Below are 57,671 nucleotides of genomic sequence, written 5' to 3'. Positions count from 1 at the left end.
ATTTCTGATGAACCTATAACCTCGGCCTTTCCCGATAGCTGCACAAAAAGCTGGCAACACGCCTGAAAATTGCGCAACCTCCGCGCGGCTTGGCCCGCGGGGCCGATCCATAATTGACGTCTCCGCGGCGGGCCACGCCTGATCCGGGGCGCCCAAGAATTCAGAAAGGCCGAATGGCCTCGACAATCGACAAGGAGAGATCTTCCCGTGTTTACACGCATCCTGCCCGCCGCGCTGGCCGGCGCCGTCCTGGCCGCCACCCCAACACTCGCTCAAGACACAGACATTGCCTTTGCGCTCGACTGGCGCTTTGAAGGTCCGTCTGCCCCGTACTTCATGGCCATCGATAACGGCTATTTCGCCGAACAGGGCCTGAATGTGGAAATCACGGCGGGTCAAGGCTCGCTCGACGCGCTGCCAAAGGTCGCCTCGGGCGCGTTCCCCATCGGCTTTGCAGACATCAACTCGCTGATCCGCTTCCTCGATCAGAACCCCGATGCACCCGTGACAGCCGTGATGATGGTCTACGATAGCCCGCCATTCTCGATTGTGGGCCGCGTCAGCCAGGGCATTTCCGGCATCGACGATCTGGAAGGCTCTGTCCTCGGCGCTCCGCCCCCGGACGGCGCTTGGGCGCAGTTCCCGATCCTGGCCGAAGTGAATGGTATCGACGTCAGCACCATCTCGGTCGAACCCGTAGGTTTTCCCACGCGTGAGCCGATGCTTGCAGAGGGCAATGTCGACAGTGTGACGGGTTTCAATTTCTCGTCCTATCTGTCGCTGGCGCGTCTGGGCATCCCCGAGGATGACATCACGACGATCATGTTTGCCGATCATGGGGTGGAGCTTTATGGCAACGCGATCATCGTGAACACCGACTTCGCCGAAGCGAATCCTGAGATTGTGACCGGGTTTCTGACCGCCGTCGCGCAGGGCTGGTCTGCCGCCATTGCCGATCCCGCTGCTGGTGCCGCCTCGGTGATCGACCGCAACCCGGCCGGTGATGTGGACCTTGAGACGCGCCGCCTGCAGCTTGCCATCGATGGAAATGTGCTAACGCCCTACGTCGTGGAAAACGGGATGGGCGGTATAGATACAGATCGCTTTGCAACCGCATTGGAGCAGTTGACGCTGACTTACGAGTTCCAGAACGCACAGGATCCGGCGGCGTACTTCACCGACGCTTATCTGCCGGAAGGGGATGTATTGATGGTGGCGCCTGAATAAGGGCGGGATTGCGCCGGCTTCGCCGTCGCCGTAGCGGGGGCACCGCCTGGTGTGGGGACCCCCCCCCCCCACCCCCGCCGGGAGGGGCTGTCTGCCCCTCCCGGACCCTCCCCGAGAGTTTTTCGGCCAAGATGAAGGGGCAAGTTTCGCCCTCTGAGAGGTTGCATCCATGAATGCCACTGCGTCGATGATCGAGCTAAAGGCGGTCACCCATGCTTATCGGACCAAGATGGGCCCGCTGCCGGTCTTGGATGCGTTGACGCTTTGTATTCCCGAAAACACGTTCTGTGCGGTTGTTGGCCCGTCAGGTTGCGGTAAATCTACGCTGACGCGGCTGGTGTCGGGGCTGATGAAGCCCGACCAGGGCGAAGTCTGGTTGCACGACTCGCAGGTGACATCGCCGCGCCCGACAGTGGGTATGGCCTTTCAGAACCCTGTTTTGCTGGAATGGCGCACGATCCTCGACAATGTGTTGCTGCCGCTGGAGATCGTGAAAAGTCCGATGTCCAAAGCCCAGGCGCGGGAGCGCGCCATGCATCTGCTGGATTTGGTCGGCTTGCAGGGGTTCGAAAACAAACGCCCATCCGAGTTGTCCGGTGGGATGCGTCAGCGGGCCAGTCTGTGCCGGTCGATCATTCACAAGCCGGATGTGCTTATCCTGGACGAGCCCTTCGGCGCGCTGGATGCGTTCACCCGCGAGGATCTTTGGTGCACCATGCACGCGTTGCGCGCAGCGGAGCCCTTTACCTGCCTGCTGATCACCCATGACCTGCGAGAATCCGTGTTTCTGGCGGATCAGGTCATCGTCTTGTCCGGCAGACCTGCCCATGCCCAGCATGTGCTGAATGTGGACATCCCCGGTCCGCGCACTTTGGAGGATCTCTATAAGCCACGTGCCGTCGAGATGCTGGCCGAACTGCGCCACCAGATCCAATTGGCCCAAGGCCGCATGCCGGAGCCTGTGGAATGAGCGACACGACCCGAAAGATCGTTGCACCTTTGGTGTTTATCCTGGGCATTCTGGGCCTGTGGGAGTTCTTGGTGTGGTGGAACGACCTGCCTGATTTCCGCATGGCCAGCCCCTCGGACCTGCTGCCGCGTTATATGCAATATGGCGAGTTGTTCATCGTGAAATCTTGGGAAACGCTGTGGCGTACCGTGGTTGGCCTGGCCCTTGCCGTGGTGTTCGGAACGCTTGTGGGGATGATCATGGGGTTCTCGCGATTTGCGCGCGAGGGGCTTTATCCAATCCTCGTGGGCTTCAACGCGATCCCCAAGGCGACTGTGGTGCCCATCGTGGCGCTGATGTTTGTGGGCCAGCACGATTTCAACACCATCCTGATCGCCTTCATGATCAGTTTCTTTCCCATCGCTGTATCCGTCTCTATCGGGCTGAGCACATTAGAACCCGAATATCGCGACATCCTGCGGTCGCTTGGCGCGTCGAATTTCACGATCTTTTGGAAGATTGCGCTGCCAAAGACGCTGCCCGAATTTTTCGGTGCATTGAAAGTGGCCGTCACGCTGGCCTTTATCGGCACCAATCTGATGGAGATTGTCAGCCCCCATGGCCGTGGCCTAGGCGATTTGTTCGACAGCGCGCGTATCAACAGCGATTATCCCCTGATGTTTGCCGTGCTCTTCGCGCTCGCCGCGCTGGGGATTGTCCTGTTCTACGTGGTGGTCTTGTTGGAACGCATCTTCGCTGGGTGGGCCGAGCGCGCGCCCGGATAGGCTCATAGATCCTCGGAGTAGGCCGCTTCATCGTTCTCCCAAGACTATCTTTTAGTAATGAAAACAAAATTTTATCGGTTTTCTCAAAAAAAATGTGCGGCGATGTCGATCCGCGTGTCGCCCGTTCGTCATGTTCATGAAGGCGCTTGAGCCTTCGCCTGACAAACGGAGACAATCTTATGACCCTGACAACCCTTCTTGCCGCAGCCGCGTTGACACTTGCCCTTGCTGCAGGCGTTGCGCTGCTTTTGCCACGCCACGTGACCGTCGAACGCAGCGCACTGATTGATGCAGCACCGGATGCGGTAATCGCACTGGCCTCCAGCACCGACGGCTTCCAGCGCTTCAACCCCTACCTCACCAGCGATCCCAATCTTAGGATCGACCCCTTTGGCCCCAGCAGCGGCATCGGCGCCGGGTTTCGGTTTGAGGGGCGCGAAGGCCGTGGCACTCAGACCATCGCGCGGATCACCGAAAGTACAGTGACCTATGCGATCGATCTTGGGGCCATGGGCCAGCCGACGCAGCATATCAGCGCAACGCCCGAGGGTGATCAAACGCGCGTCACCTGGCGCGTCACGTCAGATCTGGGGATGAATCCGGTCTTCCGCGTGTTTGGTCTGTTTATGGACCGTATGCTGGGCGGCACCTACGAGACGGGACTTGCCAATATCGCCCGTGCTGCCACCTAATTGCCATTCCAGACCAAGGACCAAGATTATGCGTTACACATTTCTTCTGTATTCCAATCCCGCCGATTTCGCCCATATGGGGCCCGATGACTGGGTCGAGATGAAAGCCGTCTACGGCCAGTATATCGGGGCACTGCAAGAGGCTGGCATATTTGTCGATACCGATTGGCTTCACCCCGCCGATACCGCGACGACGCTCAGCCTGAAGGGTGGCGAAAAGGAGGTGCAAGACGGCCCGGTTGCCGAGACGCGAGAGACGCTGGGGGGCTATTTCGTCATCGACGTGCCGGATTTGGATGCAGCGATGGCCTGGGCCGAAAAATGCCCCGCCGCCCAGATGGGCAAGATCGAAATCCGCGCCTCTGCCATGGAGAGCGTATGAACCTTGCCTCCGCACGTGCCGCCGAAGACGCGGCGCGTGCCTCTTACGGCAAATTGATTGCGATCCTGGCGGCACGTTCGGGTGATATCGCCGCCGCCGAAGACGCTTTGGCCGATGCGTTTGTCCAAGCGCTGCGCGTTTGGCCCGAGAAGGGCATCCCCGACAGGCCCGAGGCGTGGCTGCTGACCGTCGCGAAGAACCGCCGCACCGATGCCATGCGCCGCAGCGCGCGGATCACACTCACCGATGAGGTGCCCGACATGCCCGATACGATCGTAGATCCCGATGCTATTCCGGACAAACGGCTCGAATTGATGTTCGTATGCGCTCATCCAGCAATCGACGCGGCCTTACGCACCCCGCTGATGTTGCAATCGGTGCTCGGCGCCGATGCGGTGCAGATTGCCCGCGTGTTTTTGGTGCCCCATGCCGCCATGGCGCAGCGGCTTGTGCGGGTGAAACGCAAGATCAAAGCGGCGCGCATCCCTTTCGTGCTGCCGGATGAGGTCGACCTGTCCCCGCGTCTCGACGCCGTCTTGCAGGCGATCTACGCCGCCTTTGCCATTGATTGGCAGGATGGGGCGGGCGATCTAAGTCACGAGGCGCATTTTCTGGCCAATCTGCTGGCCGATCAGATGCCCGACAGTGCCGAGGCGCAGGGTCTTGCGGCCTTAATCGGATTTGTGGAGGCGCGGCGCGCAGCGGGTGTGCAGGATGGTATCTATGTCCCGCTGCAGGACCAGAATACGGACCTTTGGAATCACCCGTTGATCGACCGTGCCGCGCACCGGCTCACCCGAGCGAGTGCGCTGGGCAAGATTGGGCGCTTTCAACTTGAGGCCGCGATTCAATCCGTCCATGCCCAACGTCACCTGACCGGAGAAACCAACTGGCGCGCGCTCAGTCAGCTTTATACCGGGCTGCTCCATTTACATCCCAGCATCGGGGCTGCGGTCGGGCGCGCGGCTGCCACAGCGCAGGATGTGGGCGCCATCGAAGGTCTGCGCTTGCTTGATCTGATCGATCCCGCCGACGCGAAAGATTTTCAACCCTATTGGGCCACGCGCGCGCACCTGCTTGTCGACACATCGCCGCAACAGGCGGCCGAGGCGTATTCGCGCGCCATCGATCTCAGCACATTCGAACCGGCCACGGCCTGGCTTGTCGCAAGGCGCAAGGCCCTGCGGTCGCAGCTCAGTTGAGCGCCTTGCCGATACACGCCAACTATTCCGCAGCGGTGAGATAGTTGGCCTCAATCCCGGGCGTGATCGGCCGGATAGGTGCCCAAAATCTTCAATTCCGATGTAAAATAGTCCAACTCGTCCAGGGCAAGCTGGACGTTGCGATCCTCGGGATGCCCTTCGATATCGGCGTAAAATTGCGTCGCAGTGAAGGATCCATCGACCATGTAGCTTTCCAGCTTGGTCATGTTCACGCCATTCGTCGCGAACCCGCCCATCGCCTTGTACAACGCCGCGGGAATGTTCCGCACACGGAAGACAAACGTGGTCATCATCCGCTCGGACCGCCGGGTCAGATCCGCTTCAGGTTGCATCACCAGAAATCGGGTCGTGTTGCGATCATGGTCTTCGATATGGCGCGCCAAGACGTCCAACCCATAGATCTCGCCCGCCAATTCCGAGGCGAGTGCCGCATGGCTGCGCTCCCCTCTTTCGGCCACATCGCGCGCCGCGCGGGCATTATCGGGGCTGACATGCCCCTTGATATTGTTGTCACGCAGGAAGCTGCCGCATTGAGGCAGCAAGACCAAATGGCTCCAGGCATCGGTGATATCCTCGACCTGGGCGCCCGGGACGGCAAGCAGGTTGATATGCACCCGCACGAAGGCCTCATCAATGATGTGCAGCCCCGATTCCGGCAGCAGTCGATGAATATCCGCGACACGCCCATAGGTTGAGTTTTCGACCGGCAGCATGGCTTGTACCGCATCCCCGTTCCGCACCGCTGCGATCACGTCCTCGAATGTGGCGCAGGGCAACGGCGTGAGGTCAGGCCGCGCCTCAAAGCAGGCCTGATGGGAATAAGCGCCGGGTTCTCCTTGGAAGGCAATCTTACCAATCATCTGCCAATCCTATGCAATAAGGTCGTTTCGTCGCGCTCCCTACACCTTGCCATGGCGCAACGGAACACCATACATACCGGCAAAACGAGCGACAGACCTACTTGGAGCCGACATGTTCGACACGATGACCATTACCAAAGCGGGCGGTGCCCTGTGCGCGGCGCTTTTGGTGTTCTTGCTGGGCGGCTGGGCCGCCGAAGGCCTCTACAACGTGGATCACCACGGGGAAGACCACGCCTCCGCCTACCGGATGGAGATCCATGAGGATAGCGATGCGCCTGCCGCAGAAGCAGAGCCCGAGGTTCCATTTGAAGAAGTCTACGCCGTTGCTGATGCTGCCGCTGGGGAACGCCTGTGGCGCCAATGCAGCGCCTGTCACGCCCTGAACCCAGGCCAAAACGGCGTCGGCCCTTACCTGCACGGTGTTGTTGGTCGTGATAAAGGCGCTGTCGATGGTTTTGGCTATTCTGACACGCTGGCCAGCATGGAAGGTGATTGGACACCTGAAAACCTGTCGGGCTTCTTGGAAAATCCGCGCCAATACGCGCCGGGCACCGCGATGGCCTATGGTGGCATGGACGATGTCGAGGATCGGGCGAACTTGATCGCCTATCTGGCAACGCAGCAATAAGCGAAAAGCACACGAATCCTGTCAACACCGCCCCCAATCCGGGCGGTGTTTGCATGTCTGCACCGCGCAAATTGTAAGAAAACATGCCCATCACCCGCATATCACGGAATCTCAACTTGAAGCGGGGGGCAACTGGTCACTAACCTCTCGTGACCCATAATAATGGTAGCGCGACTCGGTGTTGCGTCCAGAAATCATGATGCGCAGGGAAAATTGATGATGCAGGACCACCAACATGACCCGACCCCGAGGATTGTCGCCAAAGCACAGGATGTGACCCCAGATCGACCGGGTCTGCTTCGGGCCGCTTCGCTACCGCTCATCGGGGCAGCGCTTATCTTAGGGCTAACGAGTCTCACGGCCCGTGCGCAGGAAGATGACCTGATCCGGACCCATGGAATCTCCACATTCGGTGAGCTCGCCTACGGGCCAGACGCCCCATATCTGAATTATGTGAACCCCGACGCCCCAAGAGGTGGCGAGATGTCGTTTTCCTGGTCGTCTGGATCTTTCGATTCGATGCATCCCTTCACACGCGTCGGGCGCCCGGACATCCTGTCATCGGTCTTCTTCGAAACGATGCTTGTGGCGACCCTGGACGAGATCGGATCGGCCTATTGCCTGCTTTGCGAAGAAATTGCGTATCCTGAGGACAAATCCTACGTCCTGTTCACTTTGCGCGACGGCATCACATTCTCTGACGGCACCCCGATGACCGCCCATGATGTGTTGTTCAGCTACGAAATCTTGCGCACCGAAGGGCTGCCTTCGTTCCGCGCCTCTATCCCGCTGACAATCGAAAGCGCCGAGGTAATCGATGATCGCACGATCCGGTATGATTTCAATCCAAGCGCGCCCCTGCGCAGCCGCATCCAATCCGCTGGCGGCCTTCCGGTCATCAGCCAAGCCAGCCACGAAGCCTCTGGCCGCGAATTCCAGGACAGCCGTCTTGAGCCCCTGATCGGCTCCGGCCCCTACATACTGGCCTCGGTCGAGCCCGGCCAACGCACGATCTATTCGCGCAACCGCGACTATTGGGGCGAAGACCTTTGGATCAACCAGGGCCGCAATAATTTCGACACGATCCGTATCGAATATTACGGCGATTCCCTGGCCGCGTTCGAAGGGTTTACAGCTGGCAACTATACTTTCCGCCAGGAAAGCAGCAGCCAAGCCTGGGCCAATAATTATGACTTCCCAGCGCTCGCCAGCGGTGCGGTGGTTCGCGAGGAATTGCCCGACGGGTCCATCGCGACCGGTCAGGCCTTCATGCTGAACCTGCGACAGCCGCAATTCCAGGATGTGCGCGTGCGGCGCGCCATCGCCCATATGTTCAACTTCGAATGGACCAATCAGACGCTGTTCTATGGTCTTTATTCGCCGGTGATCAGCTTCTGGGAAAACACCTGGATGGTCGCCGAAGGAATGCCGTCCGAGGCCGAATTGGCCGTGCTCGAACCGCTCCGTGATCAATTGCCTGAAACCGTGTTCACCGACGAGGTGTTCATGGTGCCCCCCTCCAACCCCGACCGCGCGCTTGACCGGCGCCAATCGCGGCGCGCGACGGCCCTGCTGGAAGAGGCAGGTTGGGAAGCAGGTAGCGATGGCTTGTTGCGGAACGCCGAGGGGCAGACGCTGGATGTGGAGTTCCTCAATTCCGGTCCGCTCTTTGACCGAATCATCAACCCCTTCGTCGAAAATCTCCGCGCCATCGGCGTGAACGCGTCTTTGAACCGTGTCGATAACGCGCAATTGCAGCAGCGCCAGCGGGATGGCGATTTCGACATTGTCACCGACCACTTCCCGATGGGGTATGAGCCAAGCTCTAGTCTTCGACAGTATTTCTCATCGATAGGCGCGGATGAAAGCCTGTTCAACGTTCCCGGGCTTGCAGATCCCGGTATTGACGCCTTGATCGAGGTCGTGATTGCCGCGGAAACGCGCGAAGAGCTAGACGTCGCGGTTACGGCGTTGGACCGCGTGCTGCGTGATCGGGTGATCCGCATTGGCCAATGGTTCAATGATGCCCATTGGGTCGCTTATTACGACATGTACCGCTACCCAGAGGAATTGCCGCCCTACGGTCTGGGCTTCCTCGATTTCTGGTGGGTGGACCCCGAGGCGGAGCAACGCCTCCGCGACCAGGGCGCGTTCTAAGAAGCGCGCCGTCCCATGGGAGCCTATATCCTCAGACGCCTCCTCCTCGTGATCCCGACATTGTTCGGGGTCATGCTGGTAAACTTCATGCTGACCCAATTGGTGCCGGGCGGCCCGATCGATCAGGTCATTGCGCAGCTGGAAGGGGATGGCGATGTCTTTGCCGGCATCTCTGGCGGCGGGTCCGAGACACTTGGCGAAAGCGATGTTGTCAGCGGCTATGACGGGGCCCGTGGCTTGCCGCCGCAATTTCTGGAAAGGTTGGAGGTCGAATTCAACTTCTCGCGCATCGTTTGCGAGGATGGTTTCACGGGAACACCCGATCTGGACGCGCCTGAATGCGTTACGGAGCGGATCCCGCCTGTGGAGCGATTTGGCCTGATGATGTGGGACTATCTTCGCTTCGATTTCGGTGAAAGCTACTTTCGCTCGATCGCGGTGACCGATCTTGTCATCGAGAAACTGCCAGTGTCGATCACGCTGGGGCTATGGTCGACGCTTATAGCCTATCTGATCTCGATCCCGCTGGGCATCCGCAAGGCTGTGCGCGATGGGTCCACGTTTGACAGTGTGACCTCCGGGATCATCATCGTGGCCTATGCGATCCCAGGTTTCCTCTTTGCGATCATGCTTCTGATCTTGTTTGCGGGGGGGCGATACTTCCAGTTCTTCCCGCTGCGCGGCCTCACGTCCGACGGGTTCGCCGATATGAATCTCATCCAGCAGATTGGCGACTACTTTTGGCACATCACACTGCCGGTGCTGGCCTCGACCATCGCGGCCTTTGCGACACTGACCTTGCTGACCAAAAACAGCTTTTTGGATGAGATCAAAAAGCAATATGTGATGACAGCAAAGGCGAAGGGTTTGACGGAAAATCGGGTGCTCTACGGCCACGTCTTCCGCAATGCGATGTTGATCGTGATCGCAGGTTTCCCGACCGTGTTTGTCGGCGTGTTCTTTGGAGGATCGCTGATTATCGAGACGATCTTTTCGCTCGATGGGCTGGGCCGGTTGGGGTTCGAGGCGGCGGTCAGTCGCGACTACCCGGTCATCTTCGGCACATTGTTCGTCTTTGGCCTGATCGGTTTGGTCGTCAATATCATCTCCGACCTGATGTATGTGTGGATCGATCCGCGCATCGATTTCGAAACGCGACAGGGGTAGAGATATGGCGTTGCCCTCTGAACAACCAATCCCGACCCCGCTGCCCGAGACATCGCACCCCGAACCCGGCGCGCCGCTGCCACAGCGCAGACGCGGTTGGCTCAACCCGCTCAACAAACGGCGCTGGCGAAACTTCAAGGCCAATCGGCGCGCGTTCTGGTCGCTTTGGATTTTCTTGTTGCTCTACGGGATCAGCCTGTGCGCGCCGATCATTGCCAACGATCGCCCACTTCTGGTGCATTCCCAGGGCGAGTATTACACCCCAATCCTCAACTTCTATCCCGAGACGGCCTTTGGCGGCGATTTCCGGACCGAGGCCGTTTACCGCGATATCGAGGTGCAATGCCTGATCGTCTCGGGCGGGCTGGAGGATTGCTGGGACGTCCCCGAGGATGTGATTGCCGAGGTCGAGAACACAGGCGCGTTCAACGGCACGCAGGTCGATGAAGGTTGGATCCTCTGGCCTCCGATCCCCTACAGCTACAACACGATCAGCGATCTGGGCCGCGCCGCGCCGTCGCCGCCCGATGCCAACCACTGGCTAGGCACCGACGATACCGCGCGCGACGTGTTGGCACGCGTGATCTACGGCTTCGAATTATCCGTGAGTTTCGCGCTGATCGTGACGCTCTGCGCCTCGTTGATCGGCATCTTCATGGGAGCGATCCAGGGCTTTTTCGGCGGCCTCACCGATCTGGTGCTGCAGCGGTTGATCGAGGTATGGAACGCCACACCAAGTCTGTTCATCATCATCATTGTCGCGGCCGTGTTCAATATGAGCTTCTGGCTCTTGGCATCGTTGATGATCGCCTTTGGTTGGACCGGCTTGGTCGGTGTGGTGCGCGCCGAATTCCTGAGGGCCCGAAACTTCGAATATGTGCGCGCGGCGCGGGCGTTGGGGGTTGGTAATTTCACCATCATGTATCGCCATGTCCTTCCCAACGCGATGGTCGCGACGCTGACTTTCTTGCCCTTCATCGTGACGGGAACCATCGGCGGGCTCGCCGCGCTGGACTTTTTGGGCTTCGGTCTGCCCTCGTCCGAGCCGTCTTTGGGCGAGATGACGTTGCAGGCGAAAAACAACCTGCAAGCGCCATGGCTTGGCTTCACCGCCTTCTTCACCTTTGCGATCATGTTGTCGCTGTTGGTCTTCGTCTTCGAAGGCATCCGCGATGCGTTTGATCCACGAAAGACCTTCTCATGACCCGAGTCCTCGACGTTCGAAAACTGACGGTCGACTTCGCGCAGGACAATTCCGTAGTTCATGCCGTGCGCGGGGTGTCTTTCCATGTGGACCGCGGTGAAACCGTGGCGCTGGTGGGCGAAAGTGGGTCAGGTAAATCGGTGACGGCGCTGTCCAGCGTCGATCTTCTGCCGCCCTCCGCGACCTTGGGCGGGTCGATCAAGTACAATGGCACCGAGATGGTCGGTGCCTCTGAGGCCAAGCTGCGGCAGGTGCGCGGCAACGATATCAGCTTCATTTTTCAAGAGCCGATGACCTCGCTCAACCCGCTCCATACGCTGGAAAAGCAGATCACCGAAAGCCTGTCACTGCATCAGGGACTGACCGGAGATGCCGCGCGGCAGCGGATTATCGAATTGCTGACCAAGGTGGGCATCCGCGATCCTGAAACCCGGCTTGGCGCCTATCCGCACCAATTGTCAGGCGGGCAGCGTCAGCGGGTGATGATCGCGATGGCGCTTGCAAACGGTCCGGATTTGCTGATCGCCGATGAGCCGACCACGGCGTTGGATGTGACGATCCAGGCGCAGATCCTGGAATTGCTGGCTGATCTGAAACGGTCCGAGGGGATGAGCCTGCTGTTCATCACCCACGATCTGGGCATTGTGCGCCGCATAGCCGATCGCGTCTGCGTCATGCAGGGCGGCGAGATCGTCGAACAAGGACCGACCACCGAGATATTCGACACGCCGAGCCATCCCTATACCCGCAAGCTGTTGGGGGCGGAGCCGACAGGCAGCCCGGCGCCCGTGCCTGAACGTGCGCAAGAGGTCCTGTCGACGGAAGATTTGCGCGTCTGGTTTCCGATTCAGCGCGGTTTTCTGCGTCGCACTGTGGGTCACGTGAAGGCGGTCAATTCAGCCAGTGTCAGCGTTCGTCAGGGTGAGACCTTGGGCGTTGTTGGCGAAAGTGGGTCGGGCAAGACGACATTGGCATTGGCCATCCTGCGTTTGATCAGATCTGACGGGCCGATCACGTTCTTGGGGCGCAGCCTGAGCGCGGCGTCCAATTCGGCTTTGCGCAATGTGCGACGGGATCTGCAGATTGTATTCCAAGATCCCTTCGGGTCGCTCAGTCCGCGCATGACGGTCGAGCAGATCGTGTCGGAGGGATTGAGCGTTCAAGGTGTCGGTCGCGGCGAGCGGCAAGGCCGTGTCGCCGAAATCCTGACAGAGGTCGGCCTTAACGCCAATATGATGGATCGCTATCCGCACGAGTTCTCCGGCGGGCAACGGCAACGGATCGCGATTGCACGCGCGATGATCCTGCGGCCCAAACTGGTGGTTCTGGATGAGCCGACCAGCGCGCTCGACATGACGGTTCAGGTGCAGATCGTCGATCTTTTGCGGCGATTGCAGGAATCCCATGAGCTTGCCTATCTGTTCATTTCCCACGACCTCAAAGTTGTGCGCGCACTCAGTCACAAGGTGATTGTGATGCGCCAGGGTGATGTGGTTGAGGCTGGCGAAACCGAGGCTTTGTTCAATAACCCGCAATCCGACTACACCCGTGAATTGATGCATGCGGCCTTTGGCGATGCGCCAAGGGGCAGCGCCGCGTAACCCGTTGAAAAGCCTATCAACCCCCGCATGTAAACCTATTAAGCTATTGACCTGTATACAGAAAATGCGCAATCTGCGCGTTTCTGTCAGTTGAGATGGACAAAGGTTTCTGTTACAATTTGTGGAAGTATACGGTGTGCCTCTAACCCGGTGCGCTTGTGTATTGGCCATGCGAACAGGAGCCACCCCATGCTAGACGGCACTATGTCGTTGGCAAAAACTGAATGCTCAACTTGTCCGATCCGTCACCGCGCCGTCTGCGCGCGCTGTGGCCCGGAAGAGTTGGTCCAGTTGGATGCCATCAAATCTTACCGTAGTTTCAAAGCGGGCGAGACCATCGCCTGGGCCGGCGAAAGCCTTGATTTCGTGGGTTCGGTTGTCAGCGGGGTCGCCACCCTGTCACAGACGATGGAAGACGGCCGCCGACAGATGGTCGGCTTGTTGCTCGCCTCCGATTTCGTCGGGCGCCCAAACCGCGAAACCATCACCTACGACGTGACCGCAACGACCGATGTTGTGCTGTGTTGTTTCCGCCGAAAACCGTTTCAATTGCTGTTGGTCGATTCGCCCAATCTGAGCGAGCGCCTGCTGGAAATGACGTTGGATGAATTGGATGCCGCCCGCGAATGGATGCTGCTTCTGGGCCGCAAGACAGCGCGTGAAAAGTTGGCGAGCTTCCTGTGCATCATCGCCCGGCGTGAGGCGGGGCCCAATGCGGAAATCCCGCACGACAATATCGCATTCGACCTTCCCCTGACCCGTGAGGCGATGGCCGATTATCTGGGCCTGACGCTGGAGACGGTCAGTCGCCAGGTCTCGGGCTTGAAGCGCGACGGCGTCGTGCGGCTGGAGGGCAAGCGCCGCGTTGTCGTTCCGGAATTCGATCGCCTCATGGCGGAAACAGGCGATGAAGGACATGAACTCGCCTGGGCCTGATCCATAAGACACCTCCCCAACTCAAAGCGCCCCGTCCTGGGGCGTTTTTTTGTGCGCTGCACATATGCCGTCAGAAAACTGGTCAACCTTGACCCAGATCAAGGTCCGGTGAACCGCAATCCGCGATCACACCCTCAGAGAAGAATCTCCGGACAGGTCTCACGCGCTGCGAACCGCGTGTCCGGAGCCATCGGAAGGGACGATCAATGGTGTTGGATTATTTGAAGCTGCCGGTCCTCGGCCTTGTAGCCTTATGCGCGGCTATTGCTGCGAATTATGGCTTGGACCCGGCATATAAACTGCATGCAATCATTTTTATGCTGGTCGCAGGGGGATTGTTCCTCTGGCAGGTGCGTCGAACGGGCGAACCGGCCGTGGCTCAGCCAATGGATGAATACATGGATGGCCCGGTACGCGCCGCGGCCATCGCAACGGCGTTTTGGGGCGTCGTTGGATTTCTGGTTGGTGTCTACATCGCCTTCCAACTGGCGTTCCCGCAGTTGAATTTCGACTGGGCGCAGCCCTATGGCAATTTCGGACGCTTGCGGCCGCTGCACACATCGGCGGTGATTTTTGCATTCGGGGGCAACGCGCTGATCGCGGCGTCGCTCTACATCGTGCAACGCACCTGCGCGGTGCGTGCCTGGGGCGGCAACCTGAGCTGGTTCGTTTTCTGGGGATACCAATTGTTCATCGTTCTGGCGGCGACGGGGTATCTGTTGGGCGCCACGCAAAGCCAGGAATATGCCGAACCCGAATGGTATGTTGACCTGTGGCTGACCATCGTGTGGGTCGCCTTCCTGCTGGTTTATCTGGGCACGATCCTGAAGCGGAAAGAGCCGCATATCTACGTGGCCAACTGGTTCCTGCTGAGCTTCATCGTGACGGTTGCGATGCTGCATATCGTCAACAACCTGTCGATCCCCGTCTCGATCTGGGGCTCACGGTCGGTGCAGGTCTTCTCGGGCGTGCAGAACGCGATGACGCAATGGTGGTACGGCCATAACGCGGTGGGTTTCTTTTTGACCGCCGGGTTCCTGGGCATGATGTACTATTTCGTGCCGAAGCAGGCCGAACGCCCGGTCTATTCCTACAAACTGTCGATCATCCACTTCTGGGCGCTGATCTTCCTGTATATCTGGGCTGGTCCGCACCACCTGCATTACACCGCTTTGCCCGATTGGGCTGCGACCTTGGGCATGGTGTTTTCGATCATCCTGTGGATGCCCAGCTGGGGCGGTATGATCAACGGTCTGATGACCCTGCAAGGCGCGTGGGACAAGTTGCGCACCGATCCGATCCTGCGGATGATGGTGACATCGCTGGCCTTCTACGGCATGTCGACCTTTGAAGGACCGATGATGTCGATCCGCGCGGTCAACTCGCTGTCGCATTACACCGACTGGACCATTGGCCATGTGCATTCCGGTGCGCTTGGGTGGAACGGCCTGATCACCTTCGGGATGCTCTACTACCTGTTCCCGAAACTGTGGCACGTGAAGCTCTATAGCGTGCGTGCGGTGAGCTGGCACTTCTGGTTGGCCACGATCGGCATCGTCCTCTACGCCGCATCAATGTGGGTCACCGGGATCATGGAAGGCCTGATGTGGCGCGAAGTGGATGCCCAGGGTTACCTGGTTAACTCCTTCGCCGACACCGTGGATGCGAAATTCCCGATGTATGTGGTCCGCGGATTGGGCGGTGTGCTGTTCCTCAGCGGCGCTCTGATCATGGTCTGGAACCTTTGGATGACCGTGCGGTCGTCGGGCAGCAAGCCCACGTCCGACCTGGTCCCCGCTGAATAAGGAGAGGTGATCCCATGGGAATCCTAGATCATCACAAGAAAATCGAGACCAATGCGACCGTTCTTCTGGCGCTGAGCTTCGCGGTGGTCACTGTTGGCGGCATCGTCGAGATTGCACCTCTGTTCTATCTGGAGAACACGATCGAAGATGTCGAAGGCATGCGCCCCTATTCTCCGTTGGAGTTGACCGGGCGCGAGATCTACATCCGCGAGGGCTGCTACGTCTGCCACAGTCAGATGATCCGTCCGATGCGCGATGAGGTCGAACGCTATGGCCATTATTCGCTGGCGGCGGAGTCGCAATATGACCACCCGTTCCAATGGGGGTCAAAGCGGACCGGGCCGGATCTGGCACGGGTCGGTGGGCGCTATTCGGATGAATGGCACTATGACCACCTGATCGATCCGCAATCGGTCGTGCCTGAATCGATCATGCCGTCCTATGCCTTTCTGGCGGATCGCGTGATTGATGGCGAACATGTCGCCGATCTGATGTCCACGCATCGGTTCGTTGGGGTGCCTTACACCGACGCGATGATTGAAAACGCACGGTTTGACTTTGTGCAGCAGGCCACGGATTTCGGCGATGGCGAAGTGGTTGAGCGTTACCCTGGCGCACAGCAGCGCGACTTCGACGGCAATCCAGAGGTGACCGAAATGGATGCGCTGATTGCTTATCTGCAGATGCTTGGCACGTTGGTCGATTTCTCGACCTTCGAAGCTGAAGCCAGCCGGTAAGGGGGATTTGTCATGCAAGATACTTATACATTCCTACGCGAATTGTCGGGCTCGTTGGGGACGATCTTTTTGGTGATCAGTTTCCTGGGCTTCGTGATCTACGCGCTCCGGCCCGGATCACGTTCAATCCACCGCGATACGGCGCAGATTCCGTTTCGTCATGATGATCGGCCCGCAGCCGCAAGCGAGGAGGGGGGCAAATGACAAAAGACGTCAACAAGCACCTGCCCGAAGATCCCGACACGACCGGCCACAGCTGGGATGGGATCGAAGAGTTCAACAATCCCCTGCCGCGGTGGTGGCTGTATTGCTTCTACATCACCATCGTTTGGGGGATCATCTACACCATCCTGTACCCCGCCTGGCCGCTGGTCAGCAGCGCGACACCCGGTCTTCTGGGCTATTCGACCCGCGCCGAAGTGGCCGAAGAGATCGAGCGCTTCGATGCGTTGAACGCCGATCTGCGGACACAGATCACCGAAGTTGCGATGACGGATGTGAACCCGACCGATACGCCGGAGCTCTATAACTTTGCGATCCAAGGCGGGGCGGCCACCTTTGCCACCTGGTGTTCGCAATGCCACGGGCGCGGCGCGGCTGGGGTCCAGGCCTCGGGCTATCCGAACCTGTTGGATGACGATTGGCTGTGGGGTGGGTCGGTTGAGGATATCCACCTCACCATCGCCCACGGCATCCGCAACGAAGACGACCCCGATGCGCGCTGGTCCGAAATGACAGCCTTTGAGGGCATCCTGACCGACGAAGAGATTAGCCAGGTCGTTGCCCACGTGCGGGATATCTCGGGCCAGAGCGCCGATGAGACCCTGCTTGAGGCCGGGGCCCAGGTCTTTCTGGACAATTGCGCCGCGTGCCATGGCGATGCCGGGCAGGGGGATCGCTTCCTCGGGGCGCCAAACCTGTCGGATGCGATCTGGCTCTATGGCGGATCTGAAGCCGATATCGAAGAAACCGTGCGCCATTCCCGCTTTGGTGTGATGCCTGCCTGGTCGGGCCGCCTGAGTGAAGCCGACATCCGCGCCACGGCAATTTACGTTCACTCCTTGGGCGGCGGCGAATAACGCCCGCCCAAGGACAGCCGTACCGGCGGCGGCCTAACCCGCTACCGGTACCGCACCAGCCCCGCGTCCTGTTCGCACCTTATGCGCGGGGCTGGTGCCCCTCTCTGTTTCCATAAAAGCCCACTCTGGCGCAGCTTTCCATGCTGTCGTTTTTTGTGGGGTTTGATCCACGTCAAAGCACCCATTGGGCCGCGCGCCTATCTAGAATGGGCGAACAGAAACTACTTCCATAGGATACCCACGCTATGAGTGCGAGTGAGCAACCGCCGAAGCTCTATGCTGCGCAGGAACCGATTTTTCCCAAACGGGTCTCGGGTAATTTCAGAAATCTGAAATGGGCGATTATGATCGTGACCCTCGGGATCTACTACATCACCCCGTGGATCCGTTGGGATCGGGGTGATGCGTTGCCCGACCAGGCGGTTCTGGTCGACCTTGCCGGGCGGCGGTTCTTCTTTTTCTGGATCGAGATTTGGCCCCACGAGTTTTACTTCGTCGCGGGCCTTTTGATTATGGCGGGTCTGGGCCTGTTTCTGTTCACCTCGGCGCTGGGTCGGGTGTGGTGCGGCTATACCTGTCCGCAGACCGTTTGGACCGATCTGTTTTTTACCGTCGAGCGCTGGATTGAAGGCGACCGAAATGCGCGCCTGCGTCTATGGAGCGCCGATTGGACCGCCCGCAAGATCCGATTGCGGGTCACCAAGTGGATCGTCTGGCTGTTGATCGCGCTGGCGACCGGTGGCGCCTGGGTGTTCTATTTTGCCGACGCGCCAACGCTGGCCGTGGATCTTGTGACCGGGCAGGCGGCGCCCGTCGCCTACATCACCCTGGCCATTTTGACGGCGACGACTTTCGTCTTCGGCGGGTTCGCCCGTGAACAGGTCTGTATCTATATGTGCCCTTGGCCGCGCATTCAGGCCGCGATGATGGATGAGCACACGATCACCGTGGCCTATCGCGATTGGCGGGGTGAGCCGCGCGGTAAGGGCAAACGCCGCCGTGCGATTGCCGAGGCCGCGATTGAATCGTCGCGCCTGGCCGGGCCGACCATCGTCGGTCAGGAGCCCGGTTCCACAAGCAAAGAGGTGCCCGAAACCCAGGCCCCCGGCGATTGCATCGACTGCATGGCCTGCGTGAATGTGTGCCCGATGGGGATCGATATTCGCGATGGCCAGCAGCTGGAATGCATCACCTGCGCGCTCTGCATCGATGCCTGTGACGAGATCATGGATAAGATCGGCGCTGAACGGGGCCTGATCGATTATGTGGCTCTGACCGATGAGGCCAATGAACGCGCAGGCAAGCCCAAAGTGCCGGTCTGGAAACACATCCTGCGTCCGCGCACGATGATTTACACGGCAATGTGGTCTCTGGTCGGCATCGGTTTGATCGTAGCGCTTTTTGTGCGATCCGAGATCGACATTACCGTGGCGCCTGTGCGCAACCCGCAATTCGTGATGCTGTCGGACGGGTCGATCCGAAACATCTACGATGTGCGTATCCGTAATATGGGGGCGGAGGCAGCGACCTATCGCTTTAGCCTTGTCGCCGATGTGCCGCTGCGCATCGATCTGGAAGGCACGCCCGGTCTAAGCGTCGAGGTGCCCGCAGATACCACGCATTTGCAACGAGTCTACGTTTCGGCGCAATCTGACTACGAAGCCGCAACAGCAGATCAGACACCCGTACGGTTCTGGGTGGATCAGGTGGGCGAAACCGCGCGCACCCATGAAGACAGTGTATTTTTTGGACGGGGGCCACAATGAGTGAGGCAACGACATGGAAACTGACCGGCTGGCACGTCGCGGGCCTGTTCATCGGCGGGTTCGGCGTGATCATCACCGTGAACTTCTTCATGGCATACCGCGCCGTCAGTACCTTTCCCGGGCTGGAAGTGTCCTCCAGCTACGCCGATAGCCAGACCTTCGACATACGCCGCGAAGCGCAGCAGGCGCTGGGCTGGGAGGCAGCGGCAGAGGTGGTGGATGGCGACACGATCGTCCTGAGCCTCACCGATGGTGAGGGGCGCCCTGTCTACCCGGCGGAGTTCGAAGCGCTGCTCACCCGTCCGACAACGCGGACCGATGATCAATTGCTTGAGCTGACACGCGGGCCCAATGGCGCGCTGGTCGCACCGGCGGACTTGGCGCCGGGCCGCTGGCGCCTGCGCCTGACCGGCACTGCGCGCGACGGCACAGCCTATCGCCACAACCTGACCTTCCTGGTCCGGTCCGCCACATGAGCTCGGCTGCGGATCCACCCACCGGCCCTTCGGCCTGCCCCGGCTGTGCCGCGGCGCCGCTGGCGGCCAAGGTGGCCGCTGTGCCGCAGGAGACGCGGCTGATGCTGGCTTTGCCAGGCATCCACTGCGCGGGGTGTATCTCTGGGGTCGAGACCGCGCTTGAGACGCATCCGGGTGTCCGCTCTGCCCGGGTGAACCTGACCCTTCGCCGCGCCGCGGTTGAGGCGGGGCCCGAGGTTGAGATCGATGCGCTGATCGCGCGGCTCACCGAGGCGGGCTACGAGGCCCATGAACTCGATCCCGGTATATTGGCTGCGACCGAGATTGACGCGCGGGGGCGTGCGCTGCTGATGCGTCTGGCCGTTGCGGTCTTTGCGATGATGAATGTCATGCTTCTGTCCGTGGCCGTCTGGTCAGGGGCCGAAGGCGTGACCCGTGACATGATGCATTGGATCAGCGCCGCCATCGCGATCCCCGCCATCCTGTTTTCCGGCCAACCTTTCTACAGTTCGGCTTTTGCGGCCCTAAAGGGGCGGCGGCTGAATATGGATGTGCCGATCACGCTCGCCATTGCGCTGGCGGTCGGCACCTCGCTTTATGAGACGTCGCAATCGGGCGAGCATGCCTATTTCGATGCCGGCATCGCGCTTTGCGCCTTTCTTCTGGCCGGTCGCTATCTCGATCATCGCACCCGCGCCAATGCGCGGTCGGCGGCGAAGGAATTGGCGGCGCTTGATGTGCCGCGAGCCTTGCGGATCGGCGCGGCAGGATCTGAGACCGTGGCCGTATCCGACCTTGTGCCCGGGGATCTGGTCCGTGTCCTGCCAGGTGCCCGCGTGCCGGTCGACGGCGCGGTGACAGATGGCGCCACCGAAATTGACCGCTCCATCATGACGGGCGAGACCTTGCCCGCCGCCATCGCGCCGGGCGACGCGATCCATGCGGGGGAAGTCAATCTGACCGGCCCCATCACGGTGCGGGTTGAGGCCGCTGGCCGAGATACCGAGCTGTCACGCATTGCCGATCTGGTCGCCATCGCCGAAGCGGGCCGCAATTCCTACACCTCGCTGGCCGATGCGGCGGCCAAGCTTTACGCGCCCGGGGTGCACATCATCGCGGTTCTTGCCGCGGCGGGGTGGTGGATTGCCACGATGGATGCCCGCGTTGCGCTGAATATCGCGGCTGCCGTTCTGATCATCACCTGTCCCTGCGCCCTGGGTCTTGCGGTTCCGGCCGTGACCGCCGCCGCCTCGGGCCGTCTGTTTCGCAAAGGTGTGCTGATCAAGGACGCCACCGCGCTTGAGCGTTTGGCCGAGGTCGAGACGGTTGTGTTCGACAAGACGGGTACGCTTACAGATGGCGCGCCGCAACCGGTCGGGCTTGAGACGATCGATGCCACCACGGCTTCTGTGGCGCTGGCCGTGGCGCTCGGCTCCGCCCATCCGCTGGCTCAGGCACTCGCGAGAGGGCTGACGGCGCGCGGTGTGCGCAGGGCCAATGTGACCGACATCACCGAACATCCCGGCCAGGGGATCGCAGGTATATGGCGGGGCAAACCCGTCCGCCTGGGGCGCGCCGATTGGGTGGGATTTGCGGGTGAGACCAGCCAAACCGCGACGTATCTGCAGATCGGGGATGCCGCACCGCGCCCCTTCATGTTCACTGATACCCTGCGCGAAGGGGCCACCGATCTGGTGGCGGCTTTGAAAGCTCAGGGCAAACGCGTGGTGCTGATGTCGGGCGATACGCACGCCTCCGTTACACGCTTCGCCAAAACCATCGGTATTTCCGAGGTCATGGCCGATGCGCGGCCCGAGGCAAAGGCCCAAGCCGTCGCCGATCTGGGGAGCGAGGCCAAGGTTCTGATGGTGGGGGATGGCATGAATGACACCGCCGCGCTGGCCGCGGCCCATGTCTCGATCTCGCCCGCCTCGGCGCTCGAGGCCGCGCGCGCCGCGTCTGACATGGTGCTCACCGGACGGTCGCTTTCTGCAATCTTGGATGCGATGTCGACCGCAAAGGCCTCGCGCAAGCGCATCAAGGAAAACTTCTCGCTCGCGACCATCTATAATGTACTGGCCGTTCCGCTGGCGGTGGCAGGGCTGTGTTCGCCCTTGATCGCGGCGCTGGCCATGTCGGCCTCGTCCCTGACCGTATCCCTCAATGCGATGCGGGTGCGCTGATGACGGTGCTGGGCATCCTCATTCCGGTCAGCTTGGGCCTTGGCGCGCTGGGCCTGATCGCGTTCTGGTGGATGCTGCGCCGGGGTCAATTCGATGACCCCGACGGCGATGCAAATCGCATATTGCGCGAAGATTACGACGACAAACCCAAATAAAACTACTGTATATCAGGGCCCGAAGGGCTCGCACGGCACGTTACGCGCCGACAGGCGGGCGCAGGCGCGACTGGCCTGATCTTCGGTCATACCCGCAAATCGCGCATCATAGCCGCGATTGCCGTTCACCACCCGCCGCAGCGCGCTGTCGAATGTGCCCAATTCCGCCAAAGCCGTGCTGAGAAGCAGACGTTCGGCGGCGTAATGCGAGGGTTGCGGCCCCAGTGACACGCCATAAAGGCGCGAGCCATTGGACGAGGCGCGCGTGACAACCTCGGGGGCGGGCGCCGGACGGGCTGAAACCTGTTGGGGTGTCAGCGCGGCGACCTCGACCGTTTCAACCGCAGCGTCCGGGGCTGCGCGGGCTTGGGGTTCTGGCCGTTGGACCGGCATCACCCGTGTCGCCTCCGGGTTCGTTGCAACCGCATTTGAGGCGGCGGCGATGGCGGCATTCACGGCCTCATCATCATCCTGCTCGACCTCTCCCAAAGCTTCACCCACCGCATTTGAGATGGCGGCCAGCAATTCGGGATCGGGTGCGGGCTCTGGCGCCGCATCGGGACGCGGTCGCATCAACGGTCGCATCGAGGTGCTCACAGCCCGTTGACCGGGCGGTGCACCGAAGGGTTGGGGCACGCCATTTCCATCATCGGTATATGTTGGTAGCGACGGTGTTCGGATCGCAACATTGCTGGGCGCACGTTCAAAACCCATATCCAGCAATTCTCGGACCCGTTGTGCGCGCCAAGGCGACGAGCGCCCACCAAACACAGTCACGATAACCCGCTCTTGCCCCCGTTGCGCGGAGGCGACCAGGTTGTAGCCAGCAGCGCGCGTATAGCCGGTTTTGATCCCATCGGCGCCGCGATATGTCGACAGGATCACCCGGTTGGTGTTGCGGACCTGTGCGATACCGGCATCCGTCGTCATGCGGGAGAATATATTGTAGTATTGAGGGTAATCGTAGATCAGACGCCGACCCAGAATGGTCATGTCGCGGGCCGTGCTCAGATGACCGGATTCGGTCAGACCGTGCGGATTGCGGAATGTTGTGCGCGTCATGCCAAGGGCCACAGCGGTTCGGTTCATACGTCGGGCGAAGGCCGCCTCGGACCCGGAAATCGCTTCGGCAATCGCTGCGGCCCCATCATTGGACGAGCGCACCGCCGCCGCGCGGATCAGGTGGCGCAGGCGCACTTGACTTCCGGCGCGGAAACCAAACGCATATTCGGTCCTGGCCGCATCGCGCGAAATCGTCACCTCGGTATCGAGGTCGATTTCCCCCAAGCGCACCGCCTCGAACGCGATGTAGAGCGTCATCATCTTGGTCAGCGATGCGGGATGCAGTCGCGTATCGGCGTTGCGCGAATGCAAAACCTCGCTATTGCGGGCGTCCATCACCATGGCGGCATAAGGGGCGGCCTGGCTGGTGGTCACCACGCCAAACAGCAGAACCGCACCCAAAAGGGCGGTATAACATCTTTGTACGAACATGATCTGCTCTATCTGCCTCGGGATGCCGTCTAATGCGGCTATTGCCTTGATTCTACGTCAAAGCGTTCGCAAAATCCATGGGGGTTTGCGCAGTTTCCACGCTGCGTGGCGGAAAAGGCAGATATCGCGTTTCGCGCCGTCGGACTCGCAAAATATCCGGTCGGGAGGCGTGCGGGATCAATGGTCCCTGTCTGTCTTACCTGCTACAACTCGGGCGAGAGAGAACTGAGGAGGCTTCGCCCCATGAAAGACCTGATTGACGATCGCAAATCTCGCGCCGCTTCCTGGTTCCGCAATTTGCGCGACGAGATTGTCGCGGCGTTTGAGGCAGTCGAGGATGATCAGGGTGGGGCAGAGCCAGCCGGCCGGTTCGAGGTGACTGAAACCAAGCGTCAATCCGATGACGGTTCGGATGCCGGCGGCGGTCTGATGAGCGTGATGCGCGGCGGACGTGTGTTCGAGAAGGTGGGGGTCAATGTCTCTGCGGTCTACGGCACCTTGGGCGAGCGGGCGCAAAAAGCCATGGCGGCGCGCGGTGTGCCCGGCATGGCCGAAGATCCGCGCTTCTGGGCCAGCGGCATCAGCCTAGTGGCCCATATGCAGAACCCGCGCGTGCCTGCGGTGCATATGAACACGCGAATGTTCTGGACGCCGGGGGCCTGGTGGTTTGGCGGCGGGTCCGATCTGAACCCGGCGATTGAGTATGACGAGGATACCGCGCATTTTCATAACGTGCTGAAGGCGCATTGCGACCGGCACGATCCTGAATATTACGACCGCTTCAAGGCATGGGCGGATGAGTATTTCTACATCCCGCATCGCCACCGGGCGCGGGGTGTGGGTGGAATCTTCTACGACGATCTGAACACCGGCGATTGGGAAGCGGATTTTGCGTTCACCCAAGATGTGGGCCGCGCATTCCTGCCCGCGTTCTTGGGCTGCGTCGAAAAACGGCGCCATGACGTCTTCACCGAGGCCGACCGCGAGGCGCAACTGGTTCATCGCGGCCTCTACGCCGAATACAACCTCGTCTACGATCGGGGTACCAAGTTCGGCCTGGAAACCGGCCATGACGCCAATGCCGTCTTGATGAGCTTGCCCCCCATCGCTAAGTGGGTCTGATCGCCCGGTTTGGTATCCTTAGGGCACCAACCACTGTCTATGACCTGACCTCTGTCAGTGATAGGTGCCCCTCATGTCACAGCAAATGGACTTATGCTACGATACCGCGGCCTTTGGGCGTGTTCATAAGATGCCTGCATCTGCCGATTTTGACGCGCCTATCACTTGCCATCCGTGCGAGACCAGCGATTGGCAGCGTCAGCACCTGACATGCAGGTTCAGGTCATCGCTCCCGGGCGGCGCACCCCGCGACCCAGAGCGCTTGTGTTTTGGCGAGGCGCACGCGGGATTGGCATCGATACCGTCCAAAGCACAATTCATAGCGATGATCGGCCTAGATTTCCTAGGCGGCTTCAATAACCGCGTGAACGACGGGGGCGCTTGATGGCACGCCAAGGAAAGACAAGCTGGCGGTTAAAGCCGTTTTCACCGATGTGGAAAATCCGGCGAGAGCTCAATCGCATCAAAATGCAGATAACTGCGCCGCTATCGCTTGCAACCAACTGGATCACCCGCCCGATCTACGATTGGAAAAAGCACAGCAAGATCATCATAACTGATGGTGATGTTCCGCAGAAACCGGATATCGCTGTCTTTCTGATCTACTGTCCCAAGAAACTGAAGAAATCATATTTTCATACTTTAAACCATCTTCGCGAGAAGGGGTTTGCGGTTTTTGTTGTGGCAAATCATCCATTGTCGGATGAGATGCGTAGAGAACTTGCACCATATTCATGGCAGATCATGGAGCGGCCTAATGTCGGATATGATTTTGGGGGCTATAGAGAGGCGATTCTAAATTTAAAGGCCAGATCTATCGAACTTGAACACTTGTTGATCTGCAACGACAGTGTCTGGTTCCCGTTATATGAAGACGACAACATGCTGGACGAAATGCGATCCTGGAATGCCAATATTCGCGGCTTTTGCATGGATCGTCACAAGCGGTCGAACAATCCGCCTTTCGTGCAGTCATTCATGTTCATATATGATCGGACGATTTATCAGCACCCTGCGTTTCTTCAGTATTGGAAGAGCATTGTTCTAACGAAAAACAAGTATCTGGTAATCCGAAAGCTTGAGATGGGTATGACCCGATATTTCGAACGGCATGGGTTCACCAATTTCGCGCGACACGATTACCGCCGGATCGGTGAGACCTTATCCCAGCTGAGCGAAGATCGTTTACTAAGGTTTGTAGAAATTGAAGAAGATCGGCTCAATGGAAAGGCGCCCGATATAATTAAGCGTATTCAGGCCGATGGCAAAAGTGCAATCAGCTTGGAAGAATTAAAAGAGATCGGAAGCCTTAGTCAGGTGGATGGCCACATCCTTAAACTGCCACCTGAGCTATTGTTCGATGTCTTCGATATCAACATGCTCAAAAAACTGAAACACGGACATTTCACCGAACAGCGGGCGAAGATCATCGACGGCGGTTACCATGAAAACCTGCTACCAACGATCCGAGATGAGCTTTTAAACTGGGACTCTCCGCGAGAGATGGCAATCATCAAGAAACGCGAAGCCAAAAAGCGCGCTGCGCAGGAAAAAATGCGCCAACGCGGCTAGCCCCTGATCGCCTCAAGCATCCGGTGCACGTTTTCGGGATCGGCGTCTGGAGTGATGCCGTGGCCGAGATTGAAGATGTGGGGCCCGCCCTTCAGCGCCTCAACGATGCGGCGCGTTTCTGAGATCAGAGCGTCGCCTCCGGTGACCATCAGTTTCGGATCCAAGTTGCCTTGAACACAGCTATTGGGTTGCAGATATTCGGCGGCCCAATTGGTATCGACGGCTGTATCAATCGCCAGTGCATCGGCCCCCACGGCCTTCGCGAAGCCCACATATTTCTCGCCGGCCTCACGTGGGAAGACGATGACGGGCAGGCCCGGATGCCGCGATTTCAGGCCAGCGATGATGCGCTTGACGGGCTCCAAAGCGAAGCGGTCAAACGCATCGCCTTTCAACGATCCGGCCCAGCTGTCGAACAGCTTCACAACCTCGGCGCCTGCCTGAACCTGTTGGTCCAGGTATTCGATCGTGGCCTCGGTCAGCAAGTTGATCAAGGCGCCGAACGTCTCGGGATCACCCTCGCGTAACGCATGGGCGGGGGCCTGATCCGGCGTGCCGCGACCAGCGATCATGTAGGTGGCGACCGTCCAGGGCGCGCCAGCGAAACCGATCAAGGTGGTGTCCGACGGCAATTCACGGCTGAGGATGCGGACGGTTTCATAAACCGGAGCCATATGATCGTGAATGTCATCCTTACCCTTCAGCTTGACCAGGCCACTGGCCTCCGTGATCGTCGACAGGCGAGGGCCCTCACCTGTTACAAACCACACATCGGCGCCCAGGGCATGGGGCAGCAGCAGAATATCGGCAAACAGGATCGACGCATCGAAGCCATAGCGGCGGATCGGTTGCAGCGTGACCTCGGCGGCAAGATCCGGATTGTAGCACAGCGACAGGAAATCACCCGCTTCCGCGCGCGTTGCGCGATACTCGGGCAGGTAGCGCCCTGCCTGCCGCATCAACCAAACCGGCGGCACGTCCAACGTCTCGCCCGAAAGGGCCCGCAATAGTTTCTTCTTGTCGGACATGTCGTTTCTTCCCAGGGTGGTGTTGCGGGTCTGGCGGCTCTCCTTAAAAGGGTCAAGCTGTCGCCCGTTGTCAAGTGAAGTTGACAGACGTAAAGAGGGGCCATGACGACCGACCTTCCGACCCAAGCTGCGCCGTTGCGGATTGGCACGCGCGGCTCCCCGCTTGCCCTCGCCCAAGCCCACGAAACTCGCAACCGCCTGATGACAACCTTCGATCTGCCGGAGGCCGCATTCGAGATTGTGGTGATCAAAACCACCGGCGACGAACGCTCGCTCATCGACGCGGATATCGCGTTGAAAGAACTCGGCGGGAAGGGGTTGTTCACCAAGGAAATTGAAGAGGATATGCTGGCGGGCAAGATCGATATTGCCGTGCATTCCATGAAGGATATGCCGGTGGCGCAGCCTGACGGATTGCTGCTCGATTGCTATTTGCCACGCGAGGATGTGCGCGACGCTTTCGTCTCCCTGACACATGACAGCCTCGCAGCCTTGCCTGCGGGGGCGGTGGTTGGCTCGTCTTCGCTCCGGCGTCGGGCGCAATTGGCCGCACGACGCCCCGATCTGAAGGCCGTGGAATTTCGAGGCAATGTGCAGACGCGGATGAAGAAGCTGGGCGATGGCTTGGCCGACGCAACGTTTCTGGCCATGGCCGGTTTGCGGCGGTTGGGCATGACCGAAGTGGTGAAATCTGCCATTGAGGTCACCGATGTCTTGCCCGCGGTCGCGCAAGGCGCGATTGGTATCGAACGGCGCGCCGATGACATGCGCACCGCGCATCTGCTGGCCGCGATCCACCATATGCCCACTGGGCAGCGATTGGCGGCAGAACGCGCATTCCTGGCCGGGCTCGATGGGTCTTGCCAGACCCCGATCGCTGGTCTGGCCGAGCTGGACGGTGGAATGCTGCGCTTGCGTGGTGAAATCTTGCGTCCTGACGGCTCCGAGGTTCTGACCGACGACCGCACAGCGCCCATCGAGGATGGCGCCGCGTTGGGGGCCGAAATGGCTCGTGACTTGCGGGCCCGCGCCGGTGCGGGCTTTTTCGACTGGATTAACGCCTAAGCGCACCCGTCGTCTTGAAGCCATGATGCTGCCCGTGGCATGGTCCGCGCGACATTGAGCCAGGATTAATTTCATATGCAGATCGACCAGACAGGCATCCCGAACCTCGTGGTGATTACGCCCGCTCGGTTCGGGGATGAACGTGGCTTTTTCTCGGAAACCTACAACAGCGCAAAGCTGGCCGAACACGGGATCACAACCGAGTTTGTGCAGGACAATCATTCCGTATCGGCACAGGTGGGCACCATTCGCGGGCTACACTTTCAGGCACCACCGATGGCCCAGACCAAGCTGGTGCGCTGTGGTCGCGGTTGCATGTTCGATGTCGCGGTCGATATTCGCAAAGGCTCGCCCACCTACGGCAAATGGTTCGGTGTTGAATTGACCTTTGAAAATGGGAAGCAATTGCTTGTGCCCAAGGGCTTTGCCCATGGGTTCGTCACTCGCGCGCCTGACACCGAGATCATCTATAAATGCTCGGATTTCTATGGTCCGCAGACCGAGGGCGATTTGAAATGGGACGATCCCGAGATCGGGATCGACTGGAAGCTTGACGGCGACCCGATTTTATCGGAGCGAGATGCCAAAGCCTGTCGCTTTGCCGATCTGGAAAGCCCGTTTATCTACGGAGAGGCTCCATGAAAATCCTTGTGACCGGCGGCGCTGGATTCATTGGCTCAGCCGTGGTGCGCCTGGCCGTCGCGCGCGGGCATGAGGTGATCAACCTCGACGCGCTGACCTATGCCGCCTGCCTGGACAATGTGGCGCCGGTTGCCTCGTCCAACCTCTATACGTTCGAGCAGGCCGATATCCGTGACCGCGCAGCAATGGATACAATCCTAACCCGCCATGCGCCCGATGCGATCCTGCACCTGGCCGCCGAGAGCCATGTGGACCGCTCCATCGACGGACCGGGCGAGTTCATCGAGACCAATATCAACGGCACCTATACGCTTCTGGAGGCTGCGCGGGCTTACTGGGAACGCGCCGGGCGGCCCGAGGCGTTCCGCTTCCACCACGTTTCCACCGACGAGGTCTTTGGCTCGCTGGGCGATACCGGCATGTTCACAGAAGACACGCCTTACGATCCACGCAGCCCCTATTCGGCGTCCAAAGCGGCCTCCGACCACCTGGTCCGCGCCTGGCACGAAACCTATGGCCTGCCGGTTCTGCTGACCAATTGCTCGAACAATTACGGGCCCTATCATTTCCCCGAAAAGCTAATACCCGTTGTGATCCTCAGGGCGCTGGCCGGTGAGCAAATCCCGGTTTATGGCACCGGCGCAAACATTCGCGATTGGCTTTACGTCGAAGATCACGCCGACGCCTTGTTGACTGTTCTTGAAAAAGGACAAGTCGGGCGATCCTATAATATCGGCGGCCATAACGAGATGACGAATATCGATCTTGTGCGCGTCATCTGCGGCCTGCTCGATGAACGCCACCCCGATAACGCGCCCCATGCGGATCTGATCACCTTTGTCACCGACCGGCCCGGCCATGACATGCGATACGCCATCGATGCCAGCCGCATCCAGGACGAGCTGGGCTGGACGCCCTCGGTGACTGTCGAGGAAGGTTTGGCCAAGACCGTCGATTGGTTCCTCGCGAATGAACCCTGGTGGCGTGCCCTGCAAGATCGCGATGGCGTCGGTCAGCGTCTGGGGACCAAGGCATGAACCTCCTGGCCTTCGGTCAGACCGGCCAGGTCGCGCAAGAGCTGAGCCGTCTGGGTGTGCAGACCCTTGGACGCGATGTCGCGGATCTGATGGACCCGGGTATCTGCGCCGCCTTGATTGCCGATAGCGATGCCCAGGCCGTGATCAATGCCGCCGCCTATACCGCGGTCGACCAAGCCGAGGAGGATGAGGCGACCGCCCTGGCCGTCAATGGCACGGCCCCCGGGTCGCTCGCCCGCGCCTGTGCCGCCAAGGGCGTGCCTTTCGTGCATATCTCCACCGATTACGTGTTCGATGGAAGCGGCATGCAACCGTTCCGGGTGTCGGATCCAACCGCGCCTTTGGGCGCCTATGGACGCACCAAATTGGCGGGCGAAGATGCGGTGCGCGACAGCCAAGCAGCGTACGGAATCTTGCGGACCTCCTGGGTATTCTCGGCCCATGGTGGCAATTTCGTGAAAACCATGCTCCGCCTTGGGGCAGAGCGGGACAAGCTGACGATCGTTGCTGACCAGATCGGTGGCCCGACACCCGCCCGCGACATTGCCGCCGCTTGTGTTCGAATGGCCAAGGACCTCGCCGCAGATTCCTCCAAATCCGGCACTTACCATTTCTCGGGCGCGCCTGATGTTTCCTGGGCGGAGTTTGCCCGAACGATCTTCGATCAGGCGGGTCTGACCTGCGCGGTTGAGGACATCCCGTCATCCGCCTATCCCACACCGGCGCAGCGCCCGCTGAATTCGCGCCTCGATTGCAGCCTTACGCGCGACGTGTTCGACATCGCCCGGCCCGATTGGCATGCGGGCCTGTCTGCCGTATTAGCCGATCTCGGGGCCGTCTAGGCCGCAAGCGGCACGACACAAAGGACATCTCCATGACGCGCAAAGGTATCATTCTGGCCGGTGGCTCGGGCACTCGGCTTTATCCGGTAACCATCGGTGTGTCCAAACAGCTTGTCCCGATCTACGACAAGCCGATGATCTATTACCCGCTATCCGTCCTGATGCTGGCCGGGATCCGCGAGATCGCCGTGATCACCACCCCGCAAGATCAGGATCAGTTTCAGCGCACGCTGGGCGATGGCAGTCAATGGGGCCTCAGCCTGACATATATCGCACAGCCATCGCCTGATGGTCTGGCGCAGGCTTATCTGCTGGCGCGCGACTTCTTGAACGGCGCCCCCTCGGCGATGGTGCTGGGCGACAACATCTTCTTCGGCCATGGCTTGCCCGAGGTGCTGGCCACAGCGGACCAAGTGACCGAAGGGGGCACCGTGTTCGGCTACCGTGTGACCGATCCTGAACGCTACGGCGTGGTGGATTTTGCCCCCGACGGCGCCGTGACATCGATCATCGAAAAGCCGACCAAACCGCCATCGAACTACGCGGTCACCGGGCTTTACTTCCTGGATGGCAGCGCCCCGGAGCGCGCCGCACAGGTGGAACCGTCCGAACGTGGCGAGTTGGAGATTACGTCTCTGCTGGAAAGCTATCTGGCCGACGGCACATTGACGGTCGAGCGTATGGGGCGTGGCTATGCCTGGCTGGATACCGGCACCCATGAAAGCCTGCTGGATGCGGGCAATTTCGTGCGCACGCTGACCCAGCGCCAGGGTCTTCAGGTGGGCTCTCCCGATGAAATCGCCTTCTCGTCGGGGTGGATAGATGCGGCACAACTGGCTGAACGTGCACGACTTTTCGGAAAAACCGGTTATGGCAGCTATCTGGCGGCATTGCCGCAGGGCTAGGCCCGCATCTTTTTCTGGGGCGATCATCGATATACATACCTGATATGGCCCGTGATCATGCGACCCAAACCTTGCGCTTTGCTGTCGGCAACCTGTCTTGCGGCGGCTGTGCGGCGCGCGCCGAAGGGGCCCTGGCGGCTGTGCCGGGGGTCCTGCGCGCGCGGGTGAACTTTGCGACGCGCCGGGCCGATGTCACGATGTCCGGCGCCGATACCGGGCAGCTGAGCGCCGCGATGGATCACGCGGGCTATCCGATTTCCCCGATTGCTCCCGCTCAAAACGACGTCTCTGATGGCGATGATCCGCGCGCCTTGCGCAACGCGTTTCTTCTGGCGCTGGTCCTGACCTTACCGGTGTTTCTGTCCGAGATGTTGGGCCATGCGATCCCGGCCTTTCACCACTGGCTTTTCGGCACATTTGGTCAGCAGACGATCCGTCTTGGCCAATTGATCCTCACCGCTGCGGTGCTGATCGGGCCGGGCCGCGTCTTCTTCGAACGCGGGCTGCCGGCCTTGGCGCGGGGTGCGCCCGAAATGAACAGCCTTGTCGCCTTGGGGGCTGGTACCGCCTGGCTTTGGTCCGCGCTTGTGACCCTGGCGCCCGACGCCGTGCCTGTCGAAGGCGCCCATGTCTATTTTGAAGCTGCTGCGGTGATCGTTACTCTGATCTTGCTCGGTCGCTGGCTTGAGGCACGGGCGCGCGGCCAGGCGGGCGCGGCGATTGCGGGCCTGATGGCGCTGACCCCCGACACGGCCCTGCGCCTGCGCGATGGCGCCCCGGATGAAGAGGTCGCGCTGGAGGCGATCTTCCCCGGTGACCATTTGCGGCTGCGCCCCGGTGACCGTGTGCCGGTCGATGGTGTGGTGGTCGACGGGGCATCCGATCTCGATGAGGCGATGCTGACCGGTGAACCGATCCCGGTCGCCAAATCCCCCGGTGATCCCGTATCTGCGGGCACGATGAACGGCGCCGGAACCCTGGTGCTGCGTGCCCAGGCCGTTGGCGCCGATACCGCTTTGGGCCGTATCGTTGCCATGGTCGAAGATGCCCAGGCCACGCGTCTGCCGGTTCAGGCGTTGATCAACCGCGTCACGTTGATCTTTGTGCCGGTGGTGCTGGTCATCGCGTTGCTGGCGGGTGCGGTCTGGTTTGCCGCCGGGGCAGGGGATCGCGCTATTGTGGCGCTGGTTTCGGTCCTGATCATTGCGTGCCCCTGCGCGATGGGATTGGCCACGCCGGTCTCGATCCTGGCGGGGACGGGCCGCGCGGCAGAGCTTGGTGTGCTGTTCCGCAGGGGAGAGGCGCTGCAAGCCCTGGGCAAGGTGGATCTGGTTGCTTTCGACAAGACCGGCACGCTCAGCATCGGTCGCCCCGAGCTGACCTCTTTCGACGGCACGGACACAGACCGCGTCATCGCCGCGGCGGTTGAGGCCGGATCCGACCACCCGTTGGCCCAGGCGATTCTGCGGGACGCTCAGGGGCGGGGGCTGACCCTGCCCAACGCCGACGATTTTCGCAATCATCCCGGCGGTGGCGTCACCGCGCGCGTCGGTGAGCAGGACGTCGCACTGGGCAATGCGGCGTTTCTGCGCGGCTTGGGGCTCTCGGTGCCGGATCATCCCGCCACCAGCACCGAGGTGCTGCTGGCTGTCGGGCAGACCTACCGCGCCACGTTCCGCTTTTCCGATCCTGCGAAGCCCGAGGCCGCCGCGGCCATCGCAAGGTTACGGGATGCGGGCAAGCGCACTGCGATCTTGTCTGGCGATGCGCAGGCGGCTGTCGATGGATTGGCCGATCCGATTGGTATCACCGATGCGCAGGGCGGGTTGTCGCCGGGCGACAAACAGGCCGCTGTTGCCGCATGGCAGGCGCAGGGCCTGCGTGTGGCCTTTGTCGGGGATGGGATCAACGATGCGCCTGTGCTGGCTGCCGCCGATGTCGGCGTTGCGCTGGGCACCGGAACTGACATCGCCATGGAGGCCGCCGATGTGGTTCTGACGGCGGGGCAGGTCACCGGCTTGCCCGATGCGGTGCAGATTAGCCGCGCCACGATGGCCAATATCCGTCAAAACCTGGTCTGGGCGTTCGGCTACAATGTCGCGCTGATCCCAGTGGCCGCGGGGCTGTTGGTGCCCTTTGGCGGCCCGATGCTGAACCCGATGCTGGGCGCGGGCGCGATGGCTGCTAGCTCGGTGCTTGTCGTCGTCAACGCGCTGCGGCTGCGCCATGTGGGGCGCAGGGCCTAGCGCGTCGGAAAGTGTGTTCGCTGGGTCGCGTGCGGCCCATCGACAGCGCTTAGCGCAACCGCGCCTCGGTTTTGGCATCGAAGAACAGCGCGTCATCGGCGTTGAAGGCGATGCCGGTCTTGGTGCCGGGCGGCGGGGCGGCCTGGTCGTGGGCCTCGACGACGATCCGGGCGCCGTCGGGTGCGGTCAGGTAGTGATAGCTCACCCCGCCCAAGCGCTCGGACAGATCCACGACATGGCTGTCGCCATCGCCCAGGGCCATCAGATTGGGTCGCAGCCCGACGGTCACAGATCCATCGGCGGTCAGGCTTGCGGGCGCCCGCATCGTGGCGCCACCCAAGGCAGGGACCGTGACCGTGCCGCCCGCATTCGTGCCATCGAAGAAATTCATCGCCGGGCTGCCGATGAAGCCGGCCACAAACTTGTTGTCGGGGTCGTTATACAGGGTCAGCGGCGCACCGACCTGTTCGATATAGCCACCGCGCAGCACGACGATCTTGTCGGCCAGGGTCATCGCCTCGACCTGGTCATGGGTCACATAGATCATCGTGGCGCCGATTTCGTTGTGCAGGCGCGCGATTTCCACCCGCATCTCCACGCGCAGTTCCGCGTCCAGGTTCGAGAGCGGTTCGTCGAACAGGAATACCTCCGGCCCGCGCACGATCGCGCGGCCAATGGCAACCCGCTGGCGCTGACCGCCGGACAGGGCCTTGGGCTTGCGATCCAGATAGTCTTCCAGCTTCAGGATCCGCGCGGCCTCACCGACCTTTTCGGAAATCTCGGCCTTGGGGTGGCCGTTCATCTTCAGGCCAAAGCCCATATTCTCGCCGACACTCATATGCGGATACAAAGCGTAGGTCTGGAACACCATCGCCACGCCGCGTTGCGCTGGGTCGGCATGGGTCACATCGCGTTTGCCGATCTCGATCTGGCCCGAGGTCGTTTCCTCCAGCCCCGCCACCATCCGCAAAAGCGTGGACTTGCCACAGCCCGACGGGCCGACGAAGACGCAGAATTCGCCATGCTCGATTTCCAGGTCAATCCCATGGATCACCTGGGTCTGGCCGTAGCGCTTGATGACATTGGATAATTGCAGGCCGGACATGACGCGGCTCCTCCCGTGTTATTCGGCGGCGTCGGGGAAGCGCCACGCTTGGGCCTCCCCGGCGATGGATTGTACCGCCGCGCGGATCCGCGGCAGATGGCTGTCCAACCCGTCCAGGCTGGTGCGATCGGTGGATGACGTGACCGAAACGGCGCCCAGCACGCGGCGCCCCTCGGTCAGGATCGGCATGGCGACGCAGATGATGCCCGGCTCGTGTTCTTCGCGGTCATAGGCATGGCCCCGTTCGCGGATCGCTGCCAATTCTGCGCGTAGATCGGTCTCATTGGCCAAGGTATGCGGCGTGAACGGATGAAAGCTTTGCTGTTGGATCAATGGCACCAGGTCGGGTTCGGCTAGATATGCGATCATCGCCTTGCCCACGCCGGTGCAATAGGCAGGGCCGACCTTGCCTGCCTGCGAATACATGCGGATCGGATCCCTGGCATTGATCTTGTCGACGTAAAGCACCTGCCCGCTGTCAAGCTGGGCCAGATGAACCGTCTCACCGACATCGGCAGACAGCTGTTCAAGATAGGGACGCGCCACCGGCGCCAGAGAGGCCGATTGCCACGCCGCATGGGCCAGCCGCACCAGCCGAAGACCAGGCGCATAGGTCTGGCGGTCCGGGTCGTAGGTCAGCATGCCCTGCTTGGTCAGCACCTGTACCAGACGATAGAGCGTGGCCTTGGGATATTGGCTGTCGGTCATCAACTCGCCAAAGCGAACAGGGCGTCCGAAGGCCGCGACGGCATCCAGCACCGCCAAGGCCTTGCCGACCGTTCCCTCGCCCGTTTCAGACGTCCCACGCCCCAAAGTCAAATCCTCCCATCGCGATCCGCCGCATCGGGTTTCCCTCATCCGCGCGGCGCTTTGCTGTTGACAAGACTAGGCCGAGTCATCGTAGGATTTCAACATAAGAAACCAGGTTTCAAATAATGGAACCTTTTCTGGACGGGATCACTAGGGAGGACACCATGCGATCCATCTTTAAAACCGGCGCCGCGGCGCTGGCTGCAGCCACCATGCTTTCGGGCGCGGCCCATGCCGACGGGCACGCCCTGGACGGTGACTTGCGCATCTTCTCCGACATGTCGAACCCGGCGCCCCGCGCCGTGATGGAAGGCATGGTCGAGCGTTTCGGCGAAATGCACCCCGATCTGAACATCGAATTGGTGATCACCGACCGCGAGGCCTGGAAAACCCAGATCCGCAACGTGCTGCAATCCGGCACCGCGGATGTGGTGAACTGGTATGCCGGGAACCGCATGGCCCCCTATGTGGAAGCGGGCCTGTTCATGGACATCTCCGATCTGTGGGAAGAGGGCGGCCTGACCGAAGATCTGGCCTCCACCCAAGGGTCGATGACCATGGATGATGGCATCTGGGGCGTGCCGTATACCTACTACCAGTGGGGCGTCTATTACCGCGAAGACATCTTCGCCGAGCTGGGCCTTGAGGCACCGACCACCTGGGATGAAGAGCTGGCCAATTGTCAGGCGATCATCGATAGCGGGCGTGCCTGCTACACGATCGGCACCAAGTTCCTGTGGACCGCCGGTGGCTGGTTCGACTACCTGAACATGCGCACCAACGGCTATGATTTCCACATGGCGCTGACCGCCGGTGAGGTGGAATGGACCGATGATCGCGTCCGCGCGACCTTCGACAACTGGGCCACGCTGATCGAAATGGGCGCCTTCATCGACGACCACCAGACCTATAGCTGGCAGGAGGCCTTGCCCTTCATGGTCAACGGCGAAGCGGCGGCTTACCTGATGGGCAACTTTGCCGTAGCGCCCCTGCGTGAAGCAGGTCTCAGCGACGATCAACTGGGCTTCTACCAGTTCCCGCAGATCGATGCCTCGATCGAGCCGGGCGAAGATGCCCCGACCGACACGTTCCACATCGCGGCCAATGCCGAGAACGTGGACGCGGCGGAAGCCTTCCTGCTCTTCGTGACCTCGGCTGAGAACCAGACGCTGATCAACAACGGCGAAAATCTGGGTCAGCTGCCGGTCAACGCCAATTCCGGCGTGGATGAGGATGAGTTCCTGCTGGCCGGGTTCGACATGCTGTCGAACAATGCCGGTGGCGGGATCGCGCAATTCTTCGACCGCGATGCACCGGCGGAAATGGCGCAGGTCGCCATGCAGGGCTTCCAGCAATTCATGGTCGATCCCTCGACCCTGGATCAGGTGCTGCAGATCCTCGAACAGGCCCGGTCGCGCATCTACTGATCGCAGGGCCATGGGCGCTGCCCCCTGGTTGCGCCCGTCACTTTAACACCGACCCGATCCGGCCCGCGGACAGCGCGGCGCCGGGTCGGGCCCGCCCATCGGCCCCAAACCGGGCGCGGGCATTTCGATGATCCGTTTGAAGGATTGGTTGCATGGCCACCATCACCACCGACACGCCCGCGATGCAAAGTGGCCCCGCCGCACCGCGCCGCAAGATCAGCCAACAGGCCATCGCGCCCTGGCTGTTCCTGCTGCCTGCCTTCCTGTTCTTCGCGGTCTACGTGATCATCCCGATCTTTCAGAGCTTCTATATCTCATTCTACGAATGGAACGGGCTCTATGCGCTGGAATATGTCGCCGCGCAGGGCAGCGCTCTGACCGACGCGCAATGTGCCGAATTGGGAAACCGCGCCGCCCAGGAAGAGGGCTGCGTGCGCTCAGGTGATACGGTATGGCAGGCCGAATATGTCGGGATGGAGAATTACCGGCAGCTTTGGACCGACACGTTCTTTTGGACATCCCTGAAAAACAACGTCATCTGGTTGATCGCATATCTGTTCGCGATCCCCGGTGGTCTCTTCATCGCGTTGTTCCTGAACCAGAAAGTGTTCGGGATGCGGATGTACAAATCGCTGTTCTTCTTTCCCTTCGTGCTGTCTCAGGTTGTCGTGGGCCTGGTCTTTTCGTGGTTCTACCTGCCCAATGAGGGCCTTCTGAACGAAGTGCTCAGTTGGTTTGGTGGCCCGCGCACGAACATCCTGGGTTCGAACGATTACGCCACCTACGGCATCATCGCCGCGGGGCTCTGGCCTCAGACGGCTTATTGCATGATCCTGTATCTGACGGGCTTGAACGCCGTGGATCCCGAACAGATCGAGGCCGCGCGGCTCGATGGCGCCAAGGGGCCGAAAATGCTGTGGTACGTGGTCTTGCCGCAGCTTTGGCCCGCCACGTTCATCGCCATCGTCGTGACCGTCATCGGCGCCCTGCGGAGCTTCGACCTGATCACCATCATGACCAATGGCGGCCCGGGTTTCTACAACACGTCGGTCCTGGCCTTCTACATGTACGACGTGGCGCTCAGCGAGTTTGGGTTCCGCATGGGCTACGGCTCTGCCATCGCCGTCATCCTGTTCCTGATCATGATGGTCTATATCGCCGGCTTCCTGTGGAAGATGTGGCGCGACGAGAAAGGCTGAGCCGATGTTTCCCCGTCCGATCCAGCAATATTCCCGGCCCGCGCAAATCGGCTACCAAGCCTTCCTGCCGCTTGTGCTTCTGATCTGGTTGATCCCATTGCTGGCGGTGATGTGGTTCTCGATCAAACCCGGTGAGGATTTCACGACCGGCAATTACTGGGGCTGGCCCGATAGCGGGTTCCAGGGGATCGCCAATTACATGACGGTTTTCACCCAATCCGCGATGCCGCAATATCTGTGGAATTCGCTTGTGATCACCGTGCCGACGATGATCGGCGCCGTGGCGCTGTCCTGCATGACGGGCTTTGCGCTGGGCGTTTACCGGTTCAAGGGCAACCTGCTGATCTTCTTCATGTTTGTGGCGGGTAACTTCGTGCCGTTTCAGATCCTCATGGTACCGGTGCGTGACCTGACCGACCAGATGGGCCTTTACGATACACGCACCGGCCTGATCCTGTTTCACATCGCGTTCCAAACCGGGTTCTGCACCTTGTTCATGCGCAACTTCATCCGCGCCCTGCCGCGCGAATTGATCGAGGCGGCGCGCGTCGAAGGCGTCAGCGAATGGCGGATCTTCTGGTTCGTCGTGTTGCCCTTGATGCGCCCGGCCATCGCCGCGCTCTGCGTGCTGATCTTCACGTTCATCTGGAACGATTTCTTCTGGGCGGTCGTCTTGACGCAAAGCCCGGAATCACAGCCTGTGACCGCGGGGATCACTGCGTTTAACGGGCAATTCCGGGCGATGTATCATCTGATGAGCGCCGGTTCGATTGTGGCCGCCATCCCTCCGGTGGCCATGTTCTTCCTGATGCAAAAGCATTTCATCGCGGGCCTGACATTGGGCGCCGTGAAGTAAAAGGGCATGTGCCATGGATGTGGTGCTCGACAGCGATATAGCTGGTGACCTGCCTGTGGGCGCGCGCGCGTCGCACGCGGCGCGGCCGGTACGGGTTTGGCGGTTGGATGATGGCGGGCGGCAGACGATTGTCTTCGCGGCCACTGGCGATCGTCTGCCGCAGGTGGTCTATTGGGGCGCGCCGCTGCCCGCCGATGAGGATTTGACCACGCTCCATGCGGCCAATGCCTTGGACGTGACGGGCGGGATGCTGGATGAAAATCCGGATCTCTCGCTCTGTCCCGAGGCTGTGCGCAGTTTCCCAGGCCAGCCCGGGCTGATCCTGCGCGATGGCGACGGCACACCGCTTTTGCCCAAGTTCTGCTATGTTGACGCGACCGAGGGCGAAGGCACGCTTGACCTGCGTTATGCCGACGAAGCCAACGGGATTACGCTGATCTTCCTGTTTGCCATCGATGAATCCACCCGGATCATTACCGCCAAGACCCGGCTTGAAGCGACCCGGCCCGTTCACCTGCACTGGCTGGCCGCGCCGGTTCTGCCCGCACCGCAGCAAAGCGACGAGATGATCGATTTCGCGGGCCGCTGGACAGGAGAATTTCAGCCCAACCGCACCGCCTGGTCCCCCGGTATGCGCTACCGTGAGAACCGCACGGGTCGCACGGGGCACGAGCATTTCCCCGGCCTTTTGGTGCCGCTGAAAGGTTGCACAAACACCCAGGGCGAATGCTACGGATTCCACTACGGCTGGTCCGGTGGCCACAAGATGATCGCCGAAGAGCTGCCCGATGGCCGCCGTCAGATTCAGTTCGGCCATGCCGCCCGGATGGAAACGCAAGCCGCGACCTGGTTCGAATCCGCGACGCTTTACATCACCTATTCCCATGTCGGCCTGAATGGTTGCGCGGTGTCGTTTCAACGCCATCTGCGCGACCGCATCGTCGCCTGGCCACAGCCCGACCGCGTCCGACCGGTGCATTACAATTGCTGGGAAGCGGTCTATTTCGATCACAAGCTGCATGTGCTCAAGGATATCGCCGACCGGGCCGCCGATCTGGGGGCAGAACGCTTTGTGCTCGATGACGGCTGGTTCGGCCAGCGCGACGATGACACCCGCAGCCTCTCAGATTGGGAGGTCGATCCCCGCAAGTATCCCGATGGTCTCGGGCCGCTGATCGACCATGTCCATGCGCGCGGCATGACCTTCGGCATCTGGTTTGAGCCCGAGATGATCAACCCCGACAGTGACATTCACCGCGCCCATCCCGATTGGGCCCTGGGCGGCGAGGATCAGACCTTGGGCCGGGCCCAAAAGGCGCTGAATATGGGCCTGCCGGAGGTGCGGGATTTCATCTACAACCGCATGGCTGCGATCCTGGCGATGCACGATATCGACTATATCAAATGGGATCATAACCGCGTCCTGCCGATGCCCGATGCCGATCAGACGCGCGGGTCCTATGCGCTGATCGACCGGCTGCGCGCCGCCTTTCCGCGGGTGGAGATCGAAAGCTGTGCGTCGGGTGGCGGGCGGATCGATTTTGGCATCATGCAGCGCACCCACCGGGTCTGGCTGAGCGACTCGAATGACGCGTTGGAGCGGCTGCGGATCCAACACGATGCCGCGCTGTTCCTGCCCATGGCGGTGACCGGCAGCCATGTGGGCCCCCGCCGTTGCCATACATCGGGGCGCATCTTCGACATCTCCTTCCGGGCCTGGGTCGCCGCGCAGCGCCATATGGGGTTCGAGATGGACCCACGCGAATTGGATGAACGTGAGGCGCGTGTCCTGCGCGAGGTCACCTCCTGGTGGAAGTATAACCGCCAATGGATGCTGGGCGCCGATATCCTGCGTCTCGACAGCCCCGATCCCGCGGTGCTGGCCGAACAGCAGATGACGCGCGAAGGCGACAAATTCGTCGTCTTTGCGGGGAAGGCCGCCACCTCAAGCCAAATTGCGCCGCGCCCCCTGCGCCTGACGGCCTTGGATGCCGATGCGCGCTACCGCATCACGCTGATGAACCGCGGCACCGCGCCCGCGCTCAGCCGCGGGATGCCCGCGCTGAAGGAAGGCCCGGTCGAGCTGTCCGGTGCCTGGCTGATGCATCACGGCCTTGTGCTGCCGTGGAATTACCCCGACACGATGTGGGTCCTGGAGGGCCAAAGACTGTGACAGATACCGCGATTTATCCCGACCTGAAGGGCGCTTCGGTCTTTATCACCGGTGGCGGCTCCGGCATCGGCGCCAGCCTGACCGAGGGCTTCCTGCGCCAGGGCGCCAAGGTGGCGTTTGTCCAGCGCTCCGACGCCTCAGACTTCGCCGACGAGATGGCGCAGGCCACCGGCAACCGCCCGCTGAGCTTGATCTGCGACATCACAGATACAGCCCGTTTGCGCGCCTGTATGGCTGAGGCCGCCGCAGCCCATGGCCCCGTCACGGTGCTGGTCAACAATGCCGCCAATGATCAGCGGCACGATACGCTCGATGTCGATGAAGAGTTTTGGGATTGGTCCCAGGCGATCAACCTCAAGGCCTATTTCTTCGGCTGCCAGGCGGCCATCGAAGGGATGCAACAGGCCGGTGGCGGGTCGATCATCAACATGTCGTCGATCAGCTATATGATGGGCAATGCTGGATACCCCGCCTATACCGCCGCCAATGGCGCCATCACCGCCATGACCCGCAGCCTCGCGCGCGAATTCGGGCCCGATAAGATCCGCGTCAACGCGCTTGCCCCGGGCTGGGTGCTGACCGAAAAGCAAATCGACAAATGGGCTACGCCCGAAGGGCTCGCCGCCCATATGGATCGGATGTGCCTGAAGGAACACCTGGCCCCCGAGGACATCATCGGCGGCGTGCTGTTTCTGGCCTCCAAGACCTCCAAGGCGATGACCGGCCAGACCATGGTGATCGATGGCGGGGTCGTGGTGACCGGATGACTGGCCAGACCACATATGCCGATTGGATCGCCGTCGATTGGGGCACGACCCATCTGCGCGCCTGGGCCATGGTGGGCGGTCAGCCCAAGGCCGAGGCCACCAGCGCCGATGGCATGGGCACGCTCGACCGTGACGGGTTCGAACCCGCGCTTCTGCGGCTGATCGAACCTTGGCTGGGCGGCACAAAGATACGCGTGGTCGCCTGCGGCATGGTCGGCGCCCGCCAGGGCTGGGTCGAGGCGCCTTACGTTTCCGTGCCCGCACAGCCCTCGCAACTCGGCCCGGTTCCCGCACCCTGCCAGGACCCGCGCCTGGACGTGCTTGTGGTGCCGGGCCTCAGTCAGTCCGAGCCTGCCGACGTGATGCGTGGCGAGGAAACCCAGATCGCCGGGTTCCTGGCCCAGATGCCCGATTTCGACGGCGTGCTCTGCTTGCCCGGCACCCATGCGAAATGGGCCCGGATCTCCGCCGAAGAGGTCGTCAGCTTCCAGACCTGCATGACGGGTGAGATGTTTCAGCTCCTCGCCGATCAATCCGTGCTGCGCCATTCGGTCAGCGGCAAGGATATGGATGCCGAGGCCTTTGCCGAGGCCGTTGATGACACAATCTCGAAACCCGAGCGCTTGGCGCAGCGGTTGTTTTCGCTCCGTGCTCAGAACGTGCTGCACGGGCTTGGCGCGGCCCAGGCCCGCGGGCGTCTGTCGGGCTATCTGATCGGCGCCGAACTGGCCGCCACCAAACCCTATTGGTTGGGCCAAGACGTCGCCATTGCCGGCAGCCCGGCGCTCGCCGCCGCCTATGAGGCCGCCCTGAAACAGCAGGGCGTCGTGCCGCGTGTTTTCGATGCCGGCCCCCTGACCCGCGCGGGCCTGGCCCGCGTTTATGCCGCCCTGACGGAGAATGCCTGACATGTCTCGCCCTTTGATTGCGATCCTTCGCGGCATCACGCCGCCCGATGCCGTGCCTGTGGCCCAGGCCATTCTGGAGGCCGGGATCGACCGGATCGAGGTGCCGTTGAACTCGCCAGACCCACTCGCCTCCATTGGCGCCATGGCCAAAGCGATTGGGGACCGCGCAATGATCGGCGCGGGGACCGTTCTGACGCCTGACGATGTGCGTGCCGTCGCCGATATCGGTGGCCGGATGATCGTGTCGCCCAATGCCAATGTCGATGTCATTACCGAAACCAAGCGCCTCGGCCTGCAAAGCTATCCTGGTGTGCTGACCCCGACCGAATGCTTCGCTGCGCTGGATGCGGGGGCCGATGGTCTGAAGATATTCCCCGCCGATCTGGTGGGGCCCAAAGGCCTCAAGGCGATCCGCGCCATTCTGCCTCCGGGCACGCAGGTCTATGCGGTGGGCGGCGCCGGGCCAGAGAATTTCGGAGAATGGATGGCGGCCAGCGCCGACGGCTTCGGTATCGGTTCTGCGCTCTACAAACCCGGCCTGTCCGCGGCCGAGGTTGGCACCCGCGCCGCCAAGATTGTCGACGCCTATGATACCGCCACCAAAGGCCCGCTTGTATGAGTGTAACGGTGCATGACGCGACCCCCTGCCAATTGGGCGAGGGGCCATTGTGGCATCCGACACGTCAGCGGCTCTATTGGTTCGACATTCTGGGCCACCGGCTTTTGACCCAGGGGCAGGTTTGGCAATTTGACCGCCCCGTTTCGGCGGCGGGGTGGGTGGATGACGATCACCTGCTGATCGCGTCGGCCACCGATCTGATCCGCTTTGACCTGCGCGACGGCAGCTCAGAGCCTATCGTGGCGCTCGAGGCCGACAATCCTGTCACCCGCTCCAATGATGGCCGCGCCGATCCCCAGGGCGGGTTTTGGATCGGCACGATGGGCCGCGATGCCCAACCCGAGGCAGGAGCGCTCTATCGGTTCTATCGCGGGGAGCTGCGTCAGATCCGCGATGGTGTGACCATTCCCAACGGCACCTGTTTCACGCCGGATGGTCGCCACGCCTATTTCGCCGATACCGCCGCGCAGATCGTCTGGCGCTATACGCTCGATGCCGATGGTTGGCCCGATGGCGCCCCTGAGATCTTTCTCGATCATCGCGGCAGTGACGTGAACACCGACGGCGCCATCGTCGATGCCGAGGGGCGGTTCGTCTGTGCCGAATGGGGCGGTTCGCGGCTTGCCTGCTACAGCCCTGAGGGGAATCTTATAGAAGAAATTGCGCTGCCCGTGCCGCAGCCCACCTGTCCGGCCTTCGGCAGGGACGCGCTCTACGTGACCTCCGCCCGCCAGGGCCTGTCGGAAGACGCGCTTCGCGCTGCGCCGCGCTCGGGCCAGACCTTCCACATCGCCACCGACATCAAGGGTCAGGCTGAACACCAGGTTCGGCTATGAGTCTCAAACGCACCCTTGGCACCTGCTACTATCCCGAACATTGGCCCGAAGAGATCTGGGCCGAGGATGCGCGCCGCATGGCGGATCTGGGGCTCACCTGGGTGCGTATCGGCGAGTTCGCCTGGAGCCGTCTGGAACCCGCACCGGGCGATCTGCGCTTCGATTGGCTCGACCGCGCCATCGATGTGCTGACCGGCGCGGGCCTCAAGGTCGTGCTGGGCACCCCCACCGCCACGCCGCCCCGCTGGATGCTGGACAAGCATCCCGACATGCTCGCCGTCGACGCCCTGGGCAATCCGCGCAAATTCGGCTCGCGGCGGCACTATTGCTTTTCCCATAGCGGCTATCGCGACGAGGCCGTGCGCATCACACGCCTTCTGGCCGAACGCTTCGGCACCCGCATCGCCGCGTGGCAGACCGACAATGAATATGGCTGCCATGATAGCGTCATGTCGTATAGCCAGGCCGCTAGAGATGCGTTTTGCGCATATCTGAAACGGCGATATGGCACGATCGAGGCGTTGAATACGGCTTGGGGCAACGTCTTCTGGTCGATGGAATATGATCGCTTCGACCAGATCGATCTGCCCAATCTGACCGTCACCGAGCCCAACCCGTCCCACGCGCTGGAGTTTCGCCGCTTCAGTTCCGATCAGGTGGCGCGCTTCAACGCGGCGCAGGTTGATGCGATCCGCGCATTTTCCGATGCGCCGATCAGCCATAATTACATGGGCCGTGAACTTGCCTTCGATCATTTCGCCACCGGGCGGCAGATGGAAATCGCCACATGGGACAGCTATCCCCTTGGCTTCCTTGAAGATCGTCTTGAGGCAAGCGCTGCCCACAAGGCCCGTTATGCCCGCCAGGGCGATCCCGATTTCCAGGCCTTTCACCACGATCTCTACCGTGCCGTGGGCCGCCGCCCGGCAGAGGCCGCGAGCGATGGGCTGGGCCGGTGGTGGGTGATGGAACAGCAACCCGGACCGGTGAACTGGGCCCCGCACAACCCCGCGCCACTGCCCGGAATGGTCCGCTTTTGGACGTGGGAGGCCTTCGCCCACGGCGCCGATTGCGTCGCCTATTTCCGCTGGCGTCAGGCGCCTTTCGCGCAAGAACAATACCATGCAGGCCTGTTGCGCCCCGACAGCGTCGCCGCCGAAGCCTTCGCCGAGGCCGCGCAGGTCGCCAGTGAACTCAAAGAGATGCCCGATGTCGAACAGGCCCAGGCCCCGGTGGCGCTGATCTTCGACTACGCATCCAGCTGGGCCTGGACCGTCCAGCCCCAAGGCGCGGGATGCGACTATTTCCGTCTGGTCTTCGACATGTATCGCGGTCTGCGGAAGCTTGGCCTCAGCGTCGATATTCTGCCGCCCCATTGCGGCACGCTGGATGGCTACAAACTGGTCCTGATCCCGGGCGTGATCACCTTGTCAGAGCCTTTGAAGCAAGCCATCGCGGCCAGCGACGCGCAAATTCTTCTCGGCCCGCGGACCAATGCGAAAAGCGATGCGCTCCACATCCCGGTGCCCCTGCCACCCAATATCCCCGGCCTCGATGTCACGATCTCGCGGATCGAGACTTTGCGCCCCGATATGCCGGTCGCGGTGCAACAGGGCGGCGCCGTTCAACTGTGGCGCGAACAGATCGAAACGACGGCTCAAGTGCTGGAAAGCGACGTCACCGGCGCCCCCATCGCCGCGCAAAACGGCACGCTCAGCTATCTCGCGGGCTGGCCGGACGAGGCGCTGCTGGCCCGACTGCTCGACCGCGCCGCAAGACAAGCCGGGCTCAACCCCCAAACCCTGCCCCCCGATATCCGGATCCGCGATACGGGCAAAACCCGCTTCATCTTCAATCACGGCCCCGAGGCGGTCGAATTCGAGGGCAATACCATCCCACCCGCCGGTCTCACCTGGGACTGACCGCCCCTTCCATTGGCGCGAAATACCCTCGGGGGGTCTGGGGGGATGAATCCCCCCAGCCGGTCGACGCGCCGCAGGCGCGGCGAGACAACTAGATCCCGTCGATACAGACGTATTTCGTCTCCAGGTAATCCTCCAAACCCTGGCTGCCGCCTTCCTTGCCCAAGCCACTTTCCTTCACGCCCCCAAAAGGCGCCTCGACCGTGGTGATCAGGCCGGAATTGATCCCGATCATTCCGTATTGCAACCCCTCGTTCAGCCGAAAGGCGCGGCCCAGATCCTGCGTATAGGCATAGCTGGCCAGGCCAAACACCGTGTCATTGGCCATCGCAATCGCCTCCTCCTCGGTGTCGAATTTGAACACCGGGGCCAGCGGACCAAAGATCTCGTCCTGGGCAAAGGCCATATCCTGGGTGCAGCCGGTCAGAACCGTGGGTTCATAGAACGTACCACCCAGATCGTGGGGCGCGCCGCCGCATTCCACATGGGCGCCCTTGTCTTTCGCGTCCCCCAGCAGGTCCTCGACTTTGGCCACGGCATCTGCGTCGATCAGTGGGCCCTGCACCACACCGTCTTCGCGTCCGTCACCCACCTTCATCGCGCGAGTCTTCTCGACCAGCTTTTCGACAAACGCGTCATGGATCCCGCCCTGCACATAAATCCGGTTGGCGCAGACGCAGGTTTGCCCGGAATTGCGATATTTCGAGACCATCGCGCCCTCGACCGCAGCGTTCAGATCGGCATCGTCGAACACGATGAAGGGCGCATTGCCGCCCAATTCCATCGAGACCTTTTTGACCGTATCAGCCGATTGCCGGATCAGTTCCTTACCCACCTCGGTCGAGCCGGTGAAGGTGATCTTGCGCACCCGCGCATCGTCCATCATCGCGCCCGCGATCTTCCGCGCCGATCCGGTCAGCACATTCACCACGCCCGGCCCATAGCCGACCTCTTCGGCCAAGGCCGCCCAGGCAAGCCCCGAATAAGGCGTCGCAGTGGCCGGTTTCGCGACCACCGGGCAGCCCACGGCCAAAGCGGGCGCGATCTTGCGCGCCAACATTGACGAGGGGAAATTCCACGGCGTGATCATCCCCACCACGCCAATCGGGTGTTTCGTCACCAGGATGCGGCGGCCAGTCACGCCGGCGGGTACGATCTCGCCCTTGGCGCGGCGCGCCTCTTCGGCAAACCAGCGCACATATTGCGCGCCGATGGCGATCTCGCCCTTCGCCTCGGCCAGGGGTTTGCCCATCTCAACGGTCAGCAATTCGGCCAGGGCTGCCTGGTTGTCCATCAGCGCATCGTGCAGCTTCCACAGCAGACCGACGCGGTCCATCAGCGATAGCGCGGCAAAGTCCGGCAGGGCGGCGGCGGCGGCCTCGACGGCCCGCGCGGTCTCTTCGCTTCCGCAGGCGGGCACGGTCCCGATCACTTCGCCCGTCGCCGGGTTCGTCACATCGATTGTCTTGCCGCTATCGGCGCCGATCCACGCGCCTCCGATATAAGCCGCTTCTTTCTTCCAGGCTTGCCAATCGGCCATCATATCCATCCTTTTCCGTTAGGCGCCGCGTGCGGTGCGGGCGGCGTTCGTCTCTCGCAGCGTCACTGGGCCGCTTGCTGTCCCATGATCCGCGCCACATCCAGCATCCGGCACGAAAAGCCCCATTCATTGTCGTACCAGCCAAAGACCCGCAGCATCCCGCCTTTGGAGCGTTTGATCTCCGGCCCCGCGATGATCAGGGATTCAGGCCGCGCCCGCAGGTCCGAACTGACCAGCGGCTGGTCGGTGAACCCGATCACCGCATCTTTGGTTCCGGCAAAGAAGGCGTGCGCCTCATCGGCCTGGGGCCGGTCGCGGGTCATCACCGCCAGATCCACGCAGGACACGCTGGCCGAGGGCACCCGCACCGCCGATCCCGTCACCCGGCCTGCCAGATGCGGCAGGACGATATCGACCAGCTTTTCGGCGGAGGTTGTGGTGGGCACCATGCTCAACGCTGCTGCGCGGGAGCGCGCCGGATCGCGCATGGGCATGTCCACGGTGGGTTGGCTGCCGGTATAGCAATGCACGGTTGTCATCAGGCCCGAATCCAAACCCCAGGTCTCGTCAATCAGGCGGACCAGTGGCGCGAGCGCATTGGTGGTGCAGGAGGCATTCGAGACAATCCGATGCTCCGGGCGCAGCGTCTCGTGATTGGCGCCCAGAACCAGGGTCAGATCAGGGTCGATCGCGGGGCCCGAGACCAAAACCCGGCCCGCCCCGGCAGACAGCGCGGCCTCGGCCACATCGCGGCTGCCGCGCCCGGTGCATTCCATCAGGATATCCACGTCGCCCAGGGCCAGCGCGCCGGTGTCACGTTCCTGGCTCAACCGGATATGGCGGCCATCCACCACCAAATCGCCCTCGACGATGCTGATATCGCCGGGATAGGGCCCAAAGACGCTGTCGAATTCGAAGAGATACGCGCAGGTGTCCGGCGCGGCGATATCGTTGATCGCCACAATCTCGATGTCGGGCCAGGTCGGGCCATGCCGTCCGCCGCCCAGCAACCAGGCGCGCAAGACCGATCGTCCGATCCGCCCAAACCCGTTTATCACAACCTTAATGGCCATCGCCGCCCCTCCGTCGGGGCGAGTGATGCACAGCGAACGCGCCCGATACAAGGCCCCGCATCCGCGCTTGCACATTCCAACCTGTTGGATTTGAACTGCGCGGATAGGGCGCGAACCGAGGGATCTTCGATGTTTGAAACCAAACGACCCAGCGAGGTCGATCAAATCCTTGCGCTGATGCAGGCCTTTCAGGCCGATCCGCGCGACAGCAAGGTCGATCTGGTTGTCGGGGTCTACAAGGATGAAACGGGTGCCGTGCCGGTGATGCGCGCCGTGAAGGCCGCCGAGCGTCGTCTGGTCGAGACACAGGCCACCAAGACCTATCTGGGCATTGCCGGATCGCCGCAATTTCGGGCCCTTGTCGCGCCGCTCCTGCTGGGCGAAGACGCACCGCAACTCGCGGCGGGTCGGGTTGTCAGCCTGCAGACCCCGGGCGGATCGGGCGCGCTGCGGGTCGGCTGCGATGTCCTGGCCAATCTGACACCGGATCAGAAGATCTGGGTCAGTACGCCCACCTGGGCCAATCATATCCCGGTTGCCGAGCGCGCGGGCCTGCGGGTCGCGGCGTACCCGTATTTCCGGCCCGCGGATCGGCGGTTGGATTTCGGCGCGATGATGGACAAGCTGGACACATCCGCGCGCGCTGGCGAGGTCGTGCTGCTGCATGCCTGTTGCCACAGTCCCACCGGTGTCGACCTGAGCCTGCCGCAATGGCGGGACCTGACGGAGTTGCTGGCGCAGAAGGGCCTGATCCCCTTTGTCGATTGCGCCTATCAGGGCATGGGCGACGGGCTTGAGGACGATGTCGCGGGTCTGCGCCATATGGCGGCCCATGTGCCCGAGATGCTGATCGCCAGCTCGTTTTCGAAGAATTTCGGCATCTATGCCGAGCGCACCGGCGCGCTGACCCTGATGGGGGCAGAGGCGGGCCACGCCCAAACCGCCTTTGCCGCGGCGGAGAACATGATCCGCACCAATTACTCGATGCCGCCGGATCACGGGGCACAGGTGGTGACCACGATTCTCACCGATCCAGATTTGCGCGCCGGTTGGGCGGCGGAGCTGGCGCAGATGCGCGGGCGCATCGCCGATATGCGCCAAAGCCTGCGCCAGATGTTAGAACAGCGGCAGGTAACCCGCGATCTGTCCTTCCTAACCGATCAGAAAGGCATGTTCTCCTATACCGGGTTCACCCCGGATCAGGTCACCCATCTGCGCGAGGCCCATGGGATCTACATGGCCGATGACGGGCGGATCAACGTGGCCGGGCTGTCGCAGGCGGTTCTACCGCAGGTCGCCGATGGGTTCGCCGCTGTTCTGCGCTAGGCGCTGAGCGCAGACAAAGGCTGTTGCACGGCGTTCTGCGGCCATTGCGCGAGGATCGTGGCGCAGCCGCTGATCGACTCGACCTCCAGCCGCGCGGCCAGGTCCGACAGCGCGCAGGTCACGGTCTTCTCGCCTGGCTTTGAAGCCTCGGCCACCACGGTCACGGGCGATTGCGGTGGCATCCCCTTGGCGATCAGATCTCCGCTGACCCGCCCGGCCTGTGTCACACCCATGTAAAGCGCAAATGTCGTGCCCGGCCCCACATGCCGCGCAGCATCGGGTAGAGGCGCGCCCGGCCGCGCCATGCCGGTGCTCAGCACCAGCGTATCGGTCTTGCCCCGTTCCGTCAGGCTGAGCCCCGCACTGGCCGCGGCGGCACAGGCGGCGGTCACACCCGGCACGATGTCCACCTTGATCCCGGCGGCCTCGGCAGCGGTGATCTCTTCGCCCGCGCGGCCAAACACACCCGGATCGCCGGATTTCAGCCGCACCACACGCAACCCCTTGCGCGCCTCGGCCACGATCAGCGCGTTGATCTTGTCCTGCGGCCAGGCATTCGCGCCCACGACCTTGCCCACATAGACCCGCTCGGCATCGCGGCGGGCCAGTTCCAACACCTCTTCATCGACCAGCCGATCGTAAAAGATCACATCGGCCTCTTGCAGGCGGGCAACCGCGCGCAGCGTCAGCAGATCCTTTGCGCCGGGCCCGGCCCCGACCAGGGTGATCAATCCGTCTTCCCGTTGATCCGGCGCTTGCCCGGCGGCGATGGCGGCTTTCAGCACCTTGGCGGCGTCGCGCTCGGCCCCCCGCGTCCAGTCCCGCCGCGGTTCGCCATCGAAAACCCAGCGCCAGAACCCGCGCCGCTTGGCCCGCGGCACGCCTTGCGCCACGGCCCCGCGCAACCGCCCGGCCAGCGCTGCCAAACCGCCCAGATTGGGCGCCAGCATCTGCTCCACCTGGGTTTTGATCTGCCGCGCGAGCACCGGCGCCGTACCCTCTGTGCCAATCGCCACAACCACCGGGTCGCGATCCACCAGCGACGGCGTTGTGATGTCGCACAGATCGGGCCGGTCCACGACATTGACAGGGCAGCGCGCCGCCGTGACCAGCGCGTGGATGGCTCCGTCGCTGCCCGGGCAGCCGGTGGCGACAAAGGCCATCGCAGCACCTTCGAACAGCGCCGCCTCGACGGTGCCGCGATGCCATTCCGCGCGCCCATCCTCGACCAATCCCTGCAATTCCGGCTCAAGCTCCGGCCAGATCAACAGGATCTGTGCATCGGTCTTCAGGATCAGCCGCGCCTTTTGCGCCGCTTGTTCGCCGCCGCCGACAATGATGACACGGCGCCCCGTGGTGCGGATGAACATCGGAAAGCTTTTCATGGCGGGCTCCTTTTCAGGCGGCGAGCTCGGATGCGCGGTTGGCCCAAAGCCTATGCGCGGTGGTGTCCGGGGTGGCGTCCCCCAATGTGTCCAGCGCCAGGGTGGCGGTGGCCAAGACGATCTGTTCGGCGAAGGGATCGGACCGCGCCCCATTCCACAGGGCGGGCAGGGCGGACATGTCGCTGTCATCGGCCAGTCTGCGTGGGGTGGCGATGCTGGCGGCCCGGGTGGCCTGCCAATGCGCACCGGCGCGCAGGCCAAAGCCCGCCACGTCTTTGGACGGGTTGCATTCGAACTCTCCACCGCCGCCTTTGATCACGCTCAGGCTGTCCCAGCCCAGCACTTGCGCGGCATCGGCCTGCAACATCCGGTAGGACGGGTGAAACACCCCCTGGACCGAGGCTTTGGCCCGACCCGGGTTCAACATCCGACAGATTGTGTTCACACAGGATCTCAGGCCAAGCACATCCCGTAGGCGTAGCAAGCGGAACAGGTCGGGCGATAGGGTCTCCAGCGCGCGGTAGCGGAGGTTGCCTTCTCCGCCGATCCCAAGCGCGGCGACCCCCGCCCGCACAGCCGCGTCCGGGCCGTTAAACCCATGTATCAACACGGAGTGCCCCGCCATCGCCACCAGCTTCGCCGATAGCAGGAACCACGGCAGACCGCGCGTGCGCCCTGCCGCATAGCTGGGCCAATCCAGGTCCACGTGCCCCAGCTCTGGCAGGTTGGCCTGTGCCCCATGGGCCAATCCGGCGATTTCCTCGGCGGTTTCGCCCTTCATCCGCAACAGCATCAGCAAGGCGCCCACAGCCTCAGGCGCGGCCTTACCCGACAGCATCAGCGCCATGGCGTCTTCCGCTTCGTTCCGCGTCAGCGACCGTGACCGTCCGGGGCCGCGGCCCAAGGTGCGCACATGGTCCGACAGGCTCATTCCGCAGCCTCCTGGCGGCTGACCGCACGCAATAGATCGGCGATTTCCGGTCGGCACGATCCGCAATTCGTGCCCGCCCCCAGGGCCGCGCCAATCGCCTCGACGCTCAGCAGATTCTGGGTCTCGATGGCCGTGACGATGCTGTTTACACCGACGCCAAAACACGAACACAGGATCGGGCCCGGATTGGGCCGGTCCGCTGGCATAAGACCGGTCAGGGCATCGGGCGCCTCGGTCCCCGGCAGCCCGGCCAGATAATCGCGCATGACCGCAACAGGCTTTGGCCCGACGATCAGCGCCGCGCTGAGCATGCCGGACCTGTCGTGAAAGGCGATGCGGGCCACACCCCGCGCCGGGTCCAGGATGCTTTGCGGCGCGGCATGGGGCAGGCCAAACAGATCCCGCGCGGCGCGCGTCCAATCAGGGACCTGGCCCATCCCCGCCAATTCAGCCCGGTAGCCCGCCTCGGTCTTGGCGAGCGCCCAATAGGGGGCATCGGGGTGCATTGGACGGGCCGAGATGGCGAACCCATACCAATCCGCCGCGAACCGCGCCACCTGCACGGCGGCGGCCTTGCTTTCCGGCTGGCCTGAAACAGGATCGACCGCCCCCGGCACCAGCACGTCAATCCGCCCCGATGGCGCGGTTTCCCCGGTCCAGTGGATCGGCGCAAAGACCGATCCGGGCTGCACCGTATCGGTGATCCAGGCGCGCAGAATGGCGCGACCATGGCTGTTTGTGACCGCCACCAGATCCGCAGCGCCGATGCCAAGGCGCGCGGCATCCGCCGGGTGGAGTTCAAGGAATGGCTCGGCCAGATGCCCTGAAAGCCGAGCCGACAGGCCGGTCCGCGTCATCGTATGCCACTGGTCGCGGATCCGCCCGGTATTCAGCCGGAACGGCGCCGCGCCGCTCAGCGCACTTGCTGGCGGACGCGCGGTGACAGGCAGCAATTTGGCCCGTGTGTTCTTATGAAAGAATTGCCCGTCGGCAAAGAACCGGCCGCCCCGGCGTGTATCGGTGATTGGCCAGCGGGTCGGGGCCAGCGCGTCATATTCAGCATCGGTGATCTGCGCGAGGCCGGAGATATCGAAATCCCGCCCCAATCGCCCGGCCACGCCCGACAGAGCAGCATATTCGCGGAAGATCTCTGCGGGGTTTTGGTAGTCGAATGCGCGGCTCCACCCCATGCGGCGCCCGACCTCGGCCAGGATATCCCAATCGGGCCGCGCCGCGCCCGGCGCAGGCAGAACCGCCCGCTGGCGGCTGATCGTACGGTCGGAATTGGTGACCGTCCCGCTCTTCTCGGCCCAGGCGGCGGCGGGCAGCAGCACATCGGCCAGCCGCGCGGTATCCGTGGCGCCGGTCACATCGCTGACCACCACAAACTCGCAGCCCTTTATCGCATCGCGCACCGCATCCGCCTCGGGCATCGACACGGCGGGATTGGTGTGGATGATCCACAACGCCTTGATGCGCCCGTCCCCCACCGCGCGGAACATATCAACGGCCTTCAGCCCCGGCGCATCCGGCACGTGCGGCACATCCCAGAACCCGCGCACAGCCGCGCGGTGATGGGCATTTTCCAGATCCAGGTGGCAGGCGAGCATATTGGCCAGCCCGCCGACCTCGCGCCCGCCCATCGCATTGGGCTGCCCGGTGACGGAAAACGGCCCCATACCGGGCTTGCCGATCCGGCCCGTGGCCAGGTGGCAATTCAGGATCGCGTTGACCTTGTCGGCCCCGCTGGTCGATTGGTTCACGCCCTGGCTGTAGATCGTCACGACCTTTTCATGGGCGATCCACATGTCGCAAAAGCGCTGCACATCCACGGCACTCAGACCGGTCTCGCCGCCATCGGCGCGCGCGGCCTCCAGGGCCGCGTCGATCCCGTCTGTGTGGCGCAGAAACTGCGCATCCAGCGCCCCGCCCCCGTGGATCGCTGTCAGAAGCCGGTTGAACAAGGCCACATCGGCCCCCGGTGCCAGCGCCAGATGCAGATCGGCCTCGGCGCAGCTTGCCGTGCGCCGCGGATCCACGACGATGATCTTCGTCCCGCGCTTGGCCCGCGCGGCCAGCAACCGTTGGTGCAAAACCGGATGACACCACGCCAGGTTCGAACCCACCAACACCACCAGATCGGCCTCATCCAGATCCTCATAGGTGCCGGGAACGGTGTCACTGCCAAAGGCACGCTTATGCCCCGCCACGCTCGACGCCATACACAGCCGCGAATTTGTGTCGATATTGGCCGAGCCGATGAAGCCCTTCATCAGCTTGTTGGCGACGTAGTAATCCTCGGTCAGCAATTGCCCCGAGACGTAAAACGCCGTCGCATCCGGCCCGTGCTCGGCGATCACCCGCGAAAACCGGTCCGCCACCAATTGCAGCGCCTCGTCCCACCCGGTCTCAATGCCGCCCACAATCGGCGCGCGCAGGCGCCCCGACAGCCCGACCGTCTCGCCCAAAGCTGAGCCCTTGGAACAGAGCCGCCCGTGATTGGCCGGATGCTCCGGATCGCCCCGTACCGCCAGGCCACCCGCCCCGTCAGGCCGCAGGAGCACGCCACACCCGACCCCGCAATAGGGGCAGGTCGACCGCGTCTCCGGGGCGTCCGCGCCGTCCATCACGCAGCACTCCGCCGCGTCAGTTCTGTCGCATCGATCAGGATCCGCCCGGCCTCCACACGCAGCGGATAGGTCGCAATCCGCGCATCCTCCCCCACAGCCTCACCACTGTTCAGATCGAGCACCCAATTGTGCAGCGGGCAAGTCACACGCTGGCCATGCACGATCCCCTCGGCCAGCGGCCCCCCCTTGTGGGGACAGGTGTTGTCGGTGGCAAACACCTCTGCCTCGCCGGTACGGAACACCGCCACGCAGCCCATATCCGTCTTCAACACGCGCGCGCCGCGCACCGGCACGGCCTCCAAGGCACCGATATCAATCCAGGCCATGGCCGCGCCCTTTCTTTGTTTCAAAAATATCCCGGGGGAGGCGCAGCCGGGGGCAGAGCCCCCCAATCAAACAAGGACTCATTCCGCCGCCTCCAATGTCAGATCCGCCAGCGGCGCATAGGTCTCGGCCCGGTCCTGCGCATGTTCGGCCCAAGGATCCTTGCGATAGATGCTCTGCGATAGCTCGAACCGGGCCACCAGGGCCTGGCGCGTCTCGGGATCTTCGATCTGTTCCTTGATCCAGTCCAGACCCACCTTCGCCATCCATTTATACATTCGGTCGAGATATTTGGCGCCTTCGCGGTAAAGCTGCGTGACCGCCATCACCACCTCGATCGCTTCCGCTTCGGTAGGCACCTGGATCAGCAACTCGGTCTCTTTCACATCCATGCCCGCGGCACCGCCGATGCTGATCTGATAGCCGCTATCGACACAGACCACGCCGATATCCTTACACGTCGCCTCGGCGCAATTGCGGGGGCATCCCGATACGGCCAGCTTCAGCTTGTGCGGCGTCCACGACCCCCACAGCACCTTTTCCAGCTTGATGCCCAAACCGGTGCTATCCTGGGTTCCAAACCGGCAATGGTCGGTGCCCACACAGGTTTTCACCGTGCGCAGACCCTTGGAATAGGCGTGGCCCGAGACCATGCCCGCGCGGTTCAGATCCGACCAGATGCTGGGCAAATCCTCCCCTTTCACACCCAGCAGATCGATCCTCTGGCCGCCGGTCACCTTCACGGTCGGCACATCGTATTTGTCGGCGGCATCGGCAATCGCGCGCAGCTCGTCTGGGGTGGTGATCCCGCCCCACATCCGCGGCACCACGCTGAACGTGCCGTCTTTCTGGATATTGGCGTGCTTGCGTTCATTAATGAACCGGCTCTGAGGGTCGTCCTGATATTCCAGCGGCCAATCCGCCAGCAGGTAGAAATTGATCGCCGGGCGGCAGACATGGCAGCCGTTCCGAGTGCTCCAGCCCAACTCCTGCCACACCGCCTCCTGGCTTTGCAGCGGTTTGGTCTTGATCAGCCGTCGCACATCCTCGTGGCTCAGATCGGTGCAGCCACAGACCGGCTGCGCCGTCGGCATCTGGAACGCGTCGCCTAGCGTGACTTGCAGAAGCTGCTCCACCAGCCCGGTGCAGGTCCCGCAAGACGCGCTCGCCTTTGTGGTCGCTTTCACCGCGCCCAGATCGGTGGCACCGCCCGAAATCGCGTCCACGATGGTGCCTTTGCAAATGCCGTTACAGCCACAGATTTCCGCATCACGCGGCAAGGCTGCAACGGCTGACAGAGGGTCCACGGCGGCCCCCCCTTGATAGGCGGGCCCGAAGATCAGAGTCTCGCGCATTTCCTCGATATCGGTGCCGTCCTTGATCAGGCCGAAGAACCAATTGCCATCGGCCGTATCGCCATACATCACCGCGCCGATCAGTTTGGAGCCGTCCAAGACCAGTCGCTTGTAAACCCCGCGCGCCGGGTCACGGAACACGATGTCCTCCCGCCCCTCGCCCTCAGCGAAGTCACCGGCGCTGAACAGATCACACCCCGTGACCTTCAGCTTGGTCGACAGGCTTTTCTGAACGAAAGCCGCCTCCTCGCCCAATAGCGTCTGGGCCGCGACCTTGGCCTGATCATAGAGCGGCGCCACGAGGCCAAAGATCGCGCCTTGATGTTCGACGCATTCGCCCACGGCCAGCACATCGGCATCAGAGGTAACCATCTGATCATCCACATGCACGCCCTTACCGACGGCGAGCCCCGCCGCCTGACCCAGCGCCACATTGGGCCGGATCCCCACCGCCATCACCAGCAAATCACAGGGCAGTTCGGTGCCATCTTCCAGCAGCAGTGCCTTCACGCGCCCG

The 57,671-nt window shown here is 62.0% G+C and carries 51 protein-coding genes (2 of these 51 running past the window's edge); 39 read left to right on the top strand and 12 right to left on the bottom strand.

The features are described from left to right. The 7 genes from V8J82_RS05720 to V8J82_RS05690 form a co-directional block, all read left to right on the top strand. Nucleotides 1-19, top strand: the 3' portion of a protein-coding gene (locus tag V8J82_RS05720; protein ID WP_339973054.1) for a bifunctional 2',3'-cyclic-nucleotide 2'-phosphodiesterase/3'-nucleotidase. It extends 1,889 nt beyond the left edge of the window; 19 of the gene's 1,908 nt are visible here — the last part of the coding sequence; the start codon falls outside the window, past its left edge; it ends in the stop codon at nt 17-19. 188 nt (nt 20-207) lie between these two features. Beyond that, a complete protein-coding gene (locus tag V8J82_RS05715) occupies nt 208-1,227 on the top strand; it encodes an ABC transporter substrate-binding protein (RefSeq protein WP_439650035.1) in 1,020 nt (339 codons plus the stop codon). A 169-nt stretch (nt 1,228-1,396) separates the two neighbouring features. After that, complete coding sequence (locus tag V8J82_RS05710; RefSeq protein WP_339973052.1) at nt 1,397-2,197, top strand: ABC transporter ATP-binding protein; 801 nt, start codon at nt 1,397-1,399, stop codon at nt 2,195-2,197. Continuing rightward, nucleotides 2,194-2,961, top strand: coding sequence for an ABC transporter permease (locus V8J82_RS05705; protein ID WP_339973050.1), 768 nt, complete (start codon nt 2,194-2,196; stop codon nt 2,959-2,961). Before V8J82_RS05710 ends, V8J82_RS05705 begins: the two co-directional genes overlap by 4 nt. A gap of 179 nt (nt 2,962-3,140) precedes the next feature. Beyond that, nucleotides 3,141-3,653 carry an SRPBCC family protein gene (locus V8J82_RS05700; protein ID WP_339973048.1) on the top strand — a complete coding sequence of 171 codons (513 nt, stop codon included), beginning with the start codon at nt 3,141-3,143 and terminating at the stop codon, nt 3,651-3,653. 28 nt (nt 3,654-3,681) lie between these two features. After that, the gene (locus V8J82_RS05695) at nt 3,682-4,035 is read left to right on the top strand and encodes a YciI family protein (RefSeq protein WP_339973046.1); all 354 of its coding nucleotides are present in this window, start codon (nt 3,682-3,684) and stop codon (nt 4,033-4,035) included. Beyond that, a complete protein-coding gene (locus V8J82_RS05690; RefSeq protein WP_339973044.1) occupies nt 4,032-5,237 on the top strand; it encodes an RNA polymerase sigma factor in 1,206 nt (401 codons plus the stop codon). Before V8J82_RS05695 ends, V8J82_RS05690 begins: the two co-directional genes overlap by 4 nt. 50 nt (nt 5,238-5,287) lie before the next feature. Here the strand turns inward: V8J82_RS05690 and V8J82_RS05685 are convergent, their stop codons facing one another. After that, a complete protein-coding gene (locus V8J82_RS05685) occupies nt 5,288-6,118 on the bottom strand; it encodes a prephenate dehydratase (protein WP_339973042.1) in 831 nt (276 codons plus the stop codon). A gap of 112 nt (nt 6,119-6,230) precedes the next feature. On the opposite strand from V8J82_RS05685, the gene V8J82_RS05680 reads away from it, so the two are divergent. From V8J82_RS05680 to ccoS, 14 genes are all read left to right on the top strand, one after another. After that, complete coding sequence (locus tag V8J82_RS05680) at nt 6,231-6,749, top strand: c-type cytochrome (RefSeq protein WP_339973040.1); 519 nt, start codon at nt 6,231-6,233, stop codon at nt 6,747-6,749. A gap of 219 nt (nt 6,750-6,968) precedes the next feature. Continuing rightward, nucleotides 6,969-8,906 carry an extracellular solute-binding protein gene (locus tag V8J82_RS05675; RefSeq protein ID WP_339973038.1) on the top strand — a complete coding sequence of 646 codons (1,938 nt, stop codon included), beginning with the start codon at nt 6,969-6,971 and terminating at the stop codon, nt 8,904-8,906. 15 nt (nt 8,907-8,921) lie between these two features. After that, the gene (locus V8J82_RS05670; protein WP_339973036.1) at nt 8,922-10,073 is read left to right on the top strand and encodes a microcin C ABC transporter permease YejB; all 1,152 of its coding nucleotides are present in this window, start codon (nt 8,922-8,924) and stop codon (nt 10,071-10,073) included. Nucleotides 10,074-10,077: 4 nt separating this feature from the next. Beyond that, nucleotides 10,078-11,277: an ABC transporter permease gene (locus tag V8J82_RS05665; RefSeq protein ID WP_339973034.1), complete on the top strand. Its 1,200-nt coding sequence runs from the start codon at nt 10,078-10,080 to the stop codon at nt 11,275-11,277. Beyond that, the gene (locus tag V8J82_RS05660) at nt 11,274-12,878 is read left to right on the top strand and encodes an ABC transporter ATP-binding protein (RefSeq protein ID WP_339973032.1); all 1,605 of its coding nucleotides are present in this window, start codon (nt 11,274-11,276) and stop codon (nt 12,876-12,878) included. The genes V8J82_RS05665 and V8J82_RS05660 overlap by 4 nt, the downstream gene beginning before the upstream one ends. A gap of 189 nt (nt 12,879-13,067) precedes the next feature. Next, nucleotides 13,068-13,814 (top strand): transcriptional regulator FnrL, encoded by a 747-nt coding sequence (gene fnrL, locus V8J82_RS05655; protein WP_339973030.1) that lies wholly within the window; start codon nt 13,068-13,070, stop codon nt 13,812-13,814. A 209-nt stretch (nt 13,815-14,023) separates the two neighbouring features. Beyond that, complete coding sequence (gene ccoN, locus V8J82_RS05650) at nt 14,024-15,619, top strand: cytochrome-c oxidase, cbb3-type subunit I (protein ID WP_339973028.1); 1,596 nt, start codon at nt 14,024-14,026, stop codon at nt 15,617-15,619. 14 nt (nt 15,620-15,633) lie between these two features. Continuing rightward, the gene (ccoO, locus tag V8J82_RS05645) at nt 15,634-16,356 is read left to right on the top strand and encodes a cytochrome-c oxidase, cbb3-type subunit II (protein WP_339973026.1); all 723 of its coding nucleotides are present in this window, start codon (nt 15,634-15,636) and stop codon (nt 16,354-16,356) included. Between the two features lie 12 nt (nt 16,357-16,368). Then, a complete protein-coding gene (locus tag V8J82_RS05640) occupies nt 16,369-16,560 on the top strand; it encodes a cbb3-type cytochrome oxidase subunit 3 (protein ID WP_339973024.1) in 192 nt (63 codons plus the stop codon). Beyond that, nucleotides 16,557-17,435 carry a cytochrome-c oxidase, cbb3-type subunit III gene (ccoP, locus tag V8J82_RS05635; protein ID WP_339973021.1) on the top strand — a complete coding sequence of 293 codons (879 nt, stop codon included), beginning with the start codon at nt 16,557-16,559 and terminating at the stop codon, nt 17,433-17,435. Before V8J82_RS05640 ends, ccoP begins: the two co-directional genes overlap by 4 nt. Before the next feature lie 245 nt (nt 17,436-17,680). Continuing rightward, nucleotides 17,681-19,201: a cytochrome c oxidase accessory protein CcoG gene (ccoG, locus tag V8J82_RS05630; RefSeq protein ID WP_339973019.1), complete on the top strand. Its 1,521-nt coding sequence runs from the start codon at nt 17,681-17,683 to the stop codon at nt 19,199-19,201. Further along, entirely contained in the window at nt 19,198-19,677 is a 480-nt protein-coding gene (locus tag V8J82_RS05625; protein ID WP_339973017.1) for a FixH family protein, read from the top strand. Before ccoG ends, V8J82_RS05625 begins: the two co-directional genes overlap by 4 nt. Continuing rightward, on the top strand, nt 19,674-21,860 hold the full coding sequence (locus tag V8J82_RS05620; protein WP_339973015.1) for a heavy metal translocating P-type ATPase: 2,187 nt from the start codon (nt 19,674-19,676) through the stop codon (nt 21,858-21,860). The genes V8J82_RS05625 and V8J82_RS05620 overlap by 4 nt, the downstream gene beginning before the upstream one ends. After that, nucleotides 21,860-22,015, top strand: coding sequence for a cbb3-type cytochrome oxidase assembly protein CcoS (gene ccoS, locus V8J82_RS05615; RefSeq protein WP_339973013.1), 156 nt, complete (start codon nt 21,860-21,862; stop codon nt 22,013-22,015). Before V8J82_RS05620 ends, ccoS begins: the two co-directional genes overlap by 1 nt. A gap of 12 nt (nt 22,016-22,027) precedes the next feature. On the opposite strand, the gene V8J82_RS05610 is transcribed toward ccoS, so the two are convergent. Continuing rightward, the gene (locus V8J82_RS05610) at nt 22,028-23,509 is read right to left on the bottom strand and encodes a D-alanyl-D-alanine carboxypeptidase family protein (RefSeq protein ID WP_339973011.1); all 1,482 of its coding nucleotides are present in this window, start codon (nt 23,507-23,509) and stop codon (nt 22,028-22,030) included. A gap of 243 nt (nt 23,510-23,752) precedes the next feature. On the opposite strand from V8J82_RS05610, the gene hemF reads away from it, so the two are divergent. Together hemF and V8J82_RS05600 are read left to right on the top strand one after the other, a co-directional pair. Further along, entirely contained in the window at nt 23,753-24,631 is an 879-nt protein-coding gene (gene hemF / locus V8J82_RS05605; protein ID WP_339973010.1) for an oxygen-dependent coproporphyrinogen oxidase, read from the top strand. 384 nt (nt 24,632-25,015) lie between these two features. Then, the gene (locus tag V8J82_RS05600) at nt 25,016-26,203 is read left to right on the top strand and encodes a rhamnan synthesis F family protein (RefSeq protein ID WP_339973008.1); all 1,188 of its coding nucleotides are present in this window, start codon (nt 25,016-25,018) and stop codon (nt 26,201-26,203) included. Here the strand turns inward: V8J82_RS05600 and hemE are convergent. Beyond that, entirely contained in the window at nt 26,200-27,231 is a 1,032-nt protein-coding gene (gene hemE / locus V8J82_RS05595; protein ID WP_339973006.1) for a uroporphyrinogen decarboxylase, read from the bottom strand. The genes V8J82_RS05600 and hemE overlap by 4 nt on opposite strands. Nucleotides 27,232-27,333: 102 nt before the next feature. Here hemE and hemC point away from each other — a divergent pair, with 102 nt between their 5' ends. The 6 genes from hemC to V8J82_RS05565 all read left to right on the top strand — a co-directional run bounded on the left by hemC (nt 27,334) and on the right by V8J82_RS05565 (nt 33,968). After that, nucleotides 27,334-28,296 carry a hydroxymethylbilane synthase gene (hemC, locus tag V8J82_RS05590; protein WP_339973004.1) on the top strand — a complete coding sequence of 321 codons (963 nt, stop codon included), beginning with the start codon at nt 27,334-27,336 and terminating at the stop codon, nt 28,294-28,296. Between the two features lie 75 nt (nt 28,297-28,371). Beyond that, the gene (gene rfbC / locus V8J82_RS05585; RefSeq protein ID WP_339973002.1) at nt 28,372-28,938 is read left to right on the top strand and encodes a dTDP-4-dehydrorhamnose 3,5-epimerase; all 567 of its coding nucleotides are present in this window, start codon (nt 28,372-28,374) and stop codon (nt 28,936-28,938) included. Beyond that, nucleotides 28,935-29,975 (top strand): dTDP-glucose 4,6-dehydratase, encoded by a 1,041-nt coding sequence (gene rfbB / locus V8J82_RS05580; protein ID WP_339973000.1) that lies wholly within the window; start codon nt 28,935-28,937, stop codon nt 29,973-29,975. Before rfbC ends, rfbB begins: the two co-directional genes overlap by 4 nt. Continuing rightward, nucleotides 29,972-30,817, top strand: a complete 846-nt coding sequence (gene rfbD / locus V8J82_RS05575) for a dTDP-4-dehydrorhamnose reductase (RefSeq protein WP_339972997.1) — start codon at nt 29,972-29,974, stop codon at nt 30,815-30,817. The genes rfbB and rfbD overlap by 4 nt, the downstream gene beginning before the upstream one ends. 32 nt (nt 30,818-30,849) lie before the next feature. After that, a complete protein-coding gene (gene rfbA, locus V8J82_RS05570; protein ID WP_339972995.1) occupies nt 30,850-31,722 on the top strand; it encodes a glucose-1-phosphate thymidylyltransferase RfbA in 873 nt (290 codons plus the stop codon). 44 nt (nt 31,723-31,766) lie between these two features. Further along, nucleotides 31,767-33,968, top strand: coding sequence for a heavy metal translocating P-type ATPase (locus V8J82_RS05565; RefSeq protein ID WP_339972993.1), 2,202 nt, complete (start codon nt 31,767-31,769; stop codon nt 33,966-33,968). Nucleotides 33,969-34,017: 49 nt separating this feature from the next. On the opposite strand, the gene V8J82_RS05560 is transcribed toward V8J82_RS05565, so the two are convergent. Both V8J82_RS05560 and V8J82_RS05555 read right to left on the bottom strand, forming a co-directional pair. Next, entirely contained in the window at nt 34,018-35,073 is a 1,056-nt protein-coding gene (locus tag V8J82_RS05560) for an ABC transporter ATP-binding protein (RefSeq protein ID WP_339972992.1), read from the bottom strand. Between the two features lie 18 nt (nt 35,074-35,091). Then, the gene (locus V8J82_RS05555; protein WP_339972991.1) at nt 35,092-35,931 is read right to left on the bottom strand and encodes an IclR family transcriptional regulator; all 840 of its coding nucleotides are present in this window, start codon (nt 35,929-35,931) and stop codon (nt 35,092-35,094) included. A 116-nt stretch (nt 35,932-36,047) separates the two neighbouring features. Between V8J82_RS05555 and V8J82_RS05550 the strand changes: the two genes are divergently transcribed. The 9 genes from V8J82_RS05550 to V8J82_RS05510 all read left to right on the top strand — a co-directional run bounded on the left by V8J82_RS05550 (nt 36,048) and on the right by V8J82_RS05510 (nt 46,590). Further along, nucleotides 36,048-37,310, top strand: a complete 1,263-nt coding sequence (locus V8J82_RS05550) for an ABC transporter substrate-binding protein (protein WP_339972990.1) — start codon at nt 36,048-36,050, stop codon at nt 37,308-37,310. A 182-nt stretch (nt 37,311-37,492) separates the two neighbouring features. Then, nucleotides 37,493-38,509: a carbohydrate ABC transporter permease gene (locus V8J82_RS05545; RefSeq protein ID WP_439650046.1), complete on the top strand. Its 1,017-nt coding sequence runs from the start codon at nt 37,493-37,495 to the stop codon at nt 38,507-38,509. A 4-nt stretch (nt 38,510-38,513) separates the two neighbouring features. Beyond that, nucleotides 38,514-39,365, top strand: coding sequence for a carbohydrate ABC transporter permease (locus V8J82_RS05540; RefSeq protein ID WP_339972988.1), 852 nt, complete (start codon nt 38,514-38,516; stop codon nt 39,363-39,365). A gap of 13 nt (nt 39,366-39,378) precedes the next feature. Continuing rightward, nucleotides 39,379-41,538 (top strand): alpha-galactosidase, encoded by a 2,160-nt coding sequence (locus V8J82_RS05535; RefSeq protein WP_339972987.1) that lies wholly within the window; start codon nt 39,379-39,381, stop codon nt 41,536-41,538. Then, a complete protein-coding gene (locus V8J82_RS05530) occupies nt 41,535-42,305 on the top strand; it encodes an SDR family NAD(P)-dependent oxidoreductase (protein WP_339972985.1) in 771 nt (256 codons plus the stop codon). Before V8J82_RS05535 ends, V8J82_RS05530 begins: the two co-directional genes overlap by 4 nt. Beyond that, nucleotides 42,302-43,213: a 2-dehydro-3-deoxygalactonokinase gene (locus V8J82_RS05525; RefSeq protein ID WP_339972983.1), complete on the top strand. Its 912-nt coding sequence runs from the start codon at nt 42,302-42,304 to the stop codon at nt 43,211-43,213. Before V8J82_RS05530 ends, V8J82_RS05525 begins: the two co-directional genes overlap by 4 nt. Before the next feature lies 1 nt (nt 43,214). Then, nucleotides 43,215-43,832, top strand: a complete 618-nt coding sequence (locus V8J82_RS05520) for a 2-dehydro-3-deoxy-6-phosphogalactonate aldolase (protein ID WP_339972980.1) — start codon at nt 43,215-43,217, stop codon at nt 43,830-43,832. Next, entirely contained in the window at nt 43,829-44,668 is an 840-nt protein-coding gene (locus V8J82_RS05515) for an SMP-30/gluconolactonase/LRE family protein (RefSeq protein ID WP_339972978.1), read from the top strand. Before V8J82_RS05520 ends, V8J82_RS05515 begins: the two co-directional genes overlap by 4 nt. Beyond that, entirely contained in the window at nt 44,665-46,590 is a 1,926-nt protein-coding gene (locus tag V8J82_RS05510; protein ID WP_339972976.1) for a beta-galactosidase, read from the top strand. Before V8J82_RS05515 ends, V8J82_RS05510 begins: the two co-directional genes overlap by 4 nt. A 91-nt stretch (nt 46,591-46,681) precedes the next feature. On the opposite strand, the gene V8J82_RS05505 is transcribed toward V8J82_RS05510, so the two are convergent. Then, nucleotides 46,682-48,130, bottom strand: a complete 1,449-nt coding sequence (locus tag V8J82_RS05505; RefSeq protein ID WP_339972974.1) for an NAD-dependent succinate-semialdehyde dehydrogenase — start codon at nt 48,128-48,130, stop codon at nt 46,682-46,684. A gap of 62 nt (nt 48,131-48,192) precedes the next feature. Further along, nucleotides 48,193-49,203 (bottom strand): type I glyceraldehyde-3-phosphate dehydrogenase, encoded by a 1,011-nt coding sequence (locus V8J82_RS05500; protein WP_339972972.1) that lies wholly within the window; start codon nt 49,201-49,203, stop codon nt 48,193-48,195. Between the two features lie 129 nt (nt 49,204-49,332). On the opposite strand from V8J82_RS05500, the gene V8J82_RS05495 reads away from it, so the two are divergent. After that, entirely contained in the window at nt 49,333-50,529 is a 1,197-nt protein-coding gene (locus tag V8J82_RS05495; RefSeq protein WP_339972970.1) for an amino acid aminotransferase, read from the top strand. Here V8J82_RS05495 and cysG read toward each other — a convergent pair. From cysG to nirB, 5 genes are all read right to left on the bottom strand, one after another. Further along, nucleotides 50,526-51,914 (bottom strand): siroheme synthase CysG, encoded by a 1,389-nt coding sequence (gene cysG / locus V8J82_RS05490; RefSeq protein ID WP_339972968.1) that lies wholly within the window; start codon nt 51,912-51,914, stop codon nt 50,526-50,528. The genes V8J82_RS05495 and cysG overlap by 4 nt on opposite strands. A 13-nt stretch (nt 51,915-51,927) precedes the next feature. Next, complete coding sequence (locus V8J82_RS05485; protein WP_339972966.1) at nt 51,928-52,845, bottom strand: glycosyl transferase family protein; 918 nt, start codon at nt 52,843-52,845, stop codon at nt 51,928-51,930. Further along, nucleotides 52,842-55,472 carry a molybdopterin-dependent oxidoreductase gene (locus V8J82_RS05480; RefSeq protein WP_339972963.1) on the bottom strand — a complete coding sequence of 877 codons (2,631 nt, stop codon included), beginning with the start codon at nt 55,470-55,472 and terminating at the stop codon, nt 52,842-52,844. Before V8J82_RS05480 ends, V8J82_RS05485 begins: the two co-directional genes overlap by 4 nt. Beyond that, a complete protein-coding gene (gene nirD, locus V8J82_RS05475) occupies nt 55,472-55,801 on the bottom strand; it encodes a nitrite reductase small subunit NirD (RefSeq protein ID WP_339972961.1) in 330 nt (109 codons plus the stop codon). The genes V8J82_RS05480 and nirD overlap by 1 nt, the downstream gene beginning before the upstream one ends. A gap of 78 nt (nt 55,802-55,879) precedes the next feature. Continuing rightward, a protein-coding gene (gene nirB, locus V8J82_RS05470) for a nitrite reductase large subunit NirB (protein WP_339972959.1) crosses the window boundary here: on the bottom strand, nt 55,880-57,671 show its 3' portion. It continues 641 nt past the right edge of the window; 1,792 of the gene's 2,433 nt are visible here — the last part of the coding sequence; the start codon falls outside the window, past its right edge — the gene reads right to left on this strand; the stop codon is at nt 55,880-55,882.

It is taken from the genome of Gymnodinialimonas mytili (genome assembly GCF_037544085.1).
Taxonomy (GTDB): domain Bacteria; phylum Pseudomonadota; class Alphaproteobacteria; order Rhodobacterales; family Rhodobacteraceae; genus Gymnodinialimonas; species Gymnodinialimonas mytili.
Note: the sequence above shows the minus strand (reverse complement) of the source record. Positions and strands in the feature narration are given on the sequence as shown.

Coding starts and splice junctions, on each gene's coding strand:
- V8J82_RS05480 (WP_339972963.1), bottom strand. CDS start 55,472: ATGGACGGCGCGGACGCCCCGGAGACGCGGTCGACCTGCCCCTATTGC.
- V8J82_RS05505 (WP_339972974.1), bottom strand. CDS start 48,130: ATGGCCGATTGGCAAGCCTGGAAGAAAGAAGCGGCTTATATCGGAGGC.
- V8J82_RS05695 (WP_339973046.1), top strand. CDS start 3,682: ATGCGTTACACATTTCTTCTGTATTCCAATCCCGCCGATTTCGCCCAT.
- rfbB (WP_339973000.1), top strand. CDS start 28,935: ATGAAAATCCTTGTGACCGGCGGCGCTGGATTCATTGGCTCAGCCGTG.
- V8J82_RS05545 (WP_439650046.1), top strand. CDS start 37,493: ATGCAAAGTGGCCCCGCCGCACCGCGCCGCAAGATCAGCCAACAGGCC.
- V8J82_RS05685 (WP_339973042.1), bottom strand. CDS start 6,118: ATGATTGGTAAGATTGCCTTCCAAGGAGAACCCGGCGCTTATTCCCAT.
- V8J82_RS05710 (WP_339973052.1), top strand. CDS start 1,397: ATGAATGCCACTGCGTCGATGATCGAGCTAAAGGCGGTCACCCATGCT.
- V8J82_RS05495 (WP_339972970.1), top strand. CDS start 49,333: ATGTTTGAAACCAAACGACCCAGCGAGGTCGATCAAATCCTTGCGCTG.
- rfbD (WP_339972997.1), top strand. CDS start 29,972: ATGAACCTCCTGGCCTTCGGTCAGACCGGCCAGGTCGCGCAAGAGCTG.
- rfbC (WP_339973002.1), top strand. CDS start 28,372: ATGCAGATCGACCAGACAGGCATCCCGAACCTCGTGGTGATTACGCCC.
- V8J82_RS05535 (WP_339972987.1), top strand. CDS start 39,379: ATGGATGTGGTGCTCGACAGCGATATAGCTGGTGACCTGCCTGTGGGC.
- V8J82_RS05485 (WP_339972966.1), bottom strand. CDS start 52,845: ATGAGCCTGTCGGACCATGTGCGCACCTTGGGCCGCGGCCCCGGACGG.
- hemE (WP_339973006.1), bottom strand. CDS start 27,231: ATGTCCGACAAGAAGAAACTATTGCGGGCCCTTTCGGGCGAGACGTTG.
- ccoG (WP_339973019.1), top strand. CDS start 17,681: ATGAGTGCGAGTGAGCAACCGCCGAAGCTCTATGCTGCGCAGGAACCG.
- ccoO (WP_339973026.1), top strand. CDS start 15,634: ATGGGAATCCTAGATCATCACAAGAAAATCGAGACCAATGCGACCGTT.
- V8J82_RS05700 (WP_339973048.1), top strand. CDS start 3,141: ATGACCCTGACAACCCTTCTTGCCGCAGCCGCGTTGACACTTGCCCTT.
- cysG (WP_339972968.1), bottom strand. CDS start 51,914: ATGAAAAGCTTTCCGATGTTCATCCGCACCACGGGGCGCCGTGTCATC.
- V8J82_RS05620 (WP_339973015.1), top strand. CDS start 19,674: ATGAGCTCGGCTGCGGATCCACCCACCGGCCCTTCGGCCTGCCCCGGC.
- V8J82_RS05670 (WP_339973036.1), top strand. CDS start 8,922: ATGGGAGCCTATATCCTCAGACGCCTCCTCCTCGTGATCCCGACATTG.
- ccoP (WP_339973021.1), top strand. CDS start 16,557: ATGACAAAAGACGTCAACAAGCACCTGCCCGAAGATCCCGACACGACC.
- V8J82_RS05540 (WP_339972988.1), top strand. CDS start 38,514: ATGTTTCCCCGTCCGATCCAGCAATATTCCCGGCCCGCGCAAATCGGC.
- V8J82_RS05525 (WP_339972983.1), top strand. CDS start 42,302: ATGACTGGCCAGACCACATATGCCGATTGGATCGCCGTCGATTGGGGC.
- V8J82_RS05560 (WP_339972992.1), bottom strand. CDS start 35,073: ATGTCCGGCCTGCAATTATCCAATGTCATCAAGCGCTACGGCCAGACC.
- V8J82_RS05640 (WP_339973024.1), top strand. CDS start 16,369: ATGCAAGATACTTATACATTCCTACGCGAATTGTCGGGCTCGTTGGGG.
- V8J82_RS05510 (WP_339972976.1), top strand. CDS start 44,665: ATGAGTCTCAAACGCACCCTTGGCACCTGCTACTATCCCGAACATTGG.
- ccoS (WP_339973013.1), top strand. CDS start 21,860: ATGACGGTGCTGGGCATCCTCATTCCGGTCAGCTTGGGCCTTGGCGCG.
- rfbA (WP_339972995.1), top strand. CDS start 30,850: ATGACGCGCAAAGGTATCATTCTGGCCGGTGGCTCGGGCACTCGGCTT.
- V8J82_RS05610 (WP_339973011.1), bottom strand. CDS start 23,509: ATGTTCGTACAAAGATGTTATACCGCCCTTTTGGGTGCGGTTCTGCTG.
- fnrL (WP_339973030.1), top strand. CDS start 13,068: ATGCTAGACGGCACTATGTCGTTGGCAAAAACTGAATGCTCAACTTGT.
- V8J82_RS05555 (WP_339972991.1), bottom strand. CDS start 35,931: ATGAGGGAAACCCGATGCGGCGGATCGCGATGGGAGGATTTGACTTTG.
- V8J82_RS05565 (WP_339972993.1), top strand. CDS start 31,767: ATGGCCCGTGATCATGCGACCCAAACCTTGCGCTTTGCTGTCGGCAAC.
- V8J82_RS05515 (WP_339972978.1), top strand. CDS start 43,829: ATGAGTGTAACGGTGCATGACGCGACCCCCTGCCAATTGGGCGAGGGG.
- V8J82_RS05660 (WP_339973032.1), top strand. CDS start 11,274: ATGACCCGAGTCCTCGACGTTCGAAAACTGACGGTCGACTTCGCGCAG.
- V8J82_RS05600 (WP_339973008.1), top strand. CDS start 25,016: ATGGCACGCCAAGGAAAGACAAGCTGGCGGTTAAAGCCGTTTTCACCG.
- V8J82_RS05680 (WP_339973040.1), top strand. CDS start 6,231: ATGTTCGACACGATGACCATTACCAAAGCGGGCGGTGCCCTGTGCGCG.
- V8J82_RS05500 (WP_339972972.1), bottom strand. CDS start 49,203: ATGGCCATTAAGGTTGTGATAAACGGGTTTGGGCGGATCGGACGATCG.
- V8J82_RS05690 (WP_339973044.1), top strand. CDS start 4,032: ATGAACCTTGCCTCCGCACGTGCCGCCGAAGACGCGGCGCGTGCCTCT.
- nirD (WP_339972961.1), bottom strand. CDS start 55,801: ATGGCCTGGATTGATATCGGTGCCTTGGAGGCCGTGCCGGTGCGCGGC.
- hemC (WP_339973004.1), top strand. CDS start 27,334: ATGACGACCGACCTTCCGACCCAAGCTGCGCCGTTGCGGATTGGCACG.
- V8J82_RS05625 (WP_339973017.1), top strand. CDS start 19,198: ATGAGTGAGGCAACGACATGGAAACTGACCGGCTGGCACGTCGCGGGC.
- V8J82_RS05550 (WP_339972990.1), top strand. CDS start 36,048: ATGCGATCCATCTTTAAAACCGGCGCCGCGGCGCTGGCTGCAGCCACC.
- hemF (WP_339973010.1), top strand. CDS start 23,753: ATGAAAGACCTGATTGACGATCGCAAATCTCGCGCCGCTTCCTGGTTC.
- V8J82_RS05665 (WP_339973034.1), top strand. CDS start 10,078: ATGGCGTTGCCCTCTGAACAACCAATCCCGACCCCGCTGCCCGAGACA.
- V8J82_RS05675 (WP_339973038.1), top strand. CDS start 6,969: ATGCAGGACCACCAACATGACCCGACCCCGAGGATTGTCGCCAAAGCA.
- V8J82_RS05520 (WP_339972980.1), top strand. CDS start 43,215: ATGTCTCGCCCTTTGATTGCGATCCTTCGCGGCATCACGCCGCCCGAT.
- V8J82_RS05705 (WP_339973050.1), top strand. CDS start 2,194: ATGAGCGACACGACCCGAAAGATCGTTGCACCTTTGGTGTTTATCCTG.